The sequence below is a fragment of the Achromobacter sp. NFACC18-2 genome (assembly GCF_900108985.1).
Taxonomy (GTDB): domain Bacteria; phylum Pseudomonadota; class Gammaproteobacteria; order Burkholderiales; family Burkholderiaceae_B; genus Achromobacter.
Genome location: NZ_FNYM01000022.1, coordinates 1 through 55,837 on the forward strand (window position 1 = coordinate 1; position 55,837 = coordinate 55,837).

Sequence of the window (55,837 nt, forward strand, 5' to 3'; positions counted from 1 at the left end):
GGAGCGGCGTCGGGCCCTTCTTCCATGTAGCGGCGGATGTATTCCCAGAAGGCCAGCAGCTCGCTGGCGTTGCGGGTGGGCTTGCCGACGAAGGCGAGCTCGATGTTGTCGGTGAGGGTGCCCTCAAGATCCACGCCGTCGCCCCTATCCCAGGCCAGCAAGATAAAGCCGCCTGTCCCGTCCAGTTCAGTCATGTTCTTATCAATGACGGGCTGCGTCTTTTCCCAGTTCAGTATCCGAATGCCTCCCAGATCATCGGGGCGTAACAGATAGACTTTGCGGGTGACTCTGTTGAATCGGACGATCAGGCGACGGGCGGTAAAACTTTCTAAGCGCAGGTATGGGAACGCGTACTTGAAGTATATGTAGATTGCCCCTACGCAGAGCAGTGGCATAAATATCAGGAAGAAGTAGTCAGATGACAAGACCGGTTGGCCGTCGGGACCTTTGCCGCTAATTATTCTTCTGGCAGAAATGTTTCCTAGTTCGGCTAGCATATAAAAGAGGAAAATCCCAATCCAACCCAAGAAAATTGTTATCACCCCGCGCTTTTCATCATTGAACGTTCTGACATCAATGAAGGCGTCGTTGTGGGCATAAATCGATTCATTGTCGTAGACAGATTCTGAAACTGACTCGCCAATACCGTCAGGTGCATTAAGTTCAGGCTGCCCCGGTTTGCGCGTCCGTTTCTCGACGTCTTTTCGGCACTCCTCGTAGGACATCTGTTGTTTCGACAACTGGAACGCCCATTCAATCAAGTACATCAGAGTTCGCTCCCCACGGCGCGTTGCATGATTTCAACTTCCTTCTCTTCAGAATCGGTTACCCCGTTGCTGCGATCCTTACGAAAAGTGCAGTGGTCCAGATACCGCTCGAGGGCATTGGGGAGGAAGAAGATTTCGATGACCAAAAGTGCGACCACAACAATGTTGAGGCCGAAAAATATACGAAGCATGGGGACCATGCGAAGAGCCAAAGTTGAAGAAATTCTGGCCGATTGCGACAGGGCATGGCCAAAGAGGCCATTGGAGCCGTACCTCTTGATCAGATAATCAATGTAGGGGCCTGCAGACGCGAAGCCTGCCGCAATGGACAATGCCGCCGCTCCTGTTTGGGCAAGCGATCGAAGAAAATAGAAGGCGGAAATGGAGTATTTGGCTGCTTTGAAGCCAACTAATGTGTCTTGAAAGTCATACCAGGCCCCCACCGCCGTAGCCCCACCCGCCAATATCCCCCCCGTCAGTCGCAACCCACTCCTGAACACCTTCGCGCCCTGCTGGACGGCTGCATTGCTGCTACGTTCCGCAAGCCCCACCGCCGCCGCGCCCATCTCCAGCCCTGCTGCTGTCAGTCCTGTCATCGCCGCGGCGATTTCCGCGTATTCCCGGCTTCGCTTGTCGACCGCATTGAGGCGAATGGTCAGGTTCCACAGCTCCAACACCACCAACAATCCACCCACCCGCACTTCGGCCATCGGTCCCTTTGGGCCGGCGCGCAGGGCATCGTCGAAGCTGCTCGCAGCGGAGCGATCCATGCGCCTCACGGTGCCCTGGCCCAACGCCTTGCCGCCCCGCGTTTCCAAACGGAAATGCCGGGCATAGCGTCCCATGCGCGCGTGCAGGACGTTGGCCAACAACCAATTGGACGGCTTGTCGACAGCGGTGGCGAGCTTGCTCTGGAATAGCGTATTGCCCAGCGTATTGACCACCAGGGCCGATCCGACGAGGTAGCTGGCGGGCGGCCCCGCAGTCGCGCTTTGCGCCAATCCATCGACCAATGCGTGGGCCTTGTCGAAGATGTCGGCCAGCTTCTTGATCCGGTCCTGGAGCGCTTGCGCATCGAGCTGCGCTAGCATGCCGCGCTCGGCGAACAGCCGATCGATCTCGTCCTCGGCGGATTCCTGGTTCTGCGCAAGCGACCGCCAGAACAGGTTTTCCCGGGAAATGCCCGCCTCGCGCCAGCGCTCGAGCAGCGCCTCGCCAACGGCGGTCGCGTTCATGCCGACGATGGCCTTGCCCATCTGGTCCTCGAACAGCAATCCCTGCTCGGTATTGTTGCGGTCGAAGGCGTCCAGCGCGTTGAGGAATTGCTCGCTCTGCAGCCACTGCAGATGGTCCGCGGCCCGGGCGTCCTTCGCCTTGTCCGTCTCATCGACCATGCGGTGATATTCCGCCAGGAACGCCTGGCGCATGGCTTCGTCGATGTACGGTGCGTACTTGTCCCAGCTTTCCCGGCGCCGCTGGCCGGCGATGCGTTCTTGCACCTCTCGCTGATGTTGGGGATTGCGATAGTTTGTGTAGTTGCCCGCCGATTGAACAACGGCATGGCGGTTGCTCATTTCGTATTCGCGGTCGGTATAGCGCACGCCTACGTTCTGCGTTTCCTTGTAATAGTCGCGCTCCGCCGCGTCTGCCAACGTCTTCTTGATGTTTTCGATGGCGAAGGCGATGGTGAACTTGCGATGGTTGGTGAGTTTTTCGCCATCTTCGGCCTTCATGAAGGCTTCCAGGGGCTCGGTGCTTGCGTTGCGCCAGGCATTGAGCTCTTGGGTGATGCCGAGCGCATCGTCGACGACAATCGCCGCGCCACGGTATTCCTTGCGGCCGCCGGCGGGGAACATTTCGGCGCGGGCGGCCAGGTAGGGCGGGGGAAAGAAAGGGAATGCCTGCGTCTTGAGCAGATCCCGAAGTTCGGGCCGGTTGTTTGCGGCAAAGTCCGCCACGGCGTCAAGCTGGCGCGGCGCCAGCACGTTGTCCATCTCGGGCGGATCGGCCGAGGCGAGCTTGGAGACATCAATCGAGGTCAGCGTGTCGCGGTACACCGCCAGGATGCGATAGCTGCGCAGCACCTCCTGGGTCACGGGCGCGGGACTATAGAGCAGGCGCAAGTCGTCGATATCATCCAGATCGTTGACCTTGAACATCCAGGTCAGTCCGTGGATGCCGCTGCTATCCACGCCGAGCGGCGCGGGCGCTGCCCAAGGACTGTCCGCGTCGATGTAATTGAGCGTGCCGATTTCCGTGATGCGGTATTGACTGTGCCAGGCATAAACGCCGACGCTTTTGCGTTTGATCAGCACATACAGAAAGCCGGCGCGCAGGGTGCGTAGCGCATAGCCCGATTCCTGGAGATCGCTGGCCTGATGGGGTTTGCGCAGATGCTTGGGCAGGGGCGGCAGCAGGCTGCGCTGGGCGGCGGTGCCGCCGACGGCCCCGAACCGCAGGGGCAAGACAGAAAAAGTGCGCGTGCAGGTCACTTCGGCGCCCGGCTGCAGCAGGGCATCGAGCATCGAACGGTTGTCCGCGCATCGATCGAAAGTGTCTTTCCAGCCGTACATATCGACTCTTCCTTTACAGGTTTGGGAACGCGCGCGATTTCAGCGCTTGAGCGAGGGGGAGGCCGTCGTTGCATGCTTCCGTCAGCGCTGCCTGCCACGCGTCCATGCCGCGCAGCGTCGGTCCGTGCAGGGCAAGCAGGGTGACGTAGTCGGCCAGGTCGCCCGGACGCCGCAATCCTTCTGCGCGGGCCTCGCGCAAAAGCTTGCCGACCAGGCCAAGCCGTGTTCCATGGCAGTTCTCCGCGAATCCGGAAGCGGCAAGCGGTTCACGGAGCTGTTCCGCGAGGCTATAACTGAGCGGGTCGCCGGCCAACGCGTCCCAACACGCCTGGTCAAGCTGAATGAGCGGGACGCCGGCGAGCTGGGGCTGGTCGTAACCCGCGTAATGCCGCCAGGCTTTGCGCTCGGGATGCGGTTCGATGACCCACCAGGATTGGATTGGCGCAAGCAACTGGCCGATACCCGGCAGGTCGCGCCGCGCATGAAGGATGGGAAACGCCAGCTCGGTATGAAAGCGCAGCATGTAAGAGTGGCCGTCGGGGGCTTGGGCGGTCGTCGCTTGAGCAAGATGCCCGGCAAGCGCCGAGGGCGGCAAGGCGCTGATCAGCCAGCCGCAGAGCGCATCGCTGGTCGCATCGGTCAAGGCGCGATGAAAGTCGTATTGCCCCTGGAGGTCTGACCCCGGCGCGGCCGCAACCAGCCACGGACCCACGTCGCGAAGATTGGAAAACCGCTGCTGGTTCAGCAGCGGCCACGCGTTCGGCGCATGTCTGTCCAAAAAGGGCTGGCGCGCCGGCGCCGGCATCCGCGCCATCTCCACGATGGCGGTCAGGCGATGGGACGACGACTTGCGCAACGCATCGATCAACTCCTGTGCAAACGCAGTGATCATGCGTGCGCTCCTTCCAGTCGGATGAGACTACGGCCTTGCGCAATCGCCTTGAGCAGGCAGCCCAGGCAGACGGGTTCGCCCAAGTCCGGGACGCCGCTGTGGGAAATGGAATTGGCGTTGCCTTGCGCTGCGGTCGCCAGCGGGCCCTTCATCTGTATGGCGATGCCATCGAGCGTGATGCCTGTCCCGTCGATGCGCAGCGTTCCACCCGGCGCCCTGATGGTCAGACTGTTTGCGGCGAGAATTTCGTAGTCCTGGGTGCGATGCGTGATGCGCTGGCCGACCTGAATGTCGGCATGGCCCTGAACCTTCTGTTCAAGGTGCCCGCCGATCTCCACATGATGGTTGGCGGTGGTCCGGTCCTGGCGGTTGTTGCCCACGGCCTCGATACGGTCTTTGGCGATGGTGATGCCGTGGTTGCGTCCGATGCTGAGGAGGTCGTCGCGGCCGATGTCCTGCCGGCGGTCCTGCCCGACAATGACCTGTTCGTCATTGCCCACCGTTTCCTTGCGGTCGTGGCCGATGGCGATGGTCTCGTCGTGCTGGACCTGTTCGCTGCGGTCATTGCCGATGAAGGTGGATTCGTTGTGGTTGACGTGGATGTTCTGGTCCTTCTGCGCGTGGACGTAGATTTCTTCCCGATCCCGTTCATCCTCGAAGCGCAGCTCGTTGTAGCCATCGCCCTTGTGCGACTTGCTCTTGATCGTCATCCGCGTCTTGTGCAGCGGCAATTCGTAGGGCGGCAGGTTGATCGCGCGATAAGTGCGTCCGGTGATGATGGGCTGATCGCAATCGCCGTCCAGGAAGTCGACGATCACTTCCTGGCCGATGCGCGGAATGGCCATGTGGCCCCACGCCGCGCCCGCCCAGTTCTGCGAGACGCGGATCCAGCAGGAGCTGTGTTCGTCATTGCGGCCCAATCGGTCCCAGGGGAACTGGACCTTCACGCGGCCGTATGCATCGCAGTAGATCTCTTCGTTGGCGGGCCCGACGACCGAGGCGATCTGCGGGCCGTCAATGCGGGGCTTAAGGGCCGGTTCCGGCTTCCAGTCCACCTTGTCCGGCACGATGTCGGCGGTGTAGCGGTATTGGGTGCCTTGCGCGGCGTCGGCGCCGTCTTCCTGTTGGCTGGTGTGCTGGATGCCGTGGTGTTGCATCCGCACCGGGCGCCAGCCGTGGTTCCAGTCTTCGCGCGGGTGGCCGGTCAGGTCGAAGGCCACGCCGGGGATGAGGCGCGCGTCGTCGCCTTCGACACGGGCCATGCGGGCGTCGCGCCGCAGGCCGAGGAGGCGGCTGTGGGTGAAGGGCTTGCCGGCTTCGTCCCGCTTGTAGCGGCCGGGGTAGTCGTAGCGTTCGTAGCGAGCGTCCTGGTGGTCCAGTTCGCGCGCCAACGCAGAATGCTCCTGGTCGTACTGTGGGTGGGTGTAGGTGTAGTCGCGCTGCGTCTGGCGCGCGGTGCGCACGTGTTCGGCGTACGTGAAGCGGCGCAGGGCCGGTTCGGGTTGATCGCCGCCGGGTGTGGGGTTGTAGATGACCGGGCCGCCATCGATCGCGCCATGGACGTAGATGCGATCACCGTGGATCAGGCGGTGGCCCTTGTCGGTGTGTTCGAAGCGGTAGAAGAATCCTTCCTCGCCCGCGAGCCGGTCAAGGAATTGCAGGTCCGTGTCGCCGGCTTGGACACAGTATTCGCGCGGCAGGTGTTCGTGGGTCGTGAACTGTTCATAGTCCGTGATGCCATGGGACTTGATGACCTGATCCAGGATCTCCGGCACCGATTGCTGCTGGAAGATGCGCCAGTCGGAGCACAGCGACGCGCGCGCCAGCGCCGGTTCCACCACGGCGCGGTAGCGGGTGCGCCGGAAACCGGTGTCGCCTTGTTCAAACCCCGTGACGATGCCGTGCACGTGGCGCACAGCCGTTTCGCCTAGCCAGATCGTGAATAGCGCAGGCTGGTCCAGCAGCACGCCAAAGTCCACGGCCGCATCGAAGCTGGACAACGCCACGCGCAGCACAAAGGTCTCGGACAAGGCTTCATCCAGCGTGAACTCGATGACGTCGAAGTCCACACCGGCGGCCGCCGGCGAGAACGTGAATCGCAGATCGGATAAACGGGTCATCTCGGTATCCTGCGCAGCCGCAACGTTGCGAGCAATCGTTGCGGCTGCCGATGGTCAAGAAGAAGACGGAATCACCGCTGGCGGCGACGCCGAGGGCCGGATTGAGCAATGAGGCAGGAGGAGCCGGCGCGCGACGAATCGGGCCGGCTCATCTGGCTCACCCCGATCAGCTCTCCAGCGGCTTGCGCCAGTCGTCCGAGGCTTCCGTGCCCGCGATCGCGTGGGTCCAGGTGATCTTGCGATACGCCATGGCCACCTTGATCAACTGCGTGTAATCGGCGTTGCCCGGATCCTGCGCGTGCGGCAGCACGCTGGTGATGTCCACGATCGTGGCGTCTTCCAGTTCAGTCGTGAAGAAGTGTTCCTGCTTGCCATCGATCGACGTGCGGTACCACTTCACTTCGACCTTGGGCAGCATTTCGCCGGCGGCCAGGGCCTGGTACATGAGCGGCGTGGCCTTGTTCAGCGCGCTGGTGAAGATGAACGGCTTGTGCACGCGCTGGCCCGAAGGCTGGCCGCTTTGCGGATCGGTCGGGGTGTTGACGCGGTGCTCGATCTCTTGGACCAGGATCTGGTCTTCGTGGCCTTCCACGTAGACGTTGCCGACCGAGTCGGCGGTGAAGGCGCCCTGGGTGATGTTGCCCTGGGTCTTGCCGGTGATGCTGATATAGGCGGGAGTAGGCATTGACGGATTCCTTGTCGTCGTGAGGCCCGGTGGGGCCGAAGCATCCCGAAGGTGGGATGCAGCGACATATGCGAAATCCGTGCCAGGTGGGTCAGCGCGGGAGAAACCTGTGAAGAATCAAAGGGCTACGAGAAATTTGGCGGGATGCCATAAGACAGGCCGCAAGGGCAACGCCACGCAAACCCGGGTTTTGACCGAGAAATCGGGTCAAATTTGACTCGCTTCGGCCTAAGTCTTTGATAACTAAGCACTCTGAGCGGGCCATTTTTGGCCCGGGCGGGTCAAATCTGGCCCGGTCCGCCGCTTCGGGCCAGGTTTGCGAGGTGGCGGCAGGCCGGTGGCAGCTGTTCCTCGACGTGGCCGCAGGAATCGTCAGCAGCGCGGAACGCGCGCCGAGCCTCATGGCGGCGGCGCGCAGTGTCTTGCGGGGAAGGTGTCAGTTGGCGCTGGCTTTCCAGGTGCCGTCGGGCTGCTTGCAGAACCAGAACTGCCACGTTTCCGTGGTGGTCGTCCGCGCAAAATTGCCGACCAGGAAGCGGCAGACGCGGTCGTTTCCGGTTTTGGTGGTCTGTTTGGGCGTCAACTGCACGGTGATCGGCGCCGCCCGCTTGCGCTGGGTGGTGCTGGTCCATTCGGTGCTTTGGCCGTCCGCCGAGCTGTTCAGCGCCTGCGCCACGGCTTCGTGGAAGGAAGCGCGGTCGGCCTTGGATATCTGCGTGATGAGGGCGTCGTTGAGCATGACGGGCGGGGCGGCAAATGCCGCCGACGCCATGCCGCCGGACAGAAGCAACGCGGCAAGAACGCGGGGATATTTCAAGATGGGGCTCCCTGTTGTGAACAGCCAATGTGGCGGTAAGCAAGTCTGCGCCGTGAATCTGAGCCGATAGTACGACAAAAAAGGCCGCCCAACCGGGCGGCCCAAGGGTCAACAAGGGGAGGGTAAATCTGCGTGCGGCTCAGTTGCCGTGATAGACGCCGGCAAACGGCATGTCATTGGGTTCGACGTTCGACACCTGGCCGGCGGCCTTTGCGGCGGCCAGTTCGGCCTTGACCTCGGCGCGGGTCTTGCCGGTGTGCGGCGTGCCATAAACCCCCTGGAAGGGCACGTTGTTCGGTTCGACGCTGGTGTCCACGCCCGCGGCCTTGGCGGCGGCCTTCGCGGCGGCCAATTCGGCTTGCACCTGGGCGCGGGTGGGGCCTTCGTACGGGGTCCCGTAGACGCCCTGGAAGGGAACGTTGTTGGGCTCGACGTTGGACGAGGCCTGGGCGCCGGCGCTCAGCGCGGCCAGGGAGAACATCAAAGCGGTAGCAAGGGTCTTCATGGTAAACCTCCGATTTCTAGAGCCTGGGAGCGAATCCGGCGGCCTTTCCGTCGTGGTTCGTTGCTGTGTCCCGATGCCTGCATCTTGCGCCGATTTGACGTAGGTATTAACCCGGGTATGTGTAAAAGAAATTTCCATAAATGGAAAAATGGCTGCACGAAGCCACTTAGCTCACCACCTATGGAAATCTCAGCCATTGCGCGGTCCCCGATTTTCCCGTCCGCGGCCAAGCATGCGACGATCTGGCATCGTGGCGGCACAGGCTGTGGGAGGGATGGGTGCCGCGCCGTGCAAGGCGGGACTGTCTTGCGTCCGGCGCTCGGCAGCCCTCGCTACGTCAAGGCGTGCGGCGCCGGCCCCTGCGGCAGGGGCGGGCACGAAGTACGCTGAGGACGCGCGGCGCCGATGGCAGGCGCATGGCGGGCGGCGGGCACCCTGGCGGCGGCACGGCGACGCTATCGCGCCACCCCGTATGCCGCGCAGCTCAGTAGTGCGGCGGCAGTTCGTCGCGCAGGCTGCGGAAGGGGGCGGCGCCCTCGGGCGCCTGCTGGCGCAGGTCGGCGACCTCGCGCATGAGCCGGTCGATCTGCTGTTGCTGGCGGACGACGATCTGGTTCAACTGTTCCAGCAGATCGTCCGCGAAGCTCGCCTTGACCTCCAGGTCCAGCAGCCGGCGTTCGATGTCTTGCGAATTTTCCATGGCGGGTATTAGAACCTATTCCCGCTCCAGCACAGGAGAGAAGTTTGGCGCAGCGGCAATGGCGGGACGGTGGACCTTGGCGGTGGACGGCCAGCACGATCCTGGCGCTGGCGCCGGCCGCACCCGCTTTCGCGCAAGCGCAGTCGCAGGCGCAGACGCTCACCCCGGTCGTCGTCACCGGCACGCGGCTGGGCACGGCCGTGCTGGACACGCCGGCGTCGGTGGACATTGTCCAAGGCCGCGCCATGCTCTGGCAGCAGCCGGGCATCAACCTGTCGGAAGGCTTGGCGGGCGTGCCGGGCCTGCAGATCCAGAATCGCCAGAACTACGCGCAGGACCTGCAGATCTCAAGCCGCGGCTTCGGCGCGCGATCCACCTTCGGCGTGCGCGGCGTGCGCCTGTATGTGGACGGCATTCCCGCGACGATGCCCGACGGACAGGGCCAGACGTCCAACATCGACATCGGCTCCATCGACCGGGTCGAGGTCTTGCGCGGGCCGTTTTCGGCGCTGTATGGCAATTCGTCCGGCGGCGTCATCCAGGTCTTCACGCAGGACGGCGCCGATCCGCCCGAACTCACGGCCAGCGGCTGGGGCGGCAGCTACGGCACGTGGCGCTATGGCGCCCTGGCGAGCGGCGTCGCGGGCACGGGCGCCGGTCAACTGGATTACGTCCTGGACCTTTCGCGCTTCACCACCGAGGGCTACCGCGACCACAGCGCCGCCCGCAAGAACCTGGGCAACGCAAAGCTGGGGCTGCAGCTCAACGACGACAGCCGCCTGACCCTCATCGTCAACAGCGTCGACCTGACGGCGCAGGATCCGCTTGGCCTGACCTACCAGCAATTCCAGGACGACCCGCGCAGCGCGCCCATCGCCGAGCAGTACAACACGCGCAAGACCGTCAAGCAGACGCAGGGCGGCCTGGTCTTCGACAACCAGGTGGATGGCCGCAACGCGCTGCGCGTGATGCTTTATTACGGCCAGCGCGACACGGCGCAATACCAGTCGATCCCGCCCGCCGTGCAGCGCCCGCCCACGCAGGCCGGCGGTGTCATCGACCTGAAACGCCAGTACGGCGGGGCGGACGTGCGCTGGACCTCCGAACTGGACCTGGCCGGCCGTCCGCTGACCCTGATCGGCGGCTTTTCCTACGACGCGATGCGCGAGGACCGCAAGGGCTATCAGAACTTCATCGGCTCGGGGCCTGGCCAGCAACTGGGCGTGCGAGGCATGCTGCGCCGTGACGAGACCAACCGCGTCTACAACGCCGATCCCTACGCCCAAGCCTCCTGGAACTTCGCCGAGCGCTGGACGCTGGATGCCGGCCTGCGCTACAGCACGGTCCGCTTCGACTCCGACGACCACTACATCGCCGCCGGCAACGCCGACGACAGCGGCAGCGCGCGTTACCGCAAGGCGCTGCCCGTCGCCGCGCTGCGCTACGCCGTCAACGACGACGTCAGCGTCTACACATCGTATGGCCGCGGCTTCGAAACGCCCACCCTGAACGAGATCTCCTACCGGCCCGGCGGCGAGCCGGGGCTGAACTTCGGCCTGATGCCCGCCGTGAGCACCAACCTGGAGGCCGGCATCAAGGCGCGCACGGCGGGCGGCCTGCTGACGGCCGCGGTGTTCCACACCCGCACCGACGACGAGATCGTGTCCGCCGGCAGCTTCGGCGGACGCACCAGCTACCAGAACGCCGGCCGCACCCGACGCGACGGCCTGGAACTGAGCTGGTCCGGCGAGTTCGGACGGCATTGGCGCACGCAGATCGCCTATACCCTGCTCAACGCGCGCTACGCCGATGACAGCGGCGGCGACATCCGCGACGGCAACAAGATCCCCGGCATCGCCCGCCAGGCCGCCTACGCGTCGCTTGCCTGGGCCCCACCCGAGGGCTGGCAGGCCTCGGTCGAAGGCCGCTACCTGAGCAAGATCTACGTCAACGACGCCAACGACGCGGACGCGCCCGGCTACTTCGTGGCGGCGGCCAGCGTCGGCTACGCCAAGCGCATCGGCCCGTGGACGCTCAATGCCTATGCCCGCGTCGACAACCTCTTCGACCGCGACTATGCCGGCTCCGTCATCGTCAATGAAGCCAACGGCCGCTATTACGAACCGGCGCCGGGGCGCAATGCGGGGGTGGGGGTGGGGGCGACGTATCGGTTCTGACGCGGGGGAGCGCGTTGCGCGGCGGTTTGACGCGTCATCGGCGCTGCACGCTCAATCCACCAGCCAACCCGCCTCTCCTTCGATCAACACGCCACCGTGGCTGGTGGTATCGCCCTGCCGCGCCACGGCCCGGCCTTCCAGCGTGGCCGTCGAGGACCCGGTGACGATCACCGCGCCACAACTGATCTTGTCGCCGACGCGCGCAATGGGGCGGCCGTTGACGTGGGCATGTTCGGCGCCGGTGATTACGGTGCCGGGGCCGTGTGTGGGACAGGTGTGACGATGGCCGACCAGGACGACGGGTTGCATGGGGGAGGCTCCTGTAGGGATGGGGGGTGGAAAGGAAACGCGGGGGGGCTTGGGAATAGACCCAAACGGCCAGATGAACTCGGGTGAGCCGGGAGCGGCGAACCGTCCCGGCTCATCCCGCTCAGCTCTCCAGCGGCTTGCGCTGGTCGTCCGAGGCTTCCGTGCCCGCGATCGCGCGGGTCCAGGTGATCTTGCGATACGCCATGGCCACCTTGACGGCGCCCTGGGTGATGTTGCCCTGGGTTTTGCCGGTGATGCTGATGTAGGCGGGAGTAGGCATTGACGGATCCCTTGTCGTCGTGAGGCCCGGTGGGGCCGAAGCATCCCGAAGGTGGGATGCGGCGACATATGCGAAATCCGTGCCAGGTGGGTCAGCGCGGGAGAAACCTGTGAAGAATCAACGGGCTACGAGGAATTTGGCGGAATGCCATAAGACAGGCCGCAGGGGCAGCGTCACGCAGACCCGGGTTTTGACCGAGAAATCGGGCCAAATTTGACTCGCTGCGGCATAAGCCCTTGATAACTAAGCACTCTGAACGGGCCATTTTTGGCCCGGGCGGGTCAAATCTGGCCCGGTCCGTGGAAAGTCACGTCAACGGCGCCTGACCGGAAAACCAACCCGGCCTGGCCGAGCCCCTAGGCCGCCACGGAATAGCAGAACGTCTCATCCTCGCAGCCGCCACAGCCGGGCGCTGCCGTCAACGGCAGGCCGGCATGTTCGCAGGCGGCGTACGCGAGGAATTTCTTCCAGCGCAGGTTGTCGACGTTGCGGCTCACCAGCCCGGGATAGTGCCGGGCAAGCAGCGCGGTGACGTCTTCGCGTCCGGACAGGCCCAGGTCGCGCCACAAGTGGTCGGGACGCAGGCAGGCGAGCGCGAGGATGCTGCTGACCCATTGCGTGGTGTCCGGGCCCGGCGCGCGGTAGGCGTCGAACAGGACGCGCATCAACAGCGTGAAGCCCGGTTGCGGATCGCTTGCCCCGACGCGGTCGTACTCGGGCAATTGGTCGCGAAGCGCGGACAGCGCGGTGTCGTGGCCGGACAAGGCGCCCGGGAACAGGTGGTCGATCAGGTCGTGCAGTTCGGCGGGCGCCAGGCCGCTGCGCGCCAGGTTCCGTTGAGCGAGGCTGGTGCCGATGACCGCGGCGAAGAAACCGGCATCCGGATGAACGGGCGGCGCGTGACGCAGCAGGGCGCGCGACAGCCGCTGGGCCCGGTCAGCGAGGCTGGGGGCGGGGTGGGAGGTCGGCACGGGCATGGCGTCCATGGTGGTCTGCAGCGATAGCGGGTTAATTAATCTGTTAATGAAACGGTGTAGGGGCGAATATATAACGAAAGATCGGCGAGTTCGTGCCATATGCCATGGAAACCGGGTCGGGACATACCCGAAGGTGTCGGACCGGGCGGGTATCATCGGCGTCCCTACTTTCTTGCCGACTGGCCTTACGCATGCCGCGCCCATTCCCTCCCGCAGTTACCCGTCTGTTCAGCGCCGTCGCGCTGGCGCTGGCCGGCATGGCGGCGTCGCCGCCGCCGGCCTTGGCCTATGACATCGGGGCGGTCATCGAGTCCGTCCGGCTTTCGCGGTATCCGCTGCGCGAACCGGAGCGCCGCGCCTGGGGCACGGAGAACGTCAAGGACGCCGTGCTCGTCGGCCAGATGGAGAACCGTCTGTACCTGTATCGGTATCTGCGTGAGGGCGGCAAGTATTTCCGGCTGGACTTTCGGTCGCAGCCGCTGGTGATCGATCCGGAAGCGTGGCAGGCGTCGCGCGAGGAGAATGTGGAGGTCCGGACTCCGCGCGGCGGGGAAAGCTTTTACTGGGTCGGCTATGCCGACAACGGCGCTGGCGCCGGACAGGCCAGGGGGTTCCTGGTGGACGGCGAGGGCGAGGCCGCCTCGGTGACGGCGGACACGCAACTGGCGGTTGTCACGAGCGGCCGGCCCTGGGACGAGGCGCGCCGTGCGCAGGCCCTGGTGAGTTTGCGGGCGGCCCTGACCGACTATCCGCTGCGGCTCAACCCTTTTCCCGCGCAGGTGCGGTTCGAGCATCGGGCGACGGTGGACGCGACGGCCACGTTCCGCACCCTGCATCAGGTGGCGCGCGCCATTCCGCGGGCGAAGACGGCGGAGTTCAATCGCGCGCTGGCGGACCTGCGCCGTTTCGTGATGACGCAGGATTACCGCGAGATCGATCCCGGCGGCAAAGACGGGGAGATGTTGACGGCCTTGAACGACTACGGCTTCTGGCTGGCCGAAGCGGGCGATACGGCGCAGGCCGAGCGCATCCTGACCGACGTGCTGCGGCGCGATCCGTCGCGCACGGCGGCCTATCTGAACCGCGCCGACGCCCGCTGGGCGCAGCGCGAAAAATCCCGCGACCAGCGCGCGTATTACGAGGCGCTGGCGCGCGAAGACTACCGGCTGTATTGCTCGCGCCGCCTTGCCGCGAATCAGGCGATTCCCGGCGCCATCGCGACCCGCATCGGCGCGGCGCTGGGCGCGAACGCCCTGGACCCGGCCGCCTGCCGGCCGCGGCTGGCGATTTTCAAGGCGATCCAGGCGGACGACCTGGAGGCAGTGCGCGCCGAGCTGGCAGCGGGGCAGGACCCCGACGGGGTGAATGAAAATGGCACCTCCGCGCTGGCGGCCGCCGTGGCGCGCAAGCAGATCGAGATCGTGCAGGCCTTGCTGGACGCGGGCGCCCGGGCCGATGGCCCGAACAACGGCTACCCGCTGCTGGCCGGCGCGTTGCCGCAGGCCAATGACACGCGTCCGGCGGCGCAGCGCTACGCGCTGGCCGACCTGCTGATCGCGGCGGGCGCGCCGGTGGATGCCGTGGACGCGGGCGGCACGTCGCTGCTGATGCGCCGCCTTTCCTACTACGGCGATGACAAGGACAACCTGGTCTACCTGCTGGAAAAGGGCGCCAATCCGAATCTGCGGGACAAGAACGGGCGGTCGCTGCTGCATGCGGCGCTGCAGAGCCCGAAGAAATTCTGGTTTGCCGAAAAGCTGCTGGCCAAGGGCGCGGACATCAATGCCGCCTACATCCGCATGTATTACGGCAGCAGTCCCATGTGGGAAACGCCGCTGCTGGAGGCGTTGCGCGAATCGCTGAGCGGCGAGCTGACGCCGACGGCGACGTACGCGATTCCCGAGCGCGTGGCGTTTGCGCTTGCCCATGGCGCGGATCCGGCGGTGGGCGGCTACGGCAAGAGCAAGGAAGCGCCCGACCGCAACGGCTTGAACGAGGCGCTGACGCTGGCGGCCCGCTATCTGCAGCCCGGGCTGGTGGACCAGTTGGCGCAGGCGGCGCGCGCGCCGCACGCGCCGCTCTCGCCGGAGCCGCTGTCCAGTCTGCTGGCGGTGTGGAACCAGGTGGAACAACGGGCGGCGGCCCGCGGCAACGGCCCGGCCTGGGACGGCCAGCGCGCCCGGCTGCGCGCGACCGCCGAACGGCTGGTCGCCGCCGGCGTGCCGCTGACGGCGGCCGGGGACGCGACGGGGTGGCAGCGCGGCCGTATCGCGCCCCTGAGCCTGCCGTGGCTGCCCGACGATCTGTATGAGGCGTGGCTGAAGGCCGGCGCGGACGCCACGGACCGCAGCGATCCGGACAACCGCATCGAAGGGGTGTCGGCCCCCGGCGTGCTGCCGCTGGTCACGATGCTGGACCAGGGCAGGGAGGCCAAGGTGCGCCTGCTGCTCGAGCACGGCGGCGCGCCGCGCACGCCCGCGCGATGCGGCCAGGCCGTGGCCGATGTCCTGGCCTGGCAGTTGGGCAACAACGGACCGGTGAGCCCGCTGGGCGGGCGCGCGGTCAGGCAGGTGCTGGATGCGGCCGGCGGCGCCGCGGGTTGCGACCTGAACCAGGCCTCGCGTGTGCCGGCTTTCGAGGGCGTGACGGCGGCCGAACTGGCGCAGCGCGCCAATGCAAGCCTGCCCGCCGCCGGTTCCACGCGCTAGGCCGGTCCAAAAAAAACAGGCGCCCGAAGGCGCCTGTTTACCTGCCAGAACGGCGGGCCGTCCTTACATGGCGTGACCCATGTTGACGTTCATGTTGTACAGCACCCAGGCCGATCCACCGACGATGATGGCGATGATCATCACGGTGAAGACAAACGTGGCCAGGTTGTCACGGGCCGATTTCGAGGCGCCCATGTGCAGGAAGTACACCAGCTGAACCAGCAGCTGGAGCACGCACAGCGCCACCACGCCGATGATCGTGACGGTATGGGACAGCGCGCCGTGCATCACCAGGCCGAACGAGCCGAAGGTGAGCAGCAGCGAGAGCACGAAACCGGTGATGTAGGACTTCAGGCTGCCGTGGTCGGCGGCGTGATCGTCGTGGCCGTGTGCGGCCGCAGCGGAGTGCGACATCAGAGGGCTCCCAGAAGGTAGACAAAGGTAAAGACGCAGATCCAGACGATGTCCAGGAAGTGCCAGAACAGGCTCAGGCACGCCAGACGACGCTTGTTGATCGAGTCCAGGCCATGGCGGCGGATCATGTCGAGCATGACGATGATCCAGATCAGGCCGAAGGTGACGTGCAGGCCGTGCGTACCGATCAGCGTGAAGAACGCCGACAGGTAGGCGCTGCGGCCGGGCCCTGCGCCGATGCTGATCAGGTGATGGAATTCATAGATTTCCATCGCGATGAAGCCCGCGCCGAACAGGAACGTCACCATGAGCCAGCCCATGGCGCGGCTCTTGTTGTCGGCGTGCACGTTCAGGTTGGCCATGCCGAAGGTGAAGCTGGACACCAGCAGCAACAGCGTTTCGACCAGCACGAATTTCAGGTCGAACAGTTCCTTGCCGGACGGGCCGCCCGCGGTGGCGTTGGACAACACCGCGAACGTGGCGAACAGCACCGAGAAGATCAGCAGGTCGCTCATCAGATAGACCCAGAAACCGAAAACGGTCTTGGATCCATCGTCGTGATGCGCGTGATCGTCGTGACCCGCGTGGGGGTGAGTGGCTACGGCTTGAATCATGGCTCAGGCGGCCTTCTGCATTTTTTCAAAGTGGGCGTTTTCGATGCGTTCGACTTCCGCGGCCGGGACCCAGTAATCGACGTCGCGGTCATAGGCGCGAGCGATGAACGAACCGACCATGCCGACGAAACCGACGATAGCCATCCACCAGATGTGCCAGATCAGCGCAAAGCACATGACCAGGCCAAAGGCGCCGATCCAGACGCCAGCGGCGGTGTTCTTCGGCATGTGGATGTCTTCGTACTTGGCCGGGCGCTTGTACGCCTTGCCGCTCTGCTTGTCTTCCCAGAACTGGTCCAGTTCATCGACGTGAGGAACGTGGGCAAAGTTGTAGAAAGGCGCGGGCGACGAGATCGACCATTCCAGGGTGCGGGCATCCCAGGGATCGCCGGTAACGTCCTGGTTCTGCTTGCGCTGGCGCACGGAGACGAACACTTGTTGCAGCAGGAACCAGATGCCCAGCATGATCAGCGCGGCGCCAGCCAGCGCGACCAGCAGGTAGGGCTGCCATTCGGGGTTGTCGTAGTGGTTCAGGCGACGCGTCATGCCCTTGAAGCCCAGGATGTACAGGGGCATGAAGGCCAGGAAGAAGCCGACGAACCAGCAGTAGAACGAGTAGCGGCCCAGACGCTCGTTCAGCGTGAAGCCGAACGCCTTCGGGAACCAGTAGATCATGCCGGCGATGCAGCCGAACACCACGCCACCGATGATGGTGTTGTGGAAGTGCGCGATCAGGAACAGGCTGTTGTGCAGGATGAACGACACGCCCGGGATGGCCAGCATCACGCCGGTCATGCCGCCGATGACGAACACGATCATGAAGCCCAGCGTCCACAGCACCGGCGTCGTGATGCGCAGGCGGCCGCGGTAGATGGTGAACAGCCAGTTGAAAATCTTGGCCCCGGTCGGGATCGAGATGATCATTGTCGCGATGCCGAAGAACGCGTTGACGTTGGCCCCCGCACCCATGGTGAAGAAGTGGTGCAGCCAGACCAGGAACGACATCACGCCGATGGACGCGGTGGCGTAGACCATGGACTTGTAGCCGAACAGGGTCTTGCGGGCGAACGTGGCAACGATTTCCGAATACACGCCGAAGGCAGGCAGCACCAGGATGTAGACCTCGGGGTGGCCCCAGATCCAGATCAGGTTCACGTACATCATGACGTTGCCGCCACCGTCGTTCGTGAAGAAGTGCGTGCCCAGGTAGCGGTCCATCGTCAGCAGCGCCAGGGTCGCGGCCAGCACGGGGAAGGCGGCGACGATCAGGACGTTGGTGACCAGCGAGGTCCAGGTGAAGATCGGCATCTTCATCAGGGTCATGCCAGGCGCGCGCATGCGCAGGATGGTGACGATGAAGTTGATGCCGCTAAGCGTGGTGCCCAGCCCGGAGATCTGCAGCGCCCAGAGGTAGTAATCCACCCCCACGCTTGGACTGTAGTCCAGCCCGGACAACGGCGGATACGCCAGCCAGCCGGTCGCGGCGAATTCGCCCACGAACAGCGACAGCATCATCAGCACGACGCCGGCGCCGAACAGCCAGAAGCTCAGCGAGTTCAGGAACGGGTAGGCCACGTCGCGGGCGCCGATCTGCAGCGGCACGACGATGTTCATCAGCCCGGTGATGAAGGGCATCGCCATGAAGAAAATCATGATGACGCCGTGGGCGGTGAAGATCTGGTCGTAGTGGTGCGGCGGCAAAAAGCCCGCCGAATCGGCTGACGCGACGGCCAGCTGGGTACGCATCATGATGGCGTCGGCAAAGCCGCGCAGCAGCATGATCAGCGCGACGATGATGTACATCACGCCGATGCGCTTGTGGTCGACGGAGGTGAGCCACTCCGTCCAGAGATACTTCCACTTCTTGAAGTAGGTGATGGCGCCGAAGACCGCTAGGCCTCCCAGGCACACGGCGGCCAGCGTAACCATGACGATAGGTTCATGGTACGGAATGGCCTCGAGGGTGAGTTTCCCGAGCATTGTTAGTTGATTCCTGCGATCAGATTATTCGACGTGGAGGTGCACGTGGCGGAGTCCACGCCGGCCATCTTGGTCATCGTGCTGCCCAGGATGAAATCGAACATGGCGGGCGGCGCCGACGAGTACTTCACGACCGGATTGTGTTCGCTGCGCTTGGTCAGTTCCGCGTAGACCTCGGGGGTCAGGGCGGAGGGAGCCGACTTGGCTTCCTTGATCCAGTTGTCGAACCCTTCCTGCGACATGGCGTGGGCCTTGAAGCGCATGCCCGAGAAGCCGCCGCCGCTGTAGTTGGCCGAAATGCCGGCGTAGGTGCCGATTTCGCGCGCGTTCAGGTGCAGCTTGGTTTCCATGCCGGCCATCGAGTAGATCTGGCTGCCGAGCTGGGGAATGAAGAAGGAGTTCATCACCGATGCCGACGTGATCCGGAAGTTGACCGGAACGTCCACGGGGAACGCGATCTCGTTGACCGTGGCGATGTCGTACTCGGGGTAGATGAAGAGCCACTTCCAATCCAGCGAGACCACCTCGATGGTCACCGGCTTGTGTTCGGACACGAGCGGCTTGTAGGGATCCAGCGCGTGCGTGGAGCGCCAGGTGATCACGGCGAGAATCGCCACGATGATACAAGGGATGGTCCAGACCACGATTTCGATCGCGGTGGAGTGGGCCCACGTGGGCTGGTAGTCAGCTTTGGTATTGGAGGCGCGGTATTTCCAGGCAAAAGCCACGATCATGATGATGACTGGAATGACAACGATGAGCATGAGCCCGGTCGCGGTCAGCAGCAACGTCTTTTCCTGGATGCCGATATCTCCCTTGGGGGAGAGGATTTCCATGTTGCAGCCGCCAAGCAGCATGACCGCGCCGACGCCAAATATGCGCGTAAGGGTCGCAAGGAGGGGGTGTTTCACGTACAGCCTTGGATGGAAGGTGGAAAATGCTGCAGGGCAGCAGACTGGAATGCTGCTAGGCAGCAACCTCCATCCTATCGGTTTGATTTCGGTCAAGCCTGCGACGAATGGTCGCATTGCCTGGGAGGAATCCGGCCCAATGGCGGCGGATTCAGGGTTTTCCTAGGGGAGCGGAAGCCCCGAGGGGAGGGGGAGGGGTGCGACGATATGTCGCACCTGCACACGGGGGTGTTGTAAAGATGTGTCGCCCCGCACAAATCAATCCACGAGCACTTCGCGTTCCGGCCCCGGTTTCTTGGCCAGCTTGCGCTGGAGCGAGCGACGGTGCATGCCCAGGAGGCGCGCCGCGGCCGACACATTGCCGCCGGTCTCGTGCAGGGCCTGGTGAATGTGCTCCCATTCTAGGCGGTGCAACGGCGTCATGGTCGTTTCGATCGTAACCGTTTCTGGCTTCACCAGGCCCAGCGTGCGCAGGATCATGGGCGCCGTGGCCGGCTTGGGCAGGTAGTCGTCCGCGCCGCGCTTGATGGCCTCGACGGCGGTGGCCACGCTGGCGTAGCCGGTGACCAGCAGGATGCGCATGTCCTCGCGCAGGGCGCGCAAGGGGCGGATCAGGGTCAGGCCGGAGTCTTCGCCCAGGCGCAGGTCGACCAAGGCGAAGGCGGGGCGGATTTCTTCAGCCACGCGCAGCGCCTCGGCGATGCCGGTGGCGGTGCGGGTTTCCAGGCCGCGGCGCGACAGGCTGCGCTGCAGGGTGCGCACGTAGAGTTCGTCGTCGTCGATCAGCAGGCCAAGGTCGTTTGCATTCATCACATTCAGGTCCCGGGGTTGCCCAGGGGCAGGTAAAAGCGGATGCGGGTGCCGCCGCCTTCGGCCGCGGTCATGGTCATTTCGCCGCCCATCTGTTCGACGGTGGCATGCGACAGCGCCAGGCCCACGCCCAGGCCGCCCGGCTTGCCGCTGTTGAACAGGCTGGTCGCGGGCAGCAGGGTATGGTCGGGGTCGAAGCCCCGTCCGTAATCCCGGACTTCCCCGCGCAGGGCGCCATAGCCGTATTCCAGGTGCAGGTCCACGCGGGGCGCCTCGGCCGCCTCGCCCGCGTCCGCCGCGTTGTTCAACAACGCCTGCAGCAGATGGGCGATGGCCGGATCGACGCGCAGGCTGGTGGGCAAGGTGCCCGAGCGCTGCAAGTCGATGGTCGGGCGGATCAGGCGCCATTGCCCCACCACGCGAACCAGGTCCACGGCGGTTGGGACCGCCAGATTGCGGATGCGTTCCCGGCACAGGGCCAGGAGCTGGCTCAGGGTGGCGACGTCGGCGCGCAGGTCCTCGTCGTCCTGGACCTCGGCGGCGATCTCGTCGGTCAGGAGCGTCATGGTGGCGAGGGGAGTGTTCAGTTCGTGCGCCATCGCGGCCGCGTGGGTCGCCAGGGCGACGATGCCCTCGTTGCGGGTGAAGCGTTCGCGCAGGCGGGCCAGTTCGCGCTCGCGGGCGCGCATGTCGGCGGCCAGGCGCGTCGAGAACACCAGCACCACCACGACCGAAATCAGGAAATTGGCGCCCAGGCCCCACAGCAGCAGATTGTGGGGATCGACGTCCCCGCGCAGGGGCTGGCCGAAAACGGCGGCCGCGGCGTAGCCCAGCACGCCGGCCAGCGCCGCGGCAAGGGCCCAGTTGCGGGGCAAGGCCAATGCGGCCAGCGCCGTCAGGATCAGGAACATCGTCCCGAACGGATTGCTGATGCCGCCGCTCCAGCCCACCATCCAGGCCAGCACCGCCATGTCGACGAACAGGTGGCCAAAGGCGGTGGCGTGGGACAGGTCGCGCGGATGCCGCAGGCGCAGGCTGGCGTAGACGTTAAAGCCGATCAAGAGGCCCACGCCCAGCCACAGCGGCTCCAGCGGCAGGTCCAGCCCGAGCACGCTGCTGGCCAGCAGAATGGTGGCGGCCTGGCCCGCGATGGCAAGCCAGCGCAGGCTGCAGAGGGTACGCAGGAAGGAAAAGGCGGAACTACCGGGCATATCCAGATACAGAGGCGCCGGCCAGCCAGCCGGCAGTTACGGGCGCCCGGCTGCGCGGAACGCTGGCATCCTGAGCGCGGCGGCAGTGGCCGGCTGCTGCCCGGACCTCATGGCGCGGGCGGCGGATGTGCAGGCATTGTATGGTGAATCGGGGCGGCACGCTGTCCGGGCGGCATTGGATGCGTCCCTGATATGTGCGCCCCGCATCCGGGCCGGCGCGCGACGCGCGCCCGCTCCGAAGAGGCTTCAATGGTGGTGACCGGCCGCCGGTGCGGCGGCGGCGTTCAGCGGCCGCGCCACCGCGTCCACCGGCACGCGCCGCTGCTGGCGCGCCGCGTCTTCCACGATGAGCGTCAGCGAGACGTGGTCCCCCGGCGAGATCGGACGGGCCAGGTCGATGAGCATGACGTGATAACCGCCCGGCTTGAGGTCCACCGCCTGGCCGGCCGGCAGGTCGATGCCGGCCACCTGGCGCATTTTCATGACGTTGTCCTGCATCGCCATTTCGTGCACTTCCACGTGCTTGGCCGCCTGCGACTCCACGCCGACGAGCCGGCCCGCCTGGGCGGAGGTCAGGCGCATGAACACGCCGGTCGCGTGCTGGTTGGGGACGGTGGCGCGCACCCAGGGGTCCTGCACGGCCAGTCCGGCGTCCTGCGCCAGGGCCGGGAGCGTGAATCCCGCCAGCGCCAGGGCGAAGACGGCGGCCAGGGGTTTGATCGAGATCTTGGTCATGGTGGTTTCCTTTGGGTGAGTCAAAGCACGGTGCGCAGGTCTTGCGCGCATTCCTGCGCCGTCTGCTGATGGCGCAGCGCGACGCGCAGCTTGCCCTGGGCGTCGATGAGGTAGGTCAGCGCGGTGTGGTCCATGGTGTAGGAAGAGCCCGTCGCGACCTTCTGGTAGAAGACCTTGAAGGACTGGGCGGCGGCCCGGGTCTGCTCCGCCGTGCCGCGCAGGCCGATGAAGCCGGGATCGAACGCCTGCGTGTACGCCCGCAGGATCTCGGCCGTGTCGCGTTCGGGGTCCACGGTAATGAAGAGGACGCGGAGCTTGTCGGCGTCGGCGCCCAGCAGCGACTTGATCTCGACCGCGCGGGTCAGCGCCGTCGGGCAGATGTCCGGGCATTGCGTGAAGCCGAAGAACAGCATGACGGGATGGCCGCGGTAGTCGGCCAGGGTGCGCGTCTGGCCGGCGGTGTCCTGCAACTGGAAGTCGCCGGCCGGCATGCTGGACAGGTCCATGCCGTGCAGGGGGGGCGTGTCGGGGCCGCAGCCGGCGAGCGGCAGCAGCGCCAGGGTCGACAGCAGCAGGCGTCGCCGCGGATCGGGCGCGGCAGCGCGTGGCGCGCCGGCTGGCGCGCGCGAAAAGAGGGAATGCATGTAAAGCCTCGGGATTGACGGGTCGGCCGCGCGGTGGCGCCGCGCGGCAAGTGCCGCCCGCAGTCCCTCGCCACTAAATATAAGTAGGGCGGCAAGGCACGCGGACGGACCTGGACGGAGTCAGGCCCGTGGTGGAGGCGCGCGGGAGCCGAGCGGCGGCCCTTGGGCCGGCTGCGCGGGCAGGAAGGGGGGAGCGGGCGGGGGCGGAGGATGTCCGGCGGCCGTCAGCAGCAGCGGCGTCATGGGCGGCGCGGTGGCGGGCGTGACGTGCGCGAGCAGGCCGAAGGGACACTGCGCGCCGGTGTCCGCGGCGCCGTGGCCCGCCTTGCCATTGCCATCGGTGGGCAGCGCCACGTTCAATACCGACAAGTCGCCCGCTGCCGAGCAGAACGTGACCTCCAGGCGGCCATCGTGCAGCGCGCGCGTGTCCGGCATGTAGCCGGCGGGGACCAGGGCCCGCAGCGCCAGGGCCAGGAGCGCCAGCCATAGCACGCCCTCGGCGCGCAGGGCGCGCAACGTGCACAGGAGGCGGGTCGTGGATGGCATGCAGGCATTCTATGCCAAGCGGTCCCGATTTCTTGGTACCCTTGAACGCACTTCGTTCCGACACGCGACCCCGTGCCCCAGGTTTCAGAGCTTTCCTTGTCCGTTTCGACCTTGCCCGTTTCGACCTTGTCCTTTGCCGTCCAGTCCCCCGCAAGGGGCCGTGCGGGATCCTTCGCCCGATGGTGGCGGGGCGCGCTGATGGCGGGGCTGCTGGTGCTGCTGGCCGCCTGCGGCACCACCAAGGTCCAGCCCGGCTACTACCGCGTCGAGTCGGGCGACACTCTCTATCAGATTGCGCGCAAAGAAGGGGCCAGCGTGCGCGACCTGGTGCGGTGGAACAACCTGTCGAACGCCAATTCGATCGAAGTCGGCCAGGTGCTGCGGGTCGATCCGCCCGCCGGGCAAGCGCGCACCTCGCCGCCGCGCAAGGCCAGCAGCAAGCCCAAGCCCAAGTCCGCGCCGCGCGCCACCGCCTCGTCCGGCAAGCGGCGCACCGCGCCGCCGGGCGCGATTTCGCTGGTCTGGCCCGCGCAGGGCAAGGTCACGCGCGGTTACGACGGATCCCACTCGAACGGCATCGTCATCACCAATGCCGCCGGCACCCCGGTCGTGTCCGCGGCGCAGGGCACGGTGGCCTATTCGGGCAGCGGCCTGCGCGGCTACGGCCATCTGGTGATCGTGAAGCACAACGCCAGCTTCCTCAGCATCTACGCGCACAACAGCAAGCTGCTGGTCAAGGAAGGGCAGCGCGTGTCCCAGGGGCAGAAGATTGCCGAAATGGGCAACAGCGACAGCAAGCAGGTGGGGTTGTATTTCGAATTGCGCTACGACGGCCAGGCCGTTGACCCGGCGGGATCGCTGCCGCCGAAGTAGCGGGCGGTGGACGCGCCCGCGCCGGCGCGGTGTCTGACACCCTGTGCGGCGTTCCAGCGGGTGTCAGGCACCGAAGCCGAAGACGGCCGCTAGATCGCGGCTTCCTGCGTCAGCGTCGACACGAACGCCGCGGTGCGCGAATCGGCGGGGCGCGTGAACACGGTGCGGGAATCCCCGGCTTCGACCACCACGCCATCCAGCAGGAATACCACTTCGCGCGACACGCTGGCGGCCAGCCGAAGGTCATGCGTGGCCATCAGCATGGTCATGCCTTCCGCGGCCAGCTGGCGCAGCACGTCGACCACCTCGGCGGCCAGTCCGGGGTCCAGCGCCGAGGTCGGCTCGTCGCAAAGCAGCACGCGCGGCGCGGGCGCCAGCGCGCGGGCGATGGCCACGCGCTGCTGCTGGCCGCCCGACAGGTTGGCCGGCCAGGCGTCCGCCTTTTCCAGCATGCCCACTTTGCGCAGCAGTTCCTCGGCTCGCGCGCGGGCACGGTCGGCGGGCCATTTCTGCACCGTCACCAGCCCCTCCATGACGTTGGCCACGACGGTCTGGTGCGGAAAGAGCTGGAAGTTCTGGAACACCATGCCGGTCTGCTTGCGCACGGCCTGGACCTGCTCGCGCGCGAGCTTGCGTCCGGGTTCGAAATCGACCGTCTCGGGTCCGATCTCCAGGCGGCCGCGGTCGGGGACTTCCAGCAGGTTCACGCAGCGCAGCAGCGTGCTCTTGCCGCTGCCCGACGGGCCGATCAGCGCGGTGACGCTGCCTTCGTCGATCTGCACGTCCACCTGCTTGAGCACGGGATTGCCGCCGAAGGACTTTTCGATTTTTTCAAGGCGGATCATCGGGTCTTCTCGCTGAACATGGCGTGCTGGCCGAAGCGCCGCTCCAGCCGCACCTGCGCCGCCGACAACACGGAACTGAATGCCAGGTAGATCAGTGCGGCCTCGGTATAGAGGATCAGCGGCTCATAGGTGACGGCGGCGATGCGCTGCGCGGCCTGGAAGATCTCGGGCACCGTCAGCACGGCGGCCAGCGAGGTGTCCTTGACCAGCGCGATGAAGGAATTGGACAGCGGCGGCACGGCCACGCGGGCGGCCTGCGGCAGGATGGTGCGGCGCAGGGCCTGGCCGCGCGTCATGCTGAGCGAATAGGCCGCTTCCCATTGGCCCTTGGTGATGGATTCGATCGCGCCGCGGATCACTTCGGAGTTGTAGGCGCCGACGTTCAGCGTGAAGCCGATCAGCGCGGCGGGCAGGGGATCCAGCACGATGCCCACGCTGGGCAGGCCGTAGAAGATGACGAAGAGCTGCACCAGCAGCGGGGTGCCGCGGATGAGCCAGACATAGAAGCGCACCACCGCCACCAGTGGCGCGGGGCCGAACAGGCGGATGAGCGCCACCACGAAGGCGAGCGCCAGGCCCAGCGCAAAGGACATCAGCGTGAGCGGCACCGTGAACACCAGCCCCGCATGCAGCAGCGGCCAAAACGAATCCGCCATGAGCTGCACCCAGGCCGGCACTGTCCATTCGCCTATTTTTGCCAGCAGCCAGTCGGGCAGGAGGGCGTGCAGCCAGGTGGGCAGCGTCATGGGCGCTCCTATTGCTTATAGGCCTATAGCGGCTTATTGCGGCTTATTGGGCGGACAGGTCCGTGCCGAAGTACTTGACCGAGATGGTCTTGTACGTGCCGTCGGCCTTCATGTCGGCCAGCGCCTTGTCGATGGCGGCCTTGAGTTCCGGATTGCCTTTGCGGATCAGCACGCCGGAATTGCTGAATTCCGCCGTCTTGTCCGTGGCCGCGATCTTCACGCGGGCGTTGGGCTTCTGCTTCTTGAAGTCCAGGAAGGACAGGTTGTCGTTGACCGTGGCTTCGACGCGGCCGGAGGTCAGCAGGTCGATGGCCTCGTTAAAGCCCTGCACGGCGACCACTTCTGCGCCGTGGCTTTGCGCCAGCTTGCCGAAGTTGCTGGTCAGCGTATTGGCGGACTTCTTGCCCTTCAGGTCCGCGAAGGACTTGATGCTGGTGTTGTCGTCGCGCACGATCAGTACGGCGGCGGACGAGATGTAGGGATCGGAAAAATCGTACTTGGCGCGGCGCGCCTCGGTGATGCCCACCTGGTTGATGACCGCGTCATAGCGCTTGGCGTCCAGACCCGCGATGAGACCGTCCCACTTGCCTTCCACGAACTGCGCCTTCACGCCCAGGCGCTCGGCGATGGCGCGGCCGATGTCCACGTCAAAGCCGGTCAACTGGCCGGAGGCATCGTGGTACGTGAAGGGCGCGTAGGTGCCCTCGGTGCCGATCTTGAACACGCCCGCGGATTTGATCTGGTCCAGCCCGGACTGGGCGTGGGCGGCGGACAGCGCGGCGGCCTGCATGAGGCCGGCGACGAGAAGCGTACGGAAGAGTTTCATGGCAATGCTCCACGGGTGATCACGGTGGAGAGCATGTGGGCCTGCAATGCCCTCCGGCTTAGCCGCACTCTAACAACCGGCCTATTTTTCCACAAAGCATATGGAATAGTAAAAATATAGCTGCAGGTCATATGGCGACGCTTGTCCCGCTTCTGTCACACATGCCCGCCATGATGGCGGGCACCGGCATGGAGCCGGGGCGGGGGCGCACATGCAGCATGGCGAACGACTCAATGGCGTGACCCATTTGACCGGGCTGGCGCTGGCGGTGCTGGCGTCCGGCGCATTGCTCACGCGCGCGGCCGAATTGCGGGTGGACACGCGCCAGATCATCGGCTGCGCCGTGTTCGCGGCGTCGATGATCGCGGTGTATGCGTCGTCGGCCCTGTTTCACTGTTCGCAGGGCCGCCGCAAGGCGATGTGGGCCAAGGCGGACCACTGCGCGATCTATCTGCTGATCGCCGGCACCTATACGCCGCTGGCGTTCGGTCCGGTGGACCACGGCTGGGGCGCGGCGATGGGGGTCGCGATCTGGTTGCTGGCCTTCGTGGGCATCAGCCGCGAACTCTGGTGGGCGCGCGGCGCCCCGCCGGCCTTGCCGCTGTACCTGGCGATGGGCTGGCTGGGCGTGGCGTTCGCCGCGCCGATCGCGGGCGCGCTATCCACGGCGGGACTGGCCTGGCTGCTCGCGGGCGCGGCCATCTACACCACGGGCACGCTGTTCTACGCGAACGACAAGCGTTGGCGCCACGCGCACGGCATCTGGCATCTTTTCGTCATGGCCGGCACGGCCTGCCACTTCGTGACGGTTTTCGGTTTCCTGGAACACGCGCCCGCCTAGCGGCGCGGCGGCTACTGCCGCCAGGCGGACAAGGGCAGCATGCCTTCGCGGCTTTTCACTTTGCGCATGACGATGTGCGAGCACAGGTCGCGCACGCCGGCCAGTTTGCTGAGCTTGTCCTCCACGAAGGTCGAGAACGCGGCCAGATTGCGCGTGCGCACGGTCAGGATGTAGTTGGAAGCGCCCGTAACGATGCTGGCCTCGGTGATTTCGTCGTGCAGCGCGATGCCGGCCAGGAATTCTTCGTGCCAGCCCACGCGCGACTGGTCCAGCGACACATGGACGATGGCCTCCAGTTCAAAGCCGAGTTTTTCGGCGTCCAGCACCGCGCGATAGCCCCGGATGAGGCCCGCTTCCTCCAGCGCGCGCACGCGGCGCAGGCAGGCCGACGGCGACAGCGCCACCTGCTCGGCCAGGTCCTGGTTGCTGAGGTGGCCGTCTTCCTGCAGGCGGGCAAGAATGCGCCGGTCTATGGCGTCGATCTGCATGGCGCAATCCAATTCTGAAAATGGCGAATGGATGCAATTTAATGCGGAAAACCCGGGTAAGTCACGACCGATTTTGCAATTTATCGGCACCTGCGCGCTGATAGTATTTAACGCGAAACCGCTAGAAGGAACGGAACATGAACACTCGCGAAGCCTGCGTGAACGCCGACCGCAAGGATCCCCTGGCCCCCTTGAAAGACCAGTTCGAGCTGCCGCCCGGCGTGCTCTACCTGGACGGCAATTCCCTGGGCGTGCTGCCCAAGACCGCCGCGGCCCGCGCCGCGCAGGTGATCGGCCAGGAATGGGGCTCGGGCCTCATCCGCAGCTGGAACACGGCCGGCTGGTTCGACTTGCCCGCGCGCCTGGGCGACAAGCTGGGCGGCCTGCTGGGCGCGCGCGAGGGCGAACTGGTCGTCACCGACACCACGTCGCTGAATATCTTCAAGGCGCTGGCCGCCGCGCTGCGCATCCAGCAGGCAAAGCACCCGGCGCGCCGCGTCATCCTGTCCGAGCGCGACAACTTCCCCACCGACCTCTACATGATCCAGGGCATGATCGACCTGCTGCAGCAGGGCTACGAAATGCGCCTGATCGACGACGATCTCCCGCTGGACAAGGCGCTGGACGATTCCGTCGCCGTCATGCTGCTGTCCCACGTCAATTACCGAAGCGGCCAGATGCACGATATGGCCGCCGTCACCGCGCAGGCGCATGAGCGCGGCGCGCTGGCCATCTGGGACCTGGCCCACGCCGCCGGCGCCGTGCCCGTGGACCTGAACGGCGCCAACGCGGACTTCGCGGTCGGCTGCACGTACAAGTACCTGAACGGCGGCCCGGGGTCGCCGGCCTTCATCTGGGTCGCGCCGCGCCACACGCAGGATTTCTGGCAGCCGCTGTCGGGCTGGTGGGGACACAGCCGCCCGTTCGACATGGCGGTGGCGTATGAGCCCGCGGGCGGCATCCGCCGCTACCTGTGCGGCACCCAGCCCATCGTGTCGCTGTCGCTGGTCGAGTGCGGCCTGGACGTGGCGCACGCGGCCGGCATGGATCAGGTGCGCAAGAAATCGCTGGCGCTGGGCGACCTTTTCATCGACCTGGTCGAATCGCGCTGCGCCGGCCACCCGCTGACGCTCGTGACGCCGCGCACGCACGCCGACCGCGGCAGCCACGTGAGCTTTCGCCATCCCAACGGCTTCGAGGTGATGCAGGCCTTGATCGCGCGCGGCGTGATCGGCGACTACCGCGAGCCCGAAGTGTTGCGCTTCGGGCTCACGCCCCTGTACATCGGTTATGCCGACGTCTGGGACGCCGTCGACATCCTGAAGGACGTGCTGGACACGCGCGCCTGGGACAAGCCCGAGTTCAAGCAGCGCTCCGCCGTGACCTGATCCCGGACGTTGCACCTGGCCGCGCCGGCCTTCCAAGCCGCCATCCCCAATAAAACAGCGCAGTAAAGGAGGAGACAATGCAACAACAGAAAGGATTCGGGCGGATCGCCGAACGCGAGCAGGGGCTCAAGCGCCGCCTGACGTCCGGGCAGATGAGCATGATCGCCATTGGCGGGGCCATCGGCACGGGGCTGTTCCTGGGCAGCAAGTTCGCCATCGGCTTTGCCGGCCCCAGCGTGCTGATCAGCTATGCCATCGGCGGGTTCATCACCCTGCTGCTGATGGCCTGCCTGGCGGAAATGACGGTCGCGCATTCCACGTCGGGCTCCTTCGGCGCCTACGCCGAACACTACATCGGCCCGCTGGCCGGCTTTCTGGTGCGCTATGCGTACTGGTCCTGCGTGGTCCTGGCCGTGGGCACCGAAGTGACGGCGGTGGCCGAGTACATGAGCTTCTGGTTTCCCGGCGTGCCCGGCTGGCAATGGGTGTGCCTGTTTTCGGCGGCGCTCATCGTCATCAATGCAATGAGCGTCAAGGCGTTCGGCACCATCGAATACTGGTTTTCGACCATCAAGATCAGCGCCATTGTCGGCTTCATCATCCTGGGCGCGTATGTGGTGTGGGGCAGCCCGCAGTACGGCGCCGCGCTGTACACCTCGCATGGCGGCTTCTTTCCGAACGGCGTGTGGGGGATGTGGATCGCGGTGGTGATCTCGATCTTCAGTTATCTGAGCGTCGAGATGATCGCCGTGGCGGCGGGCGAAGCCGAGGATCCCGAACGCGCCGTCAAGCAGGCGTTTCGCGCCACCATCATCCGGCTGGTCGTCTTTTATCTGCTGACGCTGGCGCTGATCCTGGCCATCGTGCCGTGGGACGAAGCCGGCAAGGGCGGCAGCCCGTTCGTGAAGGTGATGCAGGCGCTGGAGATTCCGGGCGCGGCCGGCGTCATCAACTTCATCGTGCTGGTGGCGGCGCTGTCGGCCATGAACAGCCAGCTCTACATCACCACCCGCATGATGTTCAGCCTGTCGCGCGCGGGCCACGCGCCGTCGGCGCTGGGCCGGCTGACGCGCAGCGGCACCCCGCTGAACGCGCTGCTGCTGTCCACCAGCGGCATCGCCATCGCCACGGTGCTGAACGTGCTGTATCCCGAGACGGCCTTCACGCTGATGATGGCCATCTCGATGTTCGGCGCGCTGTTCACGTGGATGATGATCTTCGTCACGCACTACTTCTTTCGCCGCCGCTGGGTGCGCGAAGGCGGCGAGCGGCTGTCGTTCCGCATGCCGGGCTTTCCCGTGCTGACGCTGCTGGGCGCGGTGGCGATGCTGGCGATCCTGGTCACCACCTGGTTCACCAGCGTGTTCAAGATGACGCTGGTGTTCGGGGTGCCGTTCCTGCTGTTGCTGGCCGCGCTGTATTACCTGCTGTTCAGGAAACGCGCGCAGGCGGTGGCGCTGAACGCAAGCCGCCAGCAGGCCTGACGCGCGGCGGCGCGGCCTGCGCCCGCCTCGCTAGACGGCGGCAACCGCGCGCTCGGACCGGGCCGCGACCGGCGGGGACGCGGGGGCAAAGACCCGCAGCCGGTGGCCGTCGGGATCCAGCGCGACGAACGTGCGTCCGAAGTCCATGTCGGTCGGGGCCTGCAGGATCGGCAGTCCGCGCAGGCTCCAGTCCACATGGCGCTGGTCGACGGCGTCGGCATCGGACACGGAGAAGGCCAGTTCGGACGCCCCGCCGCGCCCGGCCGCCGCGGGCGCGGCGGCGTAGCGCGACCACAGGCCCAGCATCAGCCCGGAGTCCAGCGCGAACAGCGCGAACGTCGGCGATGCATCGACGGGCGGGCGCTGGAGCAGCGCGCTGTAGAAGGCGGCGCTGGCCTGCGGATTTTCCACATACAGGATGACGAAATTGGTGTCTGACATGATGCGCTCCGGGTGATTGACGCGCTCATGATAGGCAGGGGTGCTGTCAGTTTTTGGCAGTAGCGTACGTCAGTCTTTGCGCGCCTCGTGCTCCAGCGCGCGCCATTCCTTGAGCAGCATGTGCCGGCGTTTGGGGTACCGGTCCGCAATGGCCAGCGTGGCGATGCGGTCGGTGCGGAAATGCCGGAAGTCGCCGCGCAATTCGCACCACGCCATCACCAGGCGCACGCTGTCGAAGAACCCCAGCGCAAATGGCCAGATGACCCGGCTGGAATCGGACCCCTTGTCGTCGCGGTACGTGATGTCCAGCTTCTGCTCGGCGCGGATCGCCTGGCGGATCAGCGCCACGTCGACCCGGTCCGTCACCGCGACGGCGCTGGGAGCGACCAGCAGCGGAATGGCGTCCAGCTCGTCGCGCAGCTCCTGCGGCAGCACCGCGCCGATCTTGGCCAGTGCATTGCGGGCCGCCAGGCCCAGGCGCTCGTCCGAGCGGCGGGCCACCCAGCGCGTGCCCAGCACCAGCGCCTCGATCTCTTCGGTGCTGAACATCAGCGGCGGCAGCATGAAGCCGGGCCGCAACACATAGCCGACCCCGGGCTCGCCCTCGATCTCCGCGCCCTGGCATTGCAGCGTGGCGATGTCGCGATACAGGGTGCGCAGGCTGATGCCCATCTCGGCCGCAAGCCGGCGGCCGCTGACGGGCAGGCGGTGGCGGCGCAGGGTCTGGAGGAGCTCCAGGAGGCGTTCGGTGCGGGACATGGGGCGGGCGGAAGAGGGACGCCGCAATACTGCCATGAATTGGCAGCAGGCGGTGCTCAACAGATCCGGAGCGGCCGGATGCAATGCCCCGGACATTCCCCAAGGCCGACGCCGGCCGCCCTGCCGCGCCAGGCCGCGCGGGTTCCGCCCGCTACACCAGGAAAACGACGGCGACGATGGCGATCCCGAGCAGCAGGTTCACGCCCACCCAGCGCCGCACGCCGGCCATGGCCCGGCCGCCCGCGGGCCAGTCGGACGCCGCCACGGCCGCGGCCAGCCGCTTGTACAGCGCGAACCGGATGTGGCCGTAGATGGCCATCATGACGATGCCGCCCGAGGCCATCAGCGTCCAGCTCCTGGGCATGAAGAAGGCGCCGCCCGTCTGCGCCGCCTGGCTGGCGGCCAGGCCGATCATTCCGGCGCCGGTCAGCAGAATCAGGGCGATGGCCGCCATCACGGCGTCCAGGAAAGGCCCCAGCACCGAGGACATGAGTTTCAGCCGAACGGGGGGCTCCAGCTTCGCGGCCGCCGGCCGCAGGAAACAGTGGGCGAAGAACATGCCGCCCACCCAGAGGATCACGGCGATGACGTGGACGAATTGCAGGACGGCGTAGAGCATGAGGTCAGCCTGAGGAAAGCGGCGCCGCGGGAGGCGGGCACCGTACGGATGATATCTCCGCAAGGCCGGCGCGCGGACTTGACCTGGATCAGGGTTTTGCATTTAGAATGAGATTGATTTCTATTTGTAGTTGTGATTTTTGTCGTTGTGATTTTTGTCGTTGTGATTTTTGTCGTTGTGATTTTTGTCGTTGTGATTTTTGTCGTTGTGATTTTTAGCGTTGTGAGTCAGGGAGCCATCCGTGCCGAATTCCGTGCTCGCCTCGGGCGATGCCGTCAATCTCCTGTATCGCGCCCATCACGGGTGGCTGCATGGGTGGCTGCGCGCCAAGCTGGGCAATAGCTTCGATGCCGCCGATCTTGCGCAGGACACGTTCGTGCGCGTGCTGCGCCACCGCCACGAGCTGGATGCGCTGCGCGAGCCGCGCGCCTACCTGACCACGATCGCCAAGCGCCTGCTCTTGAACCACCACCGACGCCGCTCGGTGGAGCAGGCCTATCTCGAGGCCCTGGCCTTGATGCCCGAGGCGCTGGTTCCCTCCGCGGAGCAGCGCCTCATCATCCTGGAGACGCTGCAGGAAATCGAAGAGATGCTGGCGGGCCTGTCGCTGCCCGCCCGCCAGGCTTTCCTGATGGCGCAACTGGAAGGCCTGAGCCACGGCGAGATCGCCGCCAGGCTCAACGTGTCGCTGCGCACCGTGCACCGCTACATCACCAAGGGATACGAGCAATGCATCATGGCGGTGATGTGAGCCCCCAGGCCGACGCGGCCGGCGAGCTGCCGGCCGTCGAGCGCAACGTCGCGCGCGAAGCCGCGCGCTGGCTCTTGCGGCTGAGCTCGGGACGGGCCACGGACGCGGACGTGCATGCCTGCGACCAGTGGCGCGCCAGCAAGGCCGAACACGAATACGCCTGGCAGCGGGCGCAGCGGGTGAATGCGCGCTTCGGGCTGATTCCGTCGGCGCTGGGCATGGCGACGCTGGATCGTCCGGATCTCAAGCGCCGCCGCGCCGCCTTGAAGACGCTGGTGGCCCTGGTGGTGGCCGGACCGGCGGGCTGGGCGGCCTGGCGCGCCGATCCCCTGGACTGGAGCGCCGACTACCGGAGCGTGGTGGGCGAACGGCGCGACGTCAAGCTGGCCGACGGGTCCACCCTGCACTTGAACACGTCCAGCGCCGTCGACGTGCTGTTCGACGACGCGACGCGGCTGCTGCGGCTGCGCGGCGGAGAGATCGCCGTCCATGCCGTGGCGGACCCGGCCAGCCACCCGCGGCCATTCATCGTGCGCACGCGGCTCGGGGACATCGAGGCGCAGGCGTCGCGATTCTGTGTGCGCCAGGAAGGCGGGCGCTGCCAGCTCAGCGTGCAGGAAGGCCGCGTGCGCGTCAGCAGCCCCGCGCAGCCGGGCCGCTTCGTCAGCGTTTCGGCGGGCGAGCAAAGCAGCCTGTCGGCCAACGGCGCCGCGGCGGCGACGCCGGCCGATCCGCATGCCAGCGATTGGCTGCGCGGCGTGCTGTACGCCAGCGCGCTGCGGCTGGATGCCTTCGCGGCGGAACTGGGCCGCTACCGACAGGGCATCCTGCGCTGCGATCCCGAGATCGCGCACCTGCGCATCTCGGGCGCGTTCCAGTTGCACGACACCGACGCGGTGCTGGCGGCCCTGCCGGCGACCCTGCCCGTGCAGGTGCGCTACCGCACGCCGTACTGGGTGACGATTGTTGCGCGCGAGGCGGCGGCGTGACGGCGGCGCGGGCGACGGGCTTTTTTGGCCGCGCGCAAAAAAACTTTTGAAAATGCTGTCCGGTTCTGAATTCCCGAGGGTCATGGTCTGTATAGGCACACGGATGCCGATACCTGTTGGATCGAAAGGACGACCATGGCTTACTTCCCCGCCGGCCGCGCAAGCGGCTCCCGACCAGCCCGAGGCGCGCAATGCCGGCTGACCCGTCTTACCGCCGCGGTGCATGCCGCGCTGGCCCTGGCCGCGGCATCCGCCGCGATGCTGCCGATGGCGGCAGCGCAGGCGCAGGGAACGGCGGCCGCGCAGGCGGGAGCACGCGGCTACAGCATCCCGGCGGGGGCGCTGGCCGACGCATTGCCGCGCTTTGCGGACAGCGCGGGCGTGACGGTGCTGTTCGACGCGGCGCTGGTGGGACAACGCCGCACCGCGGGGCTGCAGGGGGAGTATTCCGTGCATGAAGGCTTCTCGCGTCTTCTGGCGGGCAGCGGCCTGGGCGTGCAGGAGCGCAGCGCGGGCGTGTTCGTGCTGCAGGCCCTGCCTCAGGGCGCCGTGACGCAGCTCGCGCCGGTCCTGATCGACGGGGAGGCCGCGGTCATCACGCCGGCCTGGACCACCACCACTGACCGCCGCCGCCTGGACGACCTGCAGATCCGGAGCTGGACCGACCTGAGCCGGCGCGCCGAACCCGGCGTGAGCTTCAATCGCCAGACCAACAGCATCAACATCCGCGGCCTGGACCAGGACCGGGTGCTGACCCGCGTCGATGGCATCCGCCTGCCCTGGCTGGACGACGGCGCGCGCGGCGTGAAGGGCGGGCTGGAAGCCGTGGATTTCAACAGCCTGTCGCGCCTGGACATCGTGCGCGGCGCGGACGCGACCGGCGGCGGCTCGGGCGCGATTTCCGGCATCGCCGACCTGCACACCCTGAATCCCTCGGATCTGCTGGGCGGCGGCAAGCGCTTCGGCGCGCTGGCCAAGACCGACTATGACTCCGCCGACAGCAGTTGGGGCGCCAACGCCGCGCTGGCCGGCCAGATCCACAGCAACACGTTCTGGCTGGTGCAGGCCGGCGTGCGCAACGGGCACGAACTGGACAACCGCGGCGAGGTCGGCGGCTATGGTCCCAACCGCAGCAAGCCCAGCCCCGAGGACTATGACCAGCGCAGCTTCCTGATGAAGCTGCAGCAGCGCGTGGACGGCGCCCATCTTTTCGGCCTGACGGGCGAATACTTCAAGCGCGACGCCGACATCGACAGCAAATGGGAGCAGGGCCCCGGCACCAGCTACCTGATCGGCGAAAACAGCACCCGCAAGGAAACCGAGCGCGAGCGCGTGTCGTTCGACTACACGTACACCGCGCCGGATTCGGGCAGCCTCATCGACACGGCCAACGCGGTGGTCTATTGGCAGCGCGTGCGCCTGGACAACTCGCAGAACGGCATCCGCGGCGTCGACGCGCGCGCCCGCATCATTCCGGGCGACCCGTTCCGCTACGGCTTTCCCAATGGTCCGTATGGCCGCAGCAATTCGATCCAGCAGACCTTGTTCGGCGCCAGCACCGAATTCACCAAGCGCATCGCGGGCGAGTCGGTGGCGCAGCTATGGTCTTTCGGCGGCGAGTGGTACGGCAACAAGACCGAGCAGAATTCCAGCGGCTACGACAACTGCCCCGCGATCCGTCCCGGCACGCCCGCGCCATTCGGCCCGCGCGCCTGCGACATGCTGCACACCAACCAGGCCGACGTGCCGCAATCCAAGGGCAACCAGTGGGCGCTGTGGGTGCAGGACGAGTTCAGCTTTGCCGACGGGCGCTACACGCTGGCGCCGGCCGTGCGCTACGACCATTACGAGCAAAGGCCGCAGTCCAGCGCCAGCTACGAAAGCAATCCGAACGCGGGCGCGCTGCCGCCGACCAACAGCGGCAGCCGCTTTTCGCCCAAGCTGCTGGCCACGTGGCGGGCGGCCGGCCAGCTCAGCCTCTATGCGCAATACGCCTATGGCTTCAAGGCCCCCAGCGCCACGCAGCTCTACACCAACTATGGCGGCCCCGGCACGTACCTGCGCGTGGGCAATCCGTACCTGAAGCCCGAAACCAGCAAGGGCTGGGAGCTGGGCGCCAAGATCGGTTCCGACGACCTGGGCGGTGCGGTATCGTTGTTTGATAATCGTTATCAGAACTTCATCGATGGCGATGTGCCGCTCAATCCCGATTCGCCGCAGTGGCAGCCGGGGTGGGCGGGGCAGTATCCGCTGGGCGTGACGGGCAACGTCAACCGCGCCAAGGTCCGCATCTACGGCGCCGAGGCGAGCGCGCACTGGAAGTTCGCGCCGGGCTGGCGCACCTGGGGCTCGCTGGCGTGGGCGGTGGGCAAGGACGAGGGCACGGGGCAGTACCTGAATTCCGTGGCGCCGCTCAAGGCGGTGCTCGGCGTGGGTTATGGCCGCGACGTGTGGGGCGTGGATGCGATGCTCACCACGGCAATGCAGCGCAACAAGGTCGAATATCCGGAGGCCTCGGCCGATGCGCCCAACCCCGATTTCAAGGCGCCGGGCTATGGCGTGGTCGACCTGATGGGGTACTGGCGTCCCGCCGCGGTGAAGGGATTGCAGGTGCAGGCGGGGGTGTTCAACCTCTTCGACAAGAAGTACTGGGAGGCCATCAACGTGCCGACCGCGGGCGCCACCGCGATTCCGCGCACGGTCGACTGGTACACGGAACCGGGACGCAGCGTGCGCGTTTCGCTGACGTATCAATATTGAGTTCGGTCCGCCGCCGTTCGGCGCTGACCGGACCGGCGGCGGTTTTCAGCAATGGTTTGCACTGGCCGGAGGGCCTACGATGACGAATACCGATTTCAGGATCCGCGCTGAAGCATTGCGCGCCCGCAACGAGGCCCTGGCCGCCTCCCAACCCGGGCTGCGCGCCCGCAACCTGGCCCAGGCGCTGGGCGTATCCGAAGCCGAGTGGGTGGCCGCGGGCTGTGGCGGCGTGAAGGCCACCGCGCTGCACGGCACGCCGCAGGAGATCTTCCGCGAACTGGGCACGCTGGGCGAGGTCATGGCGCTGACGCGCAACGACTGGTGTGTGCACGAACGCCACGGCAGGTACGAGGACATCCAGGCCGAAGGTCCGGTGGGCCTGGTGCTGGGACCGGACATCGACCTGCGCGTGTTCTTCACCGCGTGGAAGTCGGCCTGGGCGGTCGAGCAGGACGGGCGCCACAGCCTGCAGTTCTTCGACGGCGCGGGCGTGGCGGTGCACAAGGTGTACCGCACCGATGCCACCGATGCGGCCGCGTATGACGCGCTGGTCGCGCGGTTCGCGGGCGAATCGCAATGGCCCGTGGCGCAGCCCTACGCGCCGTCCGCCGATGCCGGGCAGGTCGAGGACGCGCAGGCCTGGCGCGAAGCCTGGCTGGGCATGAAGGACACGCACGAATTCTTCCCGCTGCTGCGCAAGTTCAAGGTGTCGCGCCTGGCGGCCCTGGCGGCGGCCGGCGAAGACCTGGCGCAGCCGGTGCCGGCCGACGCCGTGGAACGCATGCTGCAATCGGCGTCGGAATCGGGCCTGCGCATCATGTGCTTCGTGGGCAACCGCGGCATGATCCAGATCCACTCCGGCCCCGTGCAGTCGCTGCGCCGCACCGGTCCGTGGTTCAACGTGCTGGACCCGACATTCAACCTGCACCTGGATACGACGGCCATCGCCTCGGCGTGGGTGGTCAACAAGCCTACGGCGGACGGCTGGGTGACCTCGCTGGAGGTGTACGCCGCCACCGGCGACCTGATCGTGCAGTTCTTTGGCGAACGCAAGCCGGGCAAGCCGGAACTGGCGCCATGGCGCGAACTGATGGTCGGCCTGTGCAGCGCCCCGCTGGCCGCTTGAGCACATAAGGAAATGGCGATGAAAAAATGGTTGGCAGGGTTGGCGTGGATGCTGGCGGCAAGCGCGCAGGCGGCGCCGCCCGAGCGGGTCGTGACGCTGGGCGGCAGCGTGACTGAGATCGTGTATCGGCTGGGGCAGGGCGGCAAGCTGGTGGGAGACGATCTGTCCAGCCTGTACCCGGAGGCCGCGACCAAGCTGCCGCGCGTCGGCTATTACCGCGCGGTGCCGGTCGAGGGCGTGCTGGCGCTCCAGCCCGACCTGGTGCTGGCGTCCGAGCAGGCGGGGCCGCCCGACGCCCTCAAGCGCCTGGGCGAGGTCGGCGTGCGCATCGTCACCGTGCCGGATTCGCCGTCGGTGGAGTCGCTGAAGGCGCGCATCCGCAACATTGCCGACGCGCTCGACGCGGCGCCGGCGGGCGAAGCCCTGGTGTCCGAGATCACCCGCGACCTCCAGGCGGTCGAGGCGATTCCCGGCACCGGCGCGCGCGCGATCCTGCTGCTCAACCGCACCGGCACGCTGCAGGGCGCGGGCGGCGGCACGGCCGCCAACGAGGTCATGACGATGGCGGGACTGGTCAACGTGCTGAAGGACCAGCATGGCTACAAGCCGGTGTCCGCCGAGGCCGTCAGCGCGCTGGCGCCCGAAGTGATCGTCGTGACCCGCACGTCGCTGGACGCGTCGGGCGGCCTGGACAAGCTGCTGGCCCAGCCGGGCATCGCGTCCACGCCCGCCGCCGCGCGCAAGCGCGTCATCGTCATGGACGACCTGCTGCTACTGGGCATGGGCCCGCGCTTGCCGTTGGCGCTGACCGAACTCAAGCGGGAGGCGGCCGGTGTCATGGGGCGCTAGCGCCAGGCGCGCACCCGCGCCGCTGGCGCTGGCGGCGCTGGCAGCGGGCCTGCTGCTGGTGGCGCTGGCCGCGAGCAGCAGCGGCGCCGTGCAGATTCCCTTGCGCGACATCCCCGCGCTGCTGTGGGGCCAGCCGGCGGCCGGGGACGCGCTCTGGCGCAACGTGCTGATCGACATCCGGCTGCCCCGCGTGCTGTTCGCCATGGTGGCGGGCGCCGCGCTGGCCATATCGGGCGCGGCGATGCAGGCCCTGTTCCGCAATCCCTTGGCCGAGCCCGGCCTGATCGGGATTTCGGCGGGGGGCTCGCTGGGCGCGGTGGCCGCCATCGTGCTGACCTCGGGCGGATTCTGGGTGCTGGCGCCGGCCGCCTTTGCGGGCAGCCTGCTCGCCACCTTCTGCGCCTATGCGCTGGGCCGCCGCGTGCCCGGCGTGGCCGGCCTGCTATTGGCGGGCATTGCCATCAACGCGGTGGCCGGGGCCATGATCGGGCTGTTCACCTTCGTGGCCAACGATGCCCAGTTGCGCGACCTGACGTTCTGGACCATGGGCAGCCTGGCCGGCGCGAAGTGGTCGCTGCTGGCGTTCCTGGGGCCCTGGGTGTTGCTGATGTCCTGGTGGCTGATGCGCCAGTGGCGCGTGATGAACGCCCTGCTGCTGGGCGAGCGCGAAGCGCAGCACCTGGGCTATGCGCTCAAGCGCGTGCGCGCGCAACTGGTGCTGGCGTGCGCGCTGATCGTGGGGCCGCTGGTGGCCGCGACGGGCGGCATCGGCTTCGTGGGCCTGGTGGTGCCGCACCTGGTGCGCATGACGCTGGGCGCCAACCACCGCTGGCTGCTGCCCGCCTGCGTGCTGGGCGGCGCGCTGGCGCTGACGCTGGCCGACTGGCTGGCGCGGGTGGCGGTGGTGCCGGCCGAACTGCCGATCGGGCTGGTGACCAGCCTGGTGGGCGGTCCCTTTTTCTTGTGGCTGCTGGCGCGCGGCCGGAGGCATGGATGATGCTCGCGGCCGAGAACCTCATACTGACGCGCGGCGGCAACCGCATCCTGGACCAGGTGTCGCTCGCGGTGCGGCCCGGCGAAGTGGTGGGCCTGCTGGGCGCCAACGGCGCGGGCAAGTCGACGCTGCTGGGCGCGATGTCCGCCGAACTGGCGCCCGAGTCCGGCACGGTGCGGCTGGGCGACGCCGATGTGCAGGGGCTGGGCCACCGGCAACAGGCCCGGCGGCGCGCCGTGCTGCCCCAGAAGCCCGGCCTCGCCTTTGACCTGGACGTGCGCGAGGTGGTGGCGATGGGCGCCTATCCCTTTCCGGAGCTGTCGCCCGCGCAGGTGGAGGCGCTGGTCGAGCAGGCGCTGGGCTGGGCCGACGTGACCCACCTGAACGCGCGGCGCTATCCCGAACTTTCCGGCGGCGAACAGCAGCGCGTGCAGTTCGCCCGCGTCCTGGTGCAGTGCAAGGCGGCGCGCGTGGACGGCGAGCCGCGCTATCTGCTGCTGGACGAACCCACCGCCAGCCTGGACCCCAGGCACCAGGGCGACCTGCTGCGCGTGGCGGCGGGCCTGGCCCATGCCGGCGATACGGGGGTACTGGTGATCCTGCATGACATGAACCTCGCGGCGCGCTGGTGCGACCGCCTGCTGCTGCTCTGCGGCGGCCGCGAAATCGCGGCGGGCGCGCCGGCGCAGGTGCTGACGCCGAAGAACCTGCACTTGGCCTACGGCATCGACGCCCACGTCATGCCCCATCCCCTGCGGCCGGACCGGCTGCTGGTGGTGACGGCCTGACGGCACGTCGGCGTGACGCGGCGCGCGGGGCCGGTAAAATGGCGGGCATTGCATTGCGCCATTCATTTCCTACAGGATCCCGTGTCATGCCTACTTTTGACGTCGTCTCCGAAGTCGACAAACACGAATTGACCAACGCGGTCGACCAGGCCAACCGCGAATTGTCCACGCGCTTCGACTTCAAGGGCACCGAAGCCAAGTTCGAACTCGACGGCTACGTCGTGACCCAGGTCGCCTCCAGCGCATTCCAGCTCAAGCAGATGCTGGACATCCTGCGCGGCCGCCTGTCGGCGCGCGGCATCGACGTGCGCTGCCTGGACGTCGCCGACCCGCTCGAAAACCTGGGCGGCGCCCGCCAGAAGGTCACCATCAAGCAGGGCATCGAACAGCCCGTCGCCAAGAAGCTCATCGCCGCCATCAAGAACGCCAAGCTCAAGGTGGAATCGCAGATCAACGGCGACAAGCTGCGCATCTCGGGCAAGAAGCGCGACGATCTGCAGACCGCGATCGCGCTGCTGAAAAAGACCGACGTCGACCTGCCGCTGCAGTTCGAGAATTTCCGCGACTGACGGCACGGGCCCGCACCGATGGGGCATTCCGGCGAACTGCTCCTGGTCGTGGAGCTTGCGCGCGCCGGCGGCATGTCGGCGGCCGCGCGTGAGCTCGACGTCACGCCCGCCGCCGTCAGCAAACGGCTGGCGCAGATCGAGGCGCGGCGGGGCGTGCGCCTTTTCAACCGCAGCACGCGCCGCCTGAGCCTGACCGCCGAAGGCGAGGTCTACCTGGAAAACGCCCGGCGCATCCTGGGCGAAATCGACGACCTGGACGAGCTCATCGCCAGCCGCCAGGCCAGCCCGCGCGGCCTGCTCAAGGTCAATGCGCCGCTGGGCTTCGGCCGCAGCTACATCGCGCCGGCCATCGCGGAATTCGCGCAGCAGTATCCCGAGGTCTCGCTGCAATTGCAGTTGACCGACCGGCCTGCGGATTTCGTGCGGGAGGCGTTCGACGTCGCGGTGCGCTTTGGCGATCTGCCCGACACCAGCCTCATCGCGCGCAAGATCGCGCCCAATCGCCGCCTGGTCTGCGCCTCTCCCGGCTACCTGAAAACGCACGGCGTACCCGCCACGCCGCATGACCTTGCGCGCCATCAATGCATCGTGCTGCGCCAGAACGAGGCCGCCTACGGCCTGTGGCGGTTCACCAAGGGCCGGCGCAGCGAGACCGTGAAGGTGCGCGGCAACCTGAGCAGCAACGACGGCGAGGTCACGCTGACGTGGGGGCTGGCCGGCCTGGGCATCCTGCAGCGCGCCGAATGGGACCTTGCGCGCTACCTGCGCAGCGGCCGGCTGGTGCAGGTGCTGCAGGACTATGCGCTGCCGCAGGCCGACATCTATGCCGTCTTTCCCGAACGCCACCACCTGTCCGCCAAGGTGCGCGCCTTCGTGGATTTCCTGGTGGGCTACTTCCGGGAAGGATCGGAAGGCCGCTGGTAGCGCTGGCGACGGGGTTGCCGGCGCGCTCAGGCCCAGGCGCTCAGGCCGGGGGCGGTCGCGGCGCCGCGCTCACGCCGTCCACAGGTGCTGCGCCGCGTAAGCCCGCCATGGCCGCCAGGCCTCGGACCGCGCCAGCAGTTGGGCCGGCGTATACGCCCGCGATTCCAGCCGTTCCAGCGCGCGTATCAGCCCGATGTCCGCATGCGGGAACGCATCCGGTTCCCGCAACTGGCGCAACGCGATGTACTGCGCCGTCCATTCCCCGACCCCGCGGATCATGCGCAGCCGCCGCACGGCCTCGTCCAGCCCGCCGGCCGCGTCGAACAGCTGCGGGTCCGCCACGGCGGCGGCCGCCACCGCCGACAGCGTGGCCGCGCGGCTGCGCGGCATGCCCAGCGACGCCAGCTCCGCGGCGGCCACCGTTTCCGGCAAGGGAAACACGTGTGTCAGCGCGCCGTCCGGCCGGGCCAGCGGAACACCGTGCGCCGCCACCAGCTTGCCGGCCAGCCGGATGGCGGCGGCCACCGTGATCTGTTGTCCCAGCACCGCGCGCATGGCCAGTTCAAAGCCGTCCCACGCGCCCGGCACGCGCAGCCCCGGCCGCGCCTGCATCAGCGCGCTCATGACCGGGTCTGCGGAAAACTGGGCGGCAATGGCGGCCGGATCGCTCGCCAGGTCGAAGACGCGGCGCAGGCGCGCGATGATGGCCGGAAGGGATTGCAGCCGGGGAAAGCGCACCGTCGCCTGCAGCGCATGGCCTTTGCCGGGCCTGACCGTCACGGTGCCCTGCGCGCCGTCCAGGCAGAGGGTGCGCGCGTAGGTGTCGTCCTCGACGGTTTCGATGCCGGGGATGGCGCGCACGCGCAGGAACGCCAGCATGGCGTCCCAGTCGTACGGCGGCCGATAACGCAGCAGCAGCTTGATCTCGCCGTCCGGCCCCGCCGGCGCCTCGGGCTTGCCCGAACGCCGCAGCGCGCCCGGCGGCCGCCCGAAGAGGTCGAGGAAGATTTCGTTGAAGCGCCGGATGCTGCCAAATCCCGCCGCGAAGGCGATCTCGGCCATGGGCAGCTGCGTTTCATGAATGAGCTGCTTGGCCAGCAGCACGCGGCGCGTCTGCGCGACCGTCACGGGCGACGCGCCCAGATGCTGGCGGAACTGCCGGCGCAACTGACGCTCGCCCACGCCCAGGCGCCGCGCCAGGGCGTCCACGCCGGCATCGTCCAGCGCGCCCAGCTCGATCAGCTGCAGCGCGCGCGCCACGCTGTCCGGCAACTCGTGGCCGGGGCCGACTTCGGGCGCGGTTTCCGGCCGGCAGCGCAGGCACGGGTGGTAGCCGGCCTCTTGCGCGGCGGCCGCGGTGGAAAAGAACGTGACGTTCCTGGACAGGGGCGTGCGCGCCGGGCACACCGGCCGGCAGTAGATGCGCGTGGTCTTGACGGCCGTGAAGAAGCGGCCGTCGTAACGGGCGTCGCGCACCTGGATGGCGCGGTAGCAGGCGTCGTGGTTCAGCTTGAGGAGCGGGTTGGGGTTCAGGTCCATGCGGCGATGCTAACGCCGGCAGGCAGGCGGGATCTAGCGGTTTCCGGACAGGGTTGTGCGGGTCACACTGAGGTCCGGAATCCGCCAGCCCGCGTCGCTTGGGCAGGTCTATAGTGGCGGCATTTCCACACGCTCGGAGCGCATCATGGCGGTACAGACCTTCCTGCTGGAACGCTTGTCCACGCCCCTGGGCCAGATGCTGGTGCTGACCGACGCGCAAGCCAGCCTGCGCGCCGTGGACTGGGAAGACTACGAGTCCCGCATGCACACCTTGCTGCGCCGCCAGTACGGCCAGGGCACGGTGGCGCTGCGCGACGCCGCCCGGCCCTCGCAGGCCAGCCGCACGCTGCAGGCGTATTTCGACGGCGACGTCGGCGCCATCGCGCGGTTGCCCGTCGCGTTTGGCGGAACCCCGTTCCAGCGGCAGGTCTGGCAGGCGCTGCGCGCCATCGAAGGCGGCCGCACCGTCAGCTACGGCGCGCTGGCCGAGCGCATCGCGCGGCCCACGGCCGTGCGCGCCGTCGGCCTGGCCAATGGCGCCAATCCGGTGGGCATCGTCATTCCGTGCCATCGGGTGATCGGCGCCAACGCCGCGCTGACCGGCTACGGCGGCGGCCTGCATCGCAAGCGCTGGCTGCTCGCGCACGAGGCCGACTGGCTGAGCGCGCAGCCCGCCGGCGCGGCCCCGGCCGCACTTTCAACTCCAGGTTGAAAATGTTGTGAATTGGCGCGCGGGCGCCGCGCGTCCCGGCCGGTACAGTGCCAGCAGACTTTCATCCACACGGAGCGCTGGCGCCCATGAAGACCTATCGCATCGCAACCATCCCCGGCGACGGCATCGGCAAGGAAGTGATTCCGGCCGGCCGGCGCGTCATGCAGGAACTGGCCGACCAGGGCGGTCCGCGCTTTGACTTCCAGGATTTCGACTGGGGCGGCGACTACTACCGCAAGCACGGCGTCATGATGCCGGCCGATGGCCTGGATGCGCTGCGCGAAAAGGACGCGATCCTGTTCGGCTCGGCCGGCGATCCGGACATCCCCGACCACGTCACGCTGTGGGGGCTGCGCCTGAAGATCTGCCAGGGCTTTGACCAGTACGCCAACGTGCGTCCCACGCGCATCCTGCCCGGCATCGACGCGCCGCTCAAGCGCTGCACGCCCGAACAGCTGGACTGGGTGATCGTGCGCGAGAACTCCGAAGGCGAATACGCCGGCGTGGGCGGACGCGTGCACCAGGGGCATCCCATCGAGGCCGCCACCGACGTGTCCATCATGACGCGCGCCGGCGTCGAGCGCATCCTGCGCTTCGCCTTCACGCTGGCGCAATCGCGGCCCCGCAAGCAGTTGACCGTGATCACCAAGTCCAATGCCCAGCGCCACGCCATGGTGATGTGGGACGAGATCGCCCTGCAGATCAGCCGCGAGTTTCCCGACGTGGCCTGGGACAAGGAACTGGTGGACGCCGCCACCGCGCGCATGGTCAACCGGCCCGCGTCGCTGGACACCATCGTCGCCACCAACCTGCACGCCGACATCCTGAGCGACCTGGCCGCGGCGCTGGCCGGCAGCCTGGGCATCGCGCCCACCGGCAACATCGATCCCGAGCGCCGCTACCCCTCGATGTTCGAGCCCATCCATGGCTCGGCGTTCGACATCATGGGCAAGGGCCTGGCCAATCCCATCGGCACATTCTGGTCGGTGGTCATGCTGCTGGAGCATCTGGGCGAAACCGAGGCCGCCGCCCGGCTGATGCAGGCCATCGAAAGCGTCACCGCCGATCCCGCGCTGCACACCGGCGACCTGGGCGGCCGCGCGACGACCGAGCAGGTAACCGCGGCGGTCTGCGAGAGGCTGGCCGCCTCGGCGCGGGCCAAGGCGGCGTAAGCGGTGTCCTGTTCCGGTGTCTGACACCGTATCGAACCAGGCCCCAAGAACATCAGATTCAAGGCCTGCGCCTGGCAACAAATAAAAGACGAAGTCCATTCGTATCCAGGAGACAAACCATGCATAAGAAAGCGATGACGGCGCGCGCCCTGGCGTTCGCCTGCCTGATGGGCCTTTCCTTTTCGGGTGGCGCGCAGGCGCAGTCCTATCCGGCCAGGCCAGTGAACCTGGTCGTGCCATTCCCGGCCGGCGGCACCACGGACGTCCTGGCGCGCGCGCTGGGGCAGGAACTGGCTAAAAGCCTGGGCCAGCCGGTGGTGGTGGAAAACAAGCCGGGCGCGGGCGCGACGCTGGGCGCGGACTACGTGGCCAAGGCGGCGCCGGACGGCTACACGCTGCTGATGGGCGCGGTGCATCACACGATCGCCACCAGCGTCTACAAAAGCCTGCAGTACGACTTCCAGAAGGATTTCGCGCCGGTGACCACGGTGGCGCTGGTGCCGAACGTGCTGGTCGTCAATCCCAAGCTGCAAGCCAGGGACGTGGCGTCGCTGCTGAAGCTGGCCCAGGCCGCGCCCGGCAAGCTGACGTACGGGTCCAATGGCATGGGCACCGGCCAGCATCTGATCGGCGCGCAGTTCGAACGCGCGGGCCAGGTGCAGCTGCTGCATGTGCCCTACAAGGGCAGCGGGCCGCTCACGACCGACCTGCTGGGCGGACAGATCGACATGTCGTTCGACACGATCACGCCGGTGCTCCCTCACATCCAGAGCGGCAAGCTGCGCGCGCTGGCCGTGACCACCAACCAGCGCTCGGCCGCGCTGCCGGACGTGCCGACCATGGAAGAGGCGGGCCTGAAGCCCTTCAACATGGGCACCTGGTTCGGCGTGCTGGCGCCGGCGGCCGTGCCCAAGGACGTGGTGGACCGGCTGAATGCGGAAATGGTGAAGATCATCCGTTCGCCGGACTTCACGCGGCGCATGGCGGAGATCGGCGCGGTTCCCATCGGCGACTCGGCCGCCGAAATGAAGGCGCGCATTGGCGCCGATACCGCCAACTACGCGAAACTGGTCAAGGAGGCCAACGTGGCGGTCAACTGACCGGCCTACGCCGCAGGCCCTAGGCCCGTATCCATCCGCGCGCGATCGGCAGGGCCAGCGCTTTGCGGTACAGGCCCTGCGCCGCCGCCGTCAGCGGCGCGCCCGCGCGGCGCCAGAGAGGAATCGTGATCGCGGCCGCCACGGGCGCCAGCAGCAGTCCGCCCGCGATGTCCAGCGGGAAGTGCACGCCCAGGTAGACGCGCGACGTCCCGACCAGCGCGGCGGCCGCCAGCGCCAGCCACCCCCATGCGGCCCGTTGCCGGTCCAGGATCAGCGCGAACGCGAAGGTGGCGATGATGATGGTGTGGTTGCTGGGAAACGAGGCGGTGGGCTTGTGCGGGAAGAAGGCATGCCCCAGGCCGATGGCAAAGGGGCGCGGGTGCGGCCACAGCACCCCGCACAGGTAGCTGGCGCCCAGCGCCACGGCGATGCTGGCCAGCGCCTTGAGCATCAGTTCGCGCTGCGCCTCATTGCCCCACAGCCACGCGGCGGCCATGACGCCCGGCAGCAGCAGGATCAGCGCATTGGCCGCCAGCAGGGCGGCCTGGATCCGCCACGGGGACGCGGCCGGATCGGCGTTGATCAGAAGAAACAGGGACTGGTTGAGGCTTTCCAGGAATTCCATGACACGTCATCGCGGCGTAATAAATCAGTGGCCGCGATGGTATCTGGCGTACCCGTCAGTTTCCTTGCAATGCGGGCGCGCATCGCCCGCTTTTACTTCTGGATGCGATTGCCTTGCGCGTCGATGACCGGCTCGCCGCTTTCCTTGGAAAACGCGCCTTTCTGCGGGGCCGGCAGGATGTCCAGCACCAGCTCGCACGGACGGCACAGGCGCGCGCCCAGCGGGGTGGACACGAAAGGGCGGTTCAGCAGGATGGGATGCTTGGCGATGGCATCCAGCAGGGCGTCGTCAGACAGCGAGGTGTCGTCCAGGCCCAGTTCCGCATAGAGCGTGCCTTTCTCGCGCAGCGCCTCGCGCACGCTGATGCCGGCGCGCTCGAACAGCGCCGTCAGCGTGTCGCGCGAGGGCGGCGTTTCCAGGTACAGCACGACCTGCGGCTCGATGCCGGCGTTGCGGATCAGGCCCAGCGTGTTGCGCGACGTGCCGCACTTGGGGTTGTGATAGATGATGACGTCGGACATGAATGCTCCTGTTTTCGGACGATGCGTGATGCAGGACTGGGAGCATAGTCCATCCGCGGCGCCGGGATCGGCTTCATACCGACAGGTGCCGCCGCACGTCCTCGCCGTCGATCGCATCGCGCCCGCCGCGCGCCACCACTTCGCCGCGCGACAGCACCACGAACTGGTCGGCCAGCTCGCGCGCGAAATCGAAGTACTGCTCGCACAGCAGGATCGCGATGTCGCCGCGCTCGCGCAGCATGTGGATGACGCGCGCGATGTCCTTGATGATGGACGGCTGGATGCCTTCCGTGGGTTCGTCCAGGATGATGAGCTTGGGCTCGGCCACCAGCGCCCGGGCAATCGCAAGTTGCTGTTGCTGCCCGCCCGACAGGTCGCCGCCGCGGCGCGACAGCATGCTTTTCAGGACGGGAAACAGCTCGAAGACTTCTTCCTTGATGCGCCGCGCGCGGGCCGCGGGCTTGGTCGCCATTCCCATCAGGATGTTTTCTTCCACCGTCAGCCGCGCGAAGATGTCGCGGCCCTGCGGCACGTAAGCCATGCCGCGCGCGGCGCGCTGGTGCGGCGCCAGGCGCGTGATGTCCGCGCCGTCGAACGTGATGCCGCCGCGCGCCACGGGCAGCACGCCCATCACGCACTTGAGCAGGGTGGTCTTGCCCACGCCGTTGCGGCCCAGCAGCGCCAGGCACTCGCCCTGGCGCACGGACAGCGACACGCCGCGCAGGGTGTGGCTGCCGCCGTAGTATTGGTCGATCGTGCTTACGTCCAGCATCTCAGCGCCCCAGATAGACTTCGATCACGCGCGGATCGGCCTGCACGCGGCTCATCGGCCCTTCAGCCAGCACCGACCCTTCATGCAGCACGGTGACCTTGCCGTCGCCCGCGATCTGGTTCACGAAGTCCATGTCGTGCTCCACCACCATCAGGGAATGGCGGCCGCGCAATTCATTCAGCAGTTCGCCGGTGCGCTCGGTCTCGGCGTCGGTCATGCCGGCCACGGGTTCGTCCAGCAGCAGCAACTGCGGCTCCTGCATCAGCAGCATGCCGATCTCCAGCCATTGCTTCTGGCCGTGCGACAGCAGTCCGGCGGGCCGCCCGACCTCGGCCCGCAGCCGGATCAGGTCCAGCGTCTCGCCGATGCGGTCGGCCTCTTCGCTGGACAGGCGCGAGAACAGCGTGGGACGCACGCGCTTGTCGGTCTTCATCGCCAGTTCCAGGTTCTCGAACACCGTGTGCTGCTCGAACACGGTCGGGCGCTGGAACTTGCGGCCGATGCCCGCGTGGGCGATCTGCGCTTCGTTCAGCGTGGTCAGGTCGATGCTCTGGCCGAAGTACGCCGTGCCCGCCGTGGGCCGCGTCTTGCCGGTGATCACGTCCATCATCGTGGTCTTGCCCGCGCCGTTAGGGCCGATGATGCAGCGCAGTTCGCCCACGCCGATGTCCAGCGTCAGGTCGTTCAGGGCCTTGAAGCCGTCGAAGCTGACCGTGATGCCTTCCAGGTACAGGATGGCGCCGTGGCTGGTGTCCAGGCCCGGGGGGCTGACGCGGCCGTAGCCGGCCTCGCCGCTCGGGCCGCCGTCCAGCATGGCGGATTCGGTGTGCGTGCTGGTCATGCCTTCTTCTCCTGGAAGCGGGCCGCGATGCGGCGGGCCAGACCGACGATGCCGGTGGGCAGGAACAGGGTCACCAGCACGAAGATGAGGCCCAGCGCATACAGCCAGTATTCCGGCAGCACGCTGGTGAACCAGGTCTTCAGGCCGTTCACCGCGCCCGCGCCGATGATGGGTCCGATCAGGGTGCCGCGCCCACCCGTGGCCACCCAGATCACCATCTCGATGGAGTTCTCGGTGGACATTTCGCCGGGATTGATGATGCCGACCTGCGGCACGTACAGCGCGCCCGCGATGCCGCACAGCACGGCCGACAGCGTCCACACGAACAGCTTGAAGCCCAGCGGGTCGTAGCCGATGAAGCGCAGCCGGCTTTCGGCGTCGCGCACGGCGGTCAGCACGCGGCCCAGCTTGCTCTGCGTGACCATGCGGGCCAGGATCAGGGCGCCGGCCAGGGCCGCCAGCGTGACCCAGTAGAGCGTGGCGCGCGTGCCCGGCGCGGTGATGTCAAAGCCCAGGATGCGCTTGAAGTCGGTAAAGCCGTTGTTGCCGCCAAAGCCCGTGTCGTTGCGAAAGAACAGCAGCATGGCGGCGAAGGTCAGCGCCTGCGTGATGATCGAGAAGTACACGCCCTTGATGCGCGAGCGGAAGGCGAAGTAGCCGAACACGAAGGCCAGCACGCCCGGCACCAGCACCACCAGCAGCATGGCGTACCAGAAGTGATCCGTGAACGACCAGTACCAGGGGTAGCTCTTCCAGTCCAGGAACACCATGAAGTCGGGCAGGTCGCTCTGGTAGACGCCGTCGCGGCCGATGGCGCGCATCAGGTACATGCCGTGGGCGTAGCCGCCCAGCGCGAAGAAAAGGCCATGGCCCAGCGACAGGATGCCGGCGTAGCCCCACACCAGGTCCAGCGCCAGCGCCGCCATGGCGTAGCACATGAACTTGCCCAGCAGGGCCACGGCATAGGCGGAGACATGCAGGGCGTGGCCCGGCGGGAACACCAGGTTCAGCAGCGGCAGCAGCGCCAGCAGGGCGACGCCCGCGGCCAGGGCTGCCCACACGCGGCCCGAGAAAAGCGGACGGCGGGCCAGCAGGTTCAGGTCGGTCAGCGCGGTCTGTTTCATTCGACGCTCCGGCCGCGCGGGGCGAACAGGCCTTGCGGCCGCTTTTGGACGAACAGCACGATGAGCACCAGGATGGTGATCTTGGCCATGACGGCTCCCGCGTAAGGCTCCAGGATTTTGTTGACGCCGCCCAGGCCCAGCGCGGCAATGACGGTGCCGGCAAGCTGGCCCACGCCGCCCAGCACCACCACCATGAAGGAATCGACGATGTAGCCGCGGCCCAGGTCCGGACCCACGTTGCCAAGCTGGGACAGCGCCACGCCGGCAAGCCCCGCGATGCCGGACCCCAGCCCGAAGGCCAGCATGTCGACGCGGCCGGTGGGCACGCCCACGCAATCGGCCATGCGCCGGTTCTGCGTGATGGCGCGCACGAAGAGGCCCAGCCGCGTGTGGTTCAGCAGCGCCCACACCAGGAACACCACGAAGAAGGCAAAGCCGATGATGACGAGCCGGTTATAGGTGAGCACCAGTCCGCCCAGCACGTTGATGCCGCCGGACATCCAGCTGGGATTGCCGACCTCCACGTTCTGCGCGCCGAACAGCGAGCGCACGCCCTGCATCAGCATCAGGCTGATGCCCCAGGTCGCCAGCAGCGTTTCCAGCGGGCGGCCATAAAGCCACCGGATCACCGTGCGTTCCAGCGCCATGCCGACCAGCGCCGTCACCACGAAGGCGAGCGGCAAGGCGGCCACCACGTACCAGTCCAGCCAGCCCGGCAGCCAGGCGCGGAACAGCGTCTGCACCACATACGTCACATAGGCGCCGATCATCAGCAATTCGCCGTGCGCCATGTTGATGACGCCCATCAGGCCGAACGTGATGGCCAGGCCCAGCGCGGCCAGCAGCAGCACGCTGCCCAGGCTCACGCCATAAAAGAGATTGCCGGCCCATTCGATCGTGGCCAGGTGCCGGTCGATCTGTTTGAGCGCGTTGGCGGCGGCTTCGCGCACGCCGGGGTCGGGCTCGGCGTAGGCGCCGTCGCGTTGTTGCGTCAAGGCGGCCAGGGTGGGGCGGAAGGCGGCGTTCTTCGTCTCGCCCAGCACTTCGACCGCGTGGCGGCGTTTTGCGGCGTCTTCGCTCTTGAGTTCCAGATTGGCCTGCGCAATCAGCAGGGCGCTGCGCACGGCCTCGTTCTTTTCGGCGGCGAGCGCCTTTTCCAGCATGGGCAGCCGGGCGGGGTCGCCGGTCTGCTGCAGGCGCCGGGCGGCTTCCAGGCGTTCGTCGGCATTGTCGGAGAAGAGCCGCGTGCCCGCCAGCGCGGCCTGGATGGCGCGGCGCAGGCGGTTGTTGATGGAGATGGTGCCCGCGTCCGCCGGCAGGTCGACGGACGCGCCGGTGGACGGATCGGTGGCGCGCGCGCCGCCCGTTCCGATCAGCACCCGGCCGTCGGCGGTGGCGTAGAGCTGGTCATTGCCCAGCGCCTGCAGCACCGCGGCAGCGCCCGGATCGGGCAGTTGGCCCAGCGCGGCAATCGCTTGCAGCCTGGCGTCCGTGTCGTCGCCGGCCAGCGGCGCGAGCAGGGCCTGGTCCACGCCGGCGGCGGCCGCCGGCGCGGCCAGCGCCGGCACGGCCAGCAGCCATGCAAGAAGGAAACGACGCAAGAAGTGTGCGATTGGCGCGATGCGCATGGCTGCCCTTTCCTTTAGAGGCCTTGCTTGCCTTCGTTGCCCGGGATGTACGGGCTCCACGGTTGGGCGCGGATCGGGCCCTTGCTCTTCCACACCACGCTGAACTGGCCGTCCGCCTTGATCTCGCCGATGTAGACCGGCTTGTGCAGGTGGTGGTTGGTCTTGTCCATCTCGATGGTGTAGCCGTCGGGCGCGTTGAACTTCTGTCCGCCCATGGCCGCGATCACCTTGTCCACGTCGGTGGTCTTGGCCTGTTCGACGGCCTGCTTCCACATGTGGATGCCGATGTAGGTGGCTTCCATCGGGTCGTTCGTCACGACCGTGTTGGCGTTGGGCAGGTTCTTGGCCTTGGCGTAGGCCTTCCACTTGGCGATGAAGGCGTCGTTGACGGGGTTCTTGACCGACTGGAAGTAGTTCCACGCGGCCAGGTGGCCCACCAGCGGCTTGGTGTCCACGCCGCGCAGCTCTTCTTCGCCGACCGAGAACGCCACGACCGGCACGTCGGTGGCCTTCAGCCCGGCGTTGCCCAGTTCCTTGTAGAAGGGCACGTTGGAGTCACCGTTGATCGTGGAGATGACGGCCGTCTTGCCGCCCGTGGCGAACTTCTTGATGTTGGCCACGATGGTCTGGTAGTCGGAATGGCCGAACGGCGTGTAGACCTCTTCGATGTCGCTGTCCTTCACGCCCTTGGAATGCAGGAAGGCGCGCAGGATCTTGTTGGTGGTGCGGGGGTAGACGTAGTCGGTGCCCAGCAGCACGAAGCGCTTGGCGCCGCCGCCGTCTTCGCTCATCAGGTATTCCACGGCCGGAATCGCCTGCTGGTTGGGTGCGGCGCCCGTGTAGAACACGTTCTTTTCCAGCTCTTCGCCTTCGTATTGCACCGGGTAGAAGAGCAGGCCGTTCAGTTCCTTGAAGACCGGCAGCACCGATTTGCGCGACACCGAGGTCCAGCAGCCGAAGACCACGGCCACCTTGTCCTGCGACAGGAGCTGGCGGGACTTCTCGGCGAACAGCGGCCAGTTCGACGCGGGGTCCACGACCACGGCTTCGAGCTTCTTGCCCATCACGCCGCCGTTGGCGTTGATCTCGTCGATGGTCATCAGGGCCACGTCCTTGAGCGACGTCTCCGAGATGGCCATGGTGCCCGAGAGGGAATGCAGGATGCCGACCTTGATGGTGTCTTCGGCGGCGTGTACCTGCGGCATCCACCCGGACATGGCCAACAGGCTCACGGCGGTCAGTTGCTTAAGGGCTAGTCTGCGTTTCATGGTGACTCCTGGATGGAATGGGCCGGTCTGGCCGGCGAGAACGTTCTGAACAACACCCGACAACGTAGGACTCAAAAGCAAAACGCGTGCCAAGTGATGGCGCAGGCCGCGGCCGCTGTATGAGGAGGGGGTGTTTACGCGAATGCGGGAGGCGTCGGCCGCGCGGCGCCGGCGCGATCAAAACGGTGCGGCGTGCACAAGACAGGTGCGCGATCCGCCCGATCTCGGTGCGGTGCGCACGGCGCGGGGCGGCGGCCGGACCGCAATCGGCGCAGGGGGGATCGGCATTCCAGAGGGAAGGCCAAGGTTGCGGCCAACATGGCACGCAGATTGCTTGGGAATCCGTACTTGTATACAAGAAAGGATTCCAGCATGAATGCCGCAGCAACGCAGAAGAGCCCCGCCGGTTGGACGATCGCGCAGTGGCAGTCCGCCTACCGCGATGGGGCGCAACCCGAGGCGCTGTTGGCGGGCTATGCCGCCGTGGGCGACGCGTCGGATAACGCCGGTGATAACGCCTGGATACGGCGCGTGGACCGCGCGCAGTTGGACGAACAGCTGGACGGCCTGCGCCTGCTGCTGGCCGCGGCGGGCGGCGACCTCTCGCGTTTGCCGCTGTATGGCGTGCCCTTCGCCATCAAGGACAACATCGACGCGGCGGGCTGGCCCACGACCGCGGCCTGCCCCGAGTTCGCCTATACGGCGCGGGAAGACGCCACCGTCGTGCGCCGCCTGCGCGCGGCCGGCGCCATTCTCATCGGCAAGACCAACCTGGATCAGTTTGCGACCGGCCTGGTGGGCACGCGCTCGCCGCATGGCGCCGTGGCCAACACCTTCAATCCCGAATATGTCAGCGGCGGTTCCAGTTCGGGATCGGCCTCGGTGGTGGCGCGCGGCATCGCGGCGTTTTCGCTGGGCACCGACACCGCGGGATCGGGCCGCGTGCCGGCGGGTTTCAACAACATCGTGGGCCTGAAGCCCACCAAGGGCTGGCTCAGCACGGCGGGCGTGGTGCCCGCCTGCCGCACGCTGGACTGCGTGTCGATCTTCGCGCTGACGGTGGACGATGCCGAGAAGGTCGCCGCCGTGGCGGGCGGCTATGACGACGCCGACCCGTATTCACGCCGCATGCCGGCCGGCGCGTCGCTGCCGTGGCCCAAGACGCCGCGGCTGGCGGTGCCCGCATCGCTGGAGTTCTTTGGCGACGCGCAGGCCGCCGCCGTGTTCGAGGATGCGGTGCGGGCGCTGCGCGCGGACGGCGCGCAGGTCGAGCCCATCGACTTCGGGCCTTTCAACGAACTGGCCGCGCTGCTGTACCAGGGGCCCTGGGTGGCCGAGCGCTTTGCCGCCGTGCAGGACTTGTGGAAGGAAAATCCCGACGCCATCAATCCGGTCGTGCGCGGCATCGTCGAGCAGGCCGCCAACTACAGCGCGCTGGACGCGTTCGAGGCCGAATACCGGCGCGCCGAGCTGACGCGCCAAATCCATCGCGCGCTGGAGGGCTTTGACGCGCTGGTCGTGCCGACCTCGCCTTCCATCTACACCATCGCGCAACTGGAGGCGGACCCCGTCACGCTCAATTCCCGCCTGGGCGTCTATACCAATTTCGCCAACCTGGCCGACCTGTCCGCGCTGGCGGTGCCGGCCGGCATGCGGGCCGACGGCCTGCCCTCGGGCATCACGCTGATCGGCCTGGCCTGGCAGGACCGTGCGCTGGCGCAGTTCGGCCGCCAGTGGCAGGCCCGGCGCGGCCTGCCGCTGGGCGCCACGGGCGAGCCCTTGCCGTCCATCGCCGCGGACACCGCGCCGTCCGCCGATACCGTGCGCGTCGCGGTCGTGGGCGCGCACCTGACCGGCATGCCGCTGAACCATCAACTGACGTCGCGCCATGCGGTGTTCGTGGAGAAGACCGCGACGGCGGGCGACTACCGCCTCTTCGCGCTGGCCAACACCACGCCGCCCAAGCCCGGGCTGGTGAAGATGGAAAGCGGCGCCGCCATCGAGGTCGAGCTGTGGGACGTGCCGGTGACGGCGTTCGGCGCCTTCGTGGCCGAGATTCCCGCGCCGCTGGGCATCGGCACGCTGGAGCTGGCCGACGGC

The 55,837-nt window shown here is 67.1% G+C and carries 55 protein-coding genes (1 of these 55 cut by a window edge); 20 read left to right on the forward strand and 35 right to left on the reverse strand.

Features of this window, described 5'->3' with window-relative positions; all coding sequences use genetic code 11:
• From BMW75_RS25935 to BMW75_RS25970, 8 genes are all read right to left on the reverse strand, one after another.
• A partial coding sequence (locus BMW75_RS25935; protein WP_092582437.1) for a DUF6708 domain-containing protein occupies positions 1-767 on the reverse strand: 767 nt, incomplete at its 3' end.
• Positions 767-3,340, reverse strand: coding sequence for a T6SS effector BTH_I2691 family protein (locus tag BMW75_RS25940; RefSeq protein WP_092582438.1), 2,574 nt, complete (start codon positions 3,338-3,340; stop codon positions 767-769). The genes BMW75_RS25940 and BMW75_RS25935, both read right to left, overlap by 1 nt.
• Before the next feature lie 13 nt (positions 3,341-3,353).
• Positions 3,354-4,232, reverse strand: coding sequence for a DUF4123 domain-containing protein (locus tag BMW75_RS25945; protein ID WP_092582439.1), 879 nt, complete (start codon positions 4,230-4,232; stop codon positions 3,354-3,356).
• Positions 4,229-6,352 carry a type VI secretion system Vgr family protein gene (locus BMW75_RS25950; protein WP_092582440.1) on the reverse strand — a complete coding sequence of 708 codons (2,124 nt, stop codon included), beginning with the start codon at positions 6,350-6,352 and terminating at the stop codon, positions 4,229-4,231. The genes BMW75_RS25945 and BMW75_RS25950 overlap by 4 nt, the downstream gene beginning before the upstream one ends.
• 166 nt (positions 6,353-6,518) lie before the next feature.
• A complete protein-coding gene (locus tag BMW75_RS25955) occupies positions 6,519-7,037 on the reverse strand; it encodes an Hcp family type VI secretion system effector (protein WP_076515977.1) in 519 nt (172 codons plus the stop codon).
• 436 nt (positions 7,038-7,473) lie between these two features.
• Positions 7,474-7,854, reverse strand: a complete 381-nt coding sequence (locus BMW75_RS25960) for a hypothetical protein (RefSeq protein WP_092582441.1) — start codon at positions 7,852-7,854, stop codon at positions 7,474-7,476.
• Positions 7,855-7,993: 139 nt separating this feature from the next.
• The gene (locus BMW75_RS25965; protein WP_092582442.1) at positions 7,994-8,359 is read right to left on the reverse strand and encodes a DUF4148 domain-containing protein; all 366 of its coding nucleotides are present in this window, start codon (positions 8,357-8,359) and stop codon (positions 7,994-7,996) included.
• 484 nt (positions 8,360-8,843) lie between these two features.
• On the reverse strand, positions 8,844-9,059 hold the full coding sequence (locus tag BMW75_RS25970; protein WP_092582443.1) for a SlyX family protein: 216 nt from the start codon (positions 9,057-9,059) through the stop codon (positions 8,844-8,846).
• 98 nt (positions 9,060-9,157) lie between these two features.
• Here BMW75_RS25970 and BMW75_RS25975 point away from each other — a divergent pair, with 98 nt between their 5' ends.
• Positions 9,158-11,236, forward strand: coding sequence for a TonB-dependent receptor (locus BMW75_RS25975; protein WP_092582507.1), 2,079 nt, complete (start codon positions 9,158-9,160; stop codon positions 11,234-11,236).
• Positions 11,237-11,287: 51 nt separating this feature from the next.
• On the opposite strand, the gene BMW75_RS25980 is transcribed toward BMW75_RS25975, so the two are convergent.
• The 3 genes from BMW75_RS25980 to BMW75_RS25985 all read right to left on the reverse strand — a co-directional run bounded on the left by BMW75_RS25980 (position 11,288) and on the right by BMW75_RS25985 (position 12,811).
• Positions 11,288-11,545 (reverse strand): PAAR domain-containing protein, encoded by a 258-nt coding sequence (locus BMW75_RS25980; RefSeq protein ID WP_092582444.1) that lies wholly within the window; start codon positions 11,543-11,545, stop codon positions 11,288-11,290.
• 121 nt (positions 11,546-11,666) lie between these two features.
• The gene (locus BMW75_RS29645) at positions 11,667-11,825 is read right to left on the reverse strand and encodes a hypothetical protein (RefSeq protein ID WP_217646972.1); all 159 of its coding nucleotides are present in this window, start codon (positions 11,823-11,825) and stop codon (positions 11,667-11,669) included.
• A gap of 356 nt (positions 11,826-12,181) precedes the next feature.
• A complete protein-coding gene (locus tag BMW75_RS25985) occupies positions 12,182-12,811 on the reverse strand; it encodes a nitrogen fixation protein NifQ (RefSeq protein WP_092582445.1) in 630 nt (209 codons plus the stop codon).
• A gap of 182 nt (positions 12,812-12,993) precedes the next feature.
• Here BMW75_RS25985 and BMW75_RS25990 point away from each other — a divergent pair, with 182 nt between their 5' ends.
• A complete protein-coding gene (locus BMW75_RS25990) occupies positions 12,994-15,510 on the forward strand; it encodes an ankyrin repeat domain-containing protein (RefSeq protein ID WP_092582446.1) in 2,517 nt (838 codons plus the stop codon).
• Between the two features lie 63 nt (positions 15,511-15,573).
• Here the strand turns inward: BMW75_RS25990 and cyoD are convergent, their stop codons facing one another.
• The 9 genes from cyoD to BMW75_RS26035 all read right to left on the reverse strand — a co-directional run bounded on the left by cyoD (position 15,574) and on the right by BMW75_RS26035 (position 23,375).
• A complete protein-coding gene (cyoD, locus tag BMW75_RS25995) occupies positions 15,574-15,924 on the reverse strand; it encodes a cytochrome o ubiquinol oxidase subunit IV (RefSeq protein WP_076516277.1) in 351 nt (116 codons plus the stop codon).
• Positions 15,924-16,538, reverse strand: a complete 615-nt coding sequence (gene cyoC, locus BMW75_RS26000) for a cytochrome o ubiquinol oxidase subunit III (RefSeq protein ID WP_092582447.1) — start codon at positions 16,536-16,538, stop codon at positions 15,924-15,926. The genes cyoD and cyoC overlap by 1 nt, the downstream gene beginning before the upstream one ends.
• Positions 16,539-16,541: 3 nt before the next feature.
• Positions 16,542-18,518: a cytochrome o ubiquinol oxidase subunit I gene (gene cyoB / locus BMW75_RS26005; protein WP_092582448.1), complete on the reverse strand. Its 1,977-nt coding sequence runs from the start codon at positions 18,516-18,518 to the stop codon at positions 16,542-16,544.
• 2 nt (positions 18,519-18,520) lie between these two features.
• Positions 18,521-19,429 (reverse strand): ubiquinol oxidase subunit II, encoded by a 909-nt coding sequence (gene cyoA, locus BMW75_RS26010; protein ID WP_092582449.1) that lies wholly within the window; start codon positions 19,427-19,429, stop codon positions 18,521-18,523.
• A gap of 258 nt (positions 19,430-19,687) precedes the next feature.
• Complete coding sequence (locus BMW75_RS26015; protein ID WP_076516270.1) at positions 19,688-20,239, reverse strand: response regulator transcription factor; 552 nt, start codon at positions 20,237-20,239, stop codon at positions 19,688-19,690.
• A 5-nt stretch (positions 20,240-20,244) separates the two neighbouring features.
• Positions 20,245-21,450, reverse strand: coding sequence for a HAMP domain-containing histidine kinase (locus BMW75_RS26020; RefSeq protein ID WP_076516268.1), 1,206 nt, complete (start codon positions 21,448-21,450; stop codon positions 20,245-20,247).
• A 246-nt stretch (positions 21,451-21,696) separates the two neighbouring features.
• Positions 21,697-22,185 (reverse strand): copper chaperone PCu(A)C, encoded by a 489-nt coding sequence (locus tag BMW75_RS26025; RefSeq protein WP_076516266.1) that lies wholly within the window; start codon positions 22,183-22,185, stop codon positions 21,697-21,699.
• A gap of 20 nt (positions 22,186-22,205) precedes the next feature.
• Complete coding sequence (locus tag BMW75_RS26030; protein WP_083714157.1) at positions 22,206-22,829, reverse strand: SCO family protein; 624 nt, start codon at positions 22,827-22,829, stop codon at positions 22,206-22,208.
• 120 nt (positions 22,830-22,949) lie between these two features.
• Positions 22,950-23,375 (reverse strand): DUF2946 family protein, encoded by a 426-nt coding sequence (locus BMW75_RS26035; RefSeq protein WP_092582450.1) that lies wholly within the window; start codon positions 23,373-23,375, stop codon positions 22,950-22,952.
• Between the two features lie 198 nt (positions 23,376-23,573).
• Between BMW75_RS26035 and BMW75_RS26040 the strand changes: the two genes are divergently transcribed.
• Positions 23,574-24,248 carry a peptidoglycan DD-metalloendopeptidase family protein gene (locus BMW75_RS26040; protein WP_092582451.1) on the forward strand — a complete coding sequence of 225 codons (675 nt, stop codon included), beginning with the start codon at positions 23,574-23,576 and terminating at the stop codon, positions 24,246-24,248.
• An 89-nt stretch (positions 24,249-24,337) separates the two neighbouring features.
• Here BMW75_RS26040 and BMW75_RS26045 read toward each other — a convergent pair whose 3' ends face one another.
• The 3 genes from BMW75_RS26045 to BMW75_RS26055 form a co-directional block, all read right to left on the reverse strand.
• Positions 24,338-25,093: an amino acid ABC transporter ATP-binding protein gene (locus BMW75_RS26045; protein ID WP_092582452.1), complete on the reverse strand. Its 756-nt coding sequence runs from the start codon at positions 25,091-25,093 to the stop codon at positions 24,338-24,340.
• A complete protein-coding gene (locus tag BMW75_RS26050) occupies positions 25,090-25,770 on the reverse strand; it encodes an ABC transporter permease subunit (RefSeq protein ID WP_056327000.1) in 681 nt (226 codons plus the stop codon). Before BMW75_RS26050 ends, BMW75_RS26045 begins: the two co-directional genes overlap by 4 nt.
• A gap of 112 nt (positions 25,771-25,882) precedes the next feature.
• Positions 25,883-26,665: an amino acid ABC transporter substrate-binding protein gene (locus BMW75_RS26055; RefSeq protein WP_092582453.1), complete on the reverse strand. Its 783-nt coding sequence runs from the start codon at positions 26,663-26,665 to the stop codon at positions 25,883-25,885.
• A 211-nt stretch (positions 26,666-26,876) separates the two neighbouring features.
• Here BMW75_RS26055 and BMW75_RS26060 point away from each other — a divergent pair, with 211 nt between their 5' ends.
• The gene (locus tag BMW75_RS26060; RefSeq protein WP_076521772.1) at positions 26,877-27,506 is read left to right on the forward strand and encodes a PAQR family membrane homeostasis protein TrhA; all 630 of its coding nucleotides are present in this window, start codon (positions 26,877-26,879) and stop codon (positions 27,504-27,506) included.
• 11 nt (positions 27,507-27,517) lie between these two features.
• On the opposite strand, the gene BMW75_RS26065 is transcribed toward BMW75_RS26060, so the two are convergent.
• Positions 27,518-27,994 carry an Lrp/AsnC family transcriptional regulator gene (locus tag BMW75_RS26065; RefSeq protein WP_092582454.1) on the reverse strand — a complete coding sequence of 159 codons (477 nt, stop codon included), beginning with the start codon at positions 27,992-27,994 and terminating at the stop codon, positions 27,518-27,520.
• Positions 27,995-28,131: 137 nt separating this feature from the next.
• Here BMW75_RS26065 and kynU point away from each other — a divergent pair, with 137 nt between their 5' ends.
• Positions 28,132-29,382 (forward strand): kynureninase, encoded by a 1,251-nt coding sequence (gene kynU, locus BMW75_RS26070; RefSeq protein WP_092582455.1) that lies wholly within the window; start codon positions 28,132-28,134, stop codon positions 29,380-29,382.
• A gap of 77 nt (positions 29,383-29,459) precedes the next feature.
• Positions 29,460-30,866, forward strand: a complete 1,407-nt coding sequence (locus BMW75_RS26075; RefSeq protein WP_092582456.1) for an amino acid permease — start codon at positions 29,460-29,462, stop codon at positions 30,864-30,866.
• 30 nt (positions 30,867-30,896) lie between these two features.
• Here the strand turns inward: BMW75_RS26075 and BMW75_RS26080 are convergent, their stop codons facing one another.
• The 3 genes from BMW75_RS26080 to BMW75_RS26090 form a co-directional block, all read right to left on the reverse strand.
• A complete protein-coding gene (locus tag BMW75_RS26080; RefSeq protein WP_092582457.1) occupies positions 30,897-31,307 on the reverse strand; it encodes a VOC family protein in 411 nt (136 codons plus the stop codon).
• A gap of 69 nt (positions 31,308-31,376) precedes the next feature.
• Positions 31,377-32,066 carry a helix-turn-helix transcriptional regulator gene (locus BMW75_RS26085; protein ID WP_076516248.1) on the reverse strand — a complete coding sequence of 230 codons (690 nt, stop codon included), beginning with the start codon at positions 32,064-32,066 and terminating at the stop codon, positions 31,377-31,379.
• Between the two features lie 151 nt (positions 32,067-32,217).
• Entirely contained in the window at positions 32,218-32,685 is a 468-nt protein-coding gene (locus BMW75_RS26090; protein ID WP_092582458.1) for a CopD family protein, read from the reverse strand.
• Positions 32,686-32,792: 107 nt separating this feature from the next.
• Between BMW75_RS26090 and BMW75_RS30025 the strand changes: the two genes are divergently transcribed.
• The 10 genes from BMW75_RS30025 (at position 32,793) to BMW75_RS26135 (ending at position 42,435) form a co-directional block, all read left to right on the forward strand.
• Entirely contained in the window at positions 32,793-32,903 is a 111-nt protein-coding gene (locus BMW75_RS30025; protein WP_139208601.1) for a pentapeptide repeat-containing protein, read from the forward strand.
• A gap of 23 nt (positions 32,904-32,926) precedes the next feature.
• Entirely contained in the window at positions 32,927-33,436 is a 510-nt protein-coding gene (locus BMW75_RS26095) for a sigma-70 family RNA polymerase sigma factor (protein WP_092582459.1), read from the forward strand.
• Positions 33,415-34,425: a FecR domain-containing protein gene (locus BMW75_RS26100; RefSeq protein ID WP_092582460.1), complete on the forward strand. Its 1,011-nt coding sequence runs from the start codon at positions 33,415-33,417 to the stop codon at positions 34,423-34,425. The genes BMW75_RS26095 and BMW75_RS26100 overlap by 22 nt, the downstream gene beginning before the upstream one ends.
• Positions 34,426-34,560: 135 nt before the next feature.
• Positions 34,561-37,185: a TonB-dependent receptor gene (locus tag BMW75_RS26105; protein ID WP_092582461.1), complete on the forward strand. Its 2,625-nt coding sequence runs from the start codon at positions 34,561-34,563 to the stop codon at positions 37,183-37,185.
• A gap of 79 nt (positions 37,186-37,264) precedes the next feature.
• Positions 37,265-38,311, forward strand: coding sequence for a hemin-degrading factor (locus BMW75_RS26110; RefSeq protein ID WP_092582462.1), 1,047 nt, complete (start codon positions 37,265-37,267; stop codon positions 38,309-38,311).
• 18 nt (positions 38,312-38,329) lie between these two features.
• Positions 38,330-39,160, forward strand: coding sequence for a heme/hemin ABC transporter substrate-binding protein (locus BMW75_RS26115; protein WP_092582463.1), 831 nt, complete (start codon positions 38,330-38,332; stop codon positions 39,158-39,160).
• A 49-nt stretch (positions 39,161-39,209) separates the two neighbouring features.
• A complete protein-coding gene (locus BMW75_RS26120) occupies positions 39,210-40,157 on the forward strand; it encodes a FecCD family ABC transporter permease (protein ID WP_092582508.1) in 948 nt (315 codons plus the stop codon).
• Complete coding sequence (locus tag BMW75_RS26125; protein WP_092582464.1) at positions 40,154-40,942, forward strand: heme ABC transporter ATP-binding protein; 789 nt, start codon at positions 40,154-40,156, stop codon at positions 40,940-40,942. Before BMW75_RS26120 ends, BMW75_RS26125 begins: the two co-directional genes overlap by 4 nt.
• A gap of 86 nt (positions 40,943-41,028) precedes the next feature.
• Positions 41,029-41,511, forward strand: a complete 483-nt coding sequence (locus tag BMW75_RS26130; RefSeq protein WP_092582465.1) for a YajQ family cyclic di-GMP-binding protein — start codon at positions 41,029-41,031, stop codon at positions 41,509-41,511.
• 18 nt (positions 41,512-41,529) lie between these two features.
• Positions 41,530-42,435, forward strand: coding sequence for a LysR family transcriptional regulator (locus BMW75_RS26135; RefSeq protein WP_092582466.1), 906 nt, complete (start codon positions 41,530-41,532; stop codon positions 42,433-42,435).
• Between the two features lie 69 nt (positions 42,436-42,504).
• Here the strand turns inward: BMW75_RS26135 and BMW75_RS26140 are convergent, their stop codons facing one another.
• Positions 42,505-43,974 (reverse strand): AlkA N-terminal domain-containing protein, encoded by a 1,470-nt coding sequence (locus BMW75_RS26140; RefSeq protein WP_092582467.1) that lies wholly within the window; start codon positions 43,972-43,974, stop codon positions 42,505-42,507.
• A 145-nt stretch (positions 43,975-44,119) separates the two neighbouring features.
• Here BMW75_RS26140 and ogt point away from each other — a divergent pair, with 145 nt between their 5' ends.
• The 3 genes from ogt (at position 44,120) to BMW75_RS26155 (ending at position 46,958) form a co-directional block, all read left to right on the forward strand.
• Positions 44,120-44,686 carry a methylated-DNA--[protein]-cysteine S-methyltransferase gene (ogt, locus tag BMW75_RS26145; RefSeq protein ID WP_092582468.1) on the forward strand — a complete coding sequence of 189 codons (567 nt, stop codon included), beginning with the start codon at positions 44,120-44,122 and terminating at the stop codon, positions 44,684-44,686.
• An 86-nt stretch (positions 44,687-44,772) separates the two neighbouring features.
• Complete coding sequence (locus BMW75_RS26150) at positions 44,773-45,858, forward strand: tartrate dehydrogenase (protein WP_092582469.1); 1,086 nt, start codon at positions 44,773-44,775, stop codon at positions 45,856-45,858.
• A gap of 119 nt (positions 45,859-45,977) precedes the next feature.
• Positions 45,978-46,958, forward strand: coding sequence for a Bug family tripartite tricarboxylate transporter substrate binding protein (locus BMW75_RS26155; protein WP_092582470.1), 981 nt, complete (start codon positions 45,978-45,980; stop codon positions 46,956-46,958).
• 19 nt (positions 46,959-46,977) lie between these two features.
• On the opposite strand, the gene BMW75_RS26160 is transcribed toward BMW75_RS26155, so the two are convergent.
• From BMW75_RS26160 to urtA, 7 genes are all read right to left on the reverse strand, one after another.
• Positions 46,978-47,583 (reverse strand): phosphatase PAP2 family protein, encoded by a 606-nt coding sequence (locus BMW75_RS26160; RefSeq protein ID WP_092582471.1) that lies wholly within the window; start codon positions 47,581-47,583, stop codon positions 46,978-46,980.
• Between the two features lie 92 nt (positions 47,584-47,675).
• Positions 47,676-48,104 (reverse strand): arsenate reductase (glutaredoxin), encoded by a 429-nt coding sequence (gene arsC, locus BMW75_RS26165; protein WP_092582472.1) that lies wholly within the window; start codon positions 48,102-48,104, stop codon positions 47,676-47,678.
• A gap of 73 nt (positions 48,105-48,177) precedes the next feature.
• Positions 48,178-48,876 carry an urea ABC transporter ATP-binding subunit UrtE gene (urtE, locus tag BMW75_RS26170; RefSeq protein ID WP_076516221.1) on the reverse strand — a complete coding sequence of 233 codons (699 nt, stop codon included), beginning with the start codon at positions 48,874-48,876 and terminating at the stop codon, positions 48,178-48,180.
• A gap of 1 nt (position 48,877) precedes the next feature.
• Positions 48,878-49,717 carry an urea ABC transporter ATP-binding protein UrtD gene (gene urtD, locus BMW75_RS26175; protein ID WP_092582473.1) on the reverse strand — a complete coding sequence of 280 codons (840 nt, stop codon included), beginning with the start codon at positions 49,715-49,717 and terminating at the stop codon, positions 48,878-48,880.
• Positions 49,714-50,841: an urea ABC transporter permease subunit UrtC gene (urtC, locus tag BMW75_RS26180; protein WP_076516217.1), complete on the reverse strand. Its 1,128-nt coding sequence runs from the start codon at positions 50,839-50,841 to the stop codon at positions 49,714-49,716. The genes urtD and urtC overlap by 4 nt, the downstream gene beginning before the upstream one ends.
• Positions 50,838-52,469, reverse strand: coding sequence for an urea ABC transporter permease subunit UrtB (urtB, locus tag BMW75_RS26185; protein ID WP_092582474.1), 1,632 nt, complete (start codon positions 52,467-52,469; stop codon positions 50,838-50,840). The genes urtC and urtB overlap by 4 nt, the downstream gene beginning before the upstream one ends.
• 14 nt (positions 52,470-52,483) lie before the next feature.
• Positions 52,484-53,737: an urea ABC transporter substrate-binding protein gene (urtA, locus tag BMW75_RS26190; RefSeq protein WP_076516213.1), complete on the reverse strand. Its 1,254-nt coding sequence runs from the start codon at positions 53,735-53,737 to the stop codon at positions 52,484-52,486.
• A 372-nt stretch (positions 53,738-54,109) separates the two neighbouring features.
• Between urtA and atzF the strand changes: the two genes are divergently transcribed.
• Positions 54,110-55,837, forward strand: the 5' portion of a protein-coding gene (gene atzF / locus BMW75_RS26195) for an allophanate hydrolase (protein WP_092582475.1). It continues 114 nt past the right edge of the window; only the first 1,728 of its 1,842 coding nucleotides appear in the window; it begins with the start codon at positions 54,110-54,112; its stop codon lies beyond the right edge, outside the window.

Coding starts and splice junctions, on each gene's coding strand:
- BMW75_RS25940 (WP_092582438.1), bottom strand. CDS start 3,340: ATGTACGGCTGGAAAGACACTTTCGATCGATGCGCGGACAACCGTTCG.
- BMW75_RS25945 (WP_092582439.1), bottom strand. CDS start 4,232: ATGATCACTGCGTTTGCACAGGAGTTGATCGATGCGTTGCGCAAGTCG.
- BMW75_RS25950 (WP_092582440.1), bottom strand. CDS start 6,352: ATGACCCGTTTATCCGATCTGCGATTCACGTTCTCGCCGGCGGCCGCC.
- BMW75_RS25955 (WP_076515977.1), bottom strand. CDS start 7,037: ATGCCTACTCCCGCCTATATCAGCATCACCGGCAAGACCCAGGGCAAC.
- BMW75_RS25965 (WP_092582442.1), bottom strand. CDS start 8,359: ATGAAGACCCTTGCTACCGCTTTGATGTTCTCCCTGGCCGCGCTGAGC.
- BMW75_RS25970 (WP_092582443.1), bottom strand. CDS start 9,059: ATGGAAAATTCGCAAGACATCGAACGCCGGCTGCTGGACCTGGAGGTC.
- BMW75_RS25980 (WP_092582444.1), bottom strand. CDS start 11,545: ATGCAACCCGTCGTCCTGGTCGGCCATCGTCACACCTGTCCCACACAC.
- BMW75_RS29645 (WP_217646972.1), bottom strand. CDS start 11,825: ATGCCTACTCCCGCCTACATCAGCATCACCGGCAAAACCCAGGGCAAC.
- BMW75_RS25985 (WP_092582445.1), bottom strand. CDS start 12,811: ATGGACGCCATGCCCGTGCCGACCTCCCACCCCGCCCCCAGCCTCGCT.
- BMW75_RS25990 (WP_092582446.1), top strand. CDS start 12,994: ATGCCGCGCCCATTCCCTCCCGCAGTTACCCGTCTGTTCAGCGCCGTC.
- cyoD (WP_076516277.1), bottom strand. CDS start 15,924: ATGTCGCACTCCGCTGCGGCCGCACACGGCCACGACGATCACGCCGCC.
- cyoC (WP_092582447.1), bottom strand. CDS start 16,538: ATGATTCAAGCCGTAGCCACTCACCCCCACGCGGGTCACGACGATCAC.
- cyoB (WP_092582448.1), bottom strand. CDS start 18,518: ATGCTCGGGAAACTCACCCTCGAGGCCATTCCGTACCATGAACCTATC.
- BMW75_RS26015 (WP_076516270.1), bottom strand. CDS start 20,239: ATGAATGCAAACGACCTTGGCCTGCTGATCGACGACGACGAACTCTAC.
- BMW75_RS26020 (WP_076516268.1), bottom strand. CDS start 21,450: ATGCCCGGTAGTTCCGCCTTTTCCTTCCTGCGTACCCTCTGCAGCCTG.
- BMW75_RS26025 (WP_076516266.1), bottom strand. CDS start 22,185: ATGACCAAGATCTCGATCAAACCCCTGGCCGCCGTCTTCGCCCTGGCG.
- BMW75_RS26030 (WP_083714157.1), bottom strand. CDS start 22,829: ATGCATTCCCTCTTTTCGCGCGCGCCAGCCGGCGCGCCACGCGCTGCC.
- BMW75_RS26035 (WP_092582450.1), bottom strand. CDS start 23,375: ATGCCATCCACGACCCGCCTCCTGTGCACGTTGCGCGCCCTGCGCGCC.
- BMW75_RS26040 (WP_092582451.1), top strand. CDS start 23,574: ATGGCGGGGCTGCTGGTGCTGCTGGCCGCCTGCGGCACCACCAAGGTC.
- BMW75_RS26045 (WP_092582452.1), bottom strand. CDS start 25,093: ATGATCCGCCTTGAAAAAATCGAAAAGTCCTTCGGCGGCAATCCCGTG.
- BMW75_RS26055 (WP_092582453.1), bottom strand. CDS start 26,665: ATGAAACTCTTCCGTACGCTTCTCGTCGCCGGCCTCATGCAGGCCGCC.
- BMW75_RS26060 (WP_076521772.1), top strand. CDS start 26,877: ATGCAGCATGGCGAACGACTCAATGGCGTGACCCATTTGACCGGGCTG.
- BMW75_RS26065 (WP_092582454.1), bottom strand. CDS start 27,994: ATGCAGATCGACGCCATAGACCGGCGCATTCTTGCCCGCCTGCAGGAA.
- kynU (WP_092582455.1), top strand. CDS start 28,132: ATGAACACTCGCGAAGCCTGCGTGAACGCCGACCGCAAGGATCCCCTG.
- BMW75_RS26075 (WP_092582456.1), top strand. CDS start 29,460: ATGCAACAACAGAAAGGATTCGGGCGGATCGCCGAACGCGAGCAGGGG.
- BMW75_RS26080 (WP_092582457.1), bottom strand. CDS start 31,307: ATGTCAGACACCAATTTCGTCATCCTGTATGTGGAAAATCCGCAGGCC.
- BMW75_RS26085 (WP_076516248.1), bottom strand. CDS start 32,066: ATGTCCCGCACCGAACGCCTCCTGGAGCTCCTCCAGACCCTGCGCCGC.
- BMW75_RS26090 (WP_092582458.1), bottom strand. CDS start 32,685: ATGCTCTACGCCGTCCTGCAATTCGTCCACGTCATCGCCGTGATCCTC.
- BMW75_RS30025 (WP_139208601.1), top strand. CDS start 32,793: ATGAGATTGATTTCTATTTGTAGTTGTGATTTTTGTCGTTGTGATTTT.
- BMW75_RS26100 (WP_092582460.1), top strand. CDS start 33,415: ATGCATCATGGCGGTGATGTGAGCCCCCAGGCCGACGCGGCCGGCGAG.
- BMW75_RS26105 (WP_092582461.1), top strand. CDS start 34,561: ATGGCTTACTTCCCCGCCGGCCGCGCAAGCGGCTCCCGACCAGCCCGA.
- BMW75_RS26110 (WP_092582462.1), top strand. CDS start 37,265: ATGACGAATACCGATTTCAGGATCCGCGCTGAAGCATTGCGCGCCCGC.
- BMW75_RS26115 (WP_092582463.1), top strand. CDS start 38,330: ATGAAAAAATGGTTGGCAGGGTTGGCGTGGATGCTGGCGGCAAGCGCG.
- BMW75_RS26125 (WP_092582464.1), top strand. CDS start 40,154: ATGATGCTCGCGGCCGAGAACCTCATACTGACGCGCGGCGGCAACCGC.
- BMW75_RS26130 (WP_092582465.1), top strand. CDS start 41,029: ATGCCTACTTTTGACGTCGTCTCCGAAGTCGACAAACACGAATTGACC.
- BMW75_RS26135 (WP_092582466.1), top strand. CDS start 41,530: ATGGGGCATTCCGGCGAACTGCTCCTGGTCGTGGAGCTTGCGCGCGCC.
- BMW75_RS26140 (WP_092582467.1), bottom strand. CDS start 43,974: ATGGACCTGAACCCCAACCCGCTCCTCAAGCTGAACCACGACGCCTGC.
- ogt (WP_092582468.1), top strand. CDS start 44,120: ATGGCGGTACAGACCTTCCTGCTGGAACGCTTGTCCACGCCCCTGGGC.
- BMW75_RS26150 (WP_092582469.1), top strand. CDS start 44,773: ATGAAGACCTATCGCATCGCAACCATCCCCGGCGACGGCATCGGCAAG.
- BMW75_RS26155 (WP_092582470.1), top strand. CDS start 45,978: ATGCATAAGAAAGCGATGACGGCGCGCGCCCTGGCGTTCGCCTGCCTG.
- BMW75_RS26160 (WP_092582471.1), bottom strand. CDS start 47,583: ATGGAATTCCTGGAAAGCCTCAACCAGTCCCTGTTTCTTCTGATCAAC.
- arsC (WP_092582472.1), bottom strand. CDS start 48,104: ATGTCCGACGTCATCATCTATCACAACCCCAAGTGCGGCACGTCGCGC.
- urtE (WP_076516221.1), bottom strand. CDS start 48,876: ATGCTGGACGTAAGCACGATCGACCAATACTACGGCGGCAGCCACACC.
- urtD (WP_092582473.1), bottom strand. CDS start 49,717: ATGACCAGCACGCACACCGAATCCGCCATGCTGGACGGCGGCCCGAGC.
- urtC (WP_076516217.1), bottom strand. CDS start 50,841: ATGAAACAGACCGCGCTGACCGACCTGAACCTGCTGGCCCGCCGTCCG.
- urtB (WP_092582474.1), bottom strand. CDS start 52,469: ATGCGCATCGCGCCAATCGCACACTTCTTGCGTCGTTTCCTTCTTGCA.
- urtA (WP_076516213.1), bottom strand. CDS start 53,737: ATGAAACGCAGACTAGCCCTTAAGCAACTGACCGCCGTGAGCCTGTTG.